Source organism: Asticcacaulis machinosus (assembly GCF_028550435.1).
Lineage (GTDB): Bacteria > Pseudomonadota > Alphaproteobacteria > Caulobacterales > Caulobacteraceae > Asticcacaulis > Asticcacaulis machinosus.
Map to the genome: position 1 here is coordinate 461,252 of NZ_JAQQKV010000002.1, position 57,671 is coordinate 518,922.

Sequence of the window (57,671 nt, forward strand, 5' to 3'; positions counted from 1 at the left end):
TGGTTTTGGGTCAGCGGGTCATCCGTTGTGGCCGCCGCCTGCGGTATTATCGCATGGTGGCGCGGCGGGGTTCCCGAACGTTACGGCTTCACCCTGATCCTGATCGGCTGGACCCTGACCCCCTTCGTTCAGGATCGTGGCGGCCATGGTCCGGGAGTATGGGTTATGTTGCTCGATATCATAACCTTTATTGGCTTGATCGTGATATCTGTGTGGTCCCGCCGGATATGGACGCTGTTTGCCTGCGCCTTCATGCTCGATACGGTGGCATCTCATCTCGTCGTCTTTTTGGCTCCCCATGTGGATCTATACAGCTATATCACCAGTCTGGGGTTTGGAGCGGCTATGCGCTCGCGCTCTCCATGGTCGCAGGGGTCTGGGAAAACGAAATATACCGGAAAACCCGTGCCAACCTTGCCCAAGAGACTCATCAGAAATTATAGTCTGGTCTTCGGCAAGGTTTGAGTTCACCGTCCATACCTGTTAAAGATCGCGCACCTTTTTTGTTTGTGTGTGCGTAATGACCTCATCCCCCCCGGCATCGAAACCCGAACCTTCTTTTGCGGAGTTTGTCGCCATGATGGCGGCGTGCATGGCCCTGATGGCGCTGGGGGTTGATACCATGCTGCCCGCCCTGCCGCAGATGGGCATTGACCTTAAGGCTGACAGCCAGAACCACCTGCAATGGATTATCGTCGCCTACTTTTCCGGTGCCGGTGTCGGACAGCTATTTTTCGGCACCCTGTCCGATTGGCTGGGACGTCGGCGTGTGCTGATCGCGGGCGTTCTGGCCTATGTGGTCATGTCACTTGCCGCAGCCGCAGCCTCTGCCCTGCCCGCCATGATCGCCCTGCGGTTTCTACAAGGCGTGGCCGCGTCGTCCGCCAACGTCATTCCGCGCTCGATCGTCCGTGACCGCTATGTCGGCTCAACCATGGCCAAGGTCACCTCGATGATCTATGTCGTGTTTTTGATGGTGCCGGTCATGGCCCCCAGTCTGGGGCAACTGATACTGTTCGTTCTGCCCTGGCGCGCCATTTTCCTGCTATTTGCCGCGGCGGGTATCGTCGTCGCCCTTTGGATGTGGCGCAGACTGCCTGAAACCCTTATGCCAGAGCACCGCAGCGCGCCAAACCCGCGCCATCTCGCGCATGTGTTCCTGTTTGTCATCAAAGAGCGCACCTCTTTTTACTATATTCTGGCAATTACGTTGATGACTGCGTCGGTCGTCACCTATCTGTCGCTGATGCCGCAGATTTTTGACGAAAGCTTTAAAACCCCAACCCTGCTGGGACCGGTGTTTGCCGGTTGTGCTGTGGGCATGGCCTTGGGCTCAACCCTGAATGCCCGCATCGTCGAACGCTTCGGCTCACGCCGGATTTCACACATTGCCTTAAGCGTCTTTACGATTACCGCTATCATCCATTGGGTATGGGCGATGACAGGTCATGAAAACCTGATCAGCTTTATTATCTTCCAGACCCTGACTATGGCGTGTATGAGCCTGTCGACCTCAAACTTTGCCGCCATTGCCATGGAAAAGGTCGGCCATGTCGCGGGCACCGCTGCCTCTCTGCAAGGGGTGACCTCAATGGTCGGCGGCGCCCTGATCGGCAGCTTTATCGGGCAGCACTGGATCGGAGATGTGGCGCTTTTACCGCTGGGGGCTGCACTTTGTGGCGCGGTGGCCTTAGGTCTGGTTTGTCTGGCCGAAAAAGGACGGCTTTATGGCCGTGGCATGGCGGCTTAGGGTCGCGTCTGTCACATAAGGTTGTTGCGGTTCATCAAACCGTCATATAGTCCGTATAAAGCGCTTTTTGACTGAGTTTAAAGCCACGCCCACGGGGACTTATGACGGCCAGACCCGCATATGCCGTAATGACCATGCTGAGCGTTTGCACGCTGGCCGCAACGGCTTATGCTCAGGTGTTTGAGGTCGATGCAGCCGGTAATTTGAACCCGCTCTGCACCTCTCTGCCACCCATCGTGCCCGCATCATCTGCTACAACCTATCCTTTTCAGGCCGCCATTGACCGCGCCGCCGAAGCTTTTGACCTAAGCCCCGATCTGATTGCCGCCATTATCCGTCAGGAATCCGGATTTAATCCCTCAGCCATATCGCCACGTGGCGCGATTGGCCTAATGCAACTCATGCCGGCGACGGCTCGCGAGCTGGGGGTCAATGCTTACGACCCCGAACAGAATATTCACGGCGGCGCGGCTTACCTGCGCCAGCAGCTTGACCGTTTTAATGGCAAGCTCGATGTGGCTATGGCCGCTTATAATGCCGGTGCCGGCGCGGTTAACCGTTACGGAGGGATTCCGCCTTACCGTGAGACGCGCACCTATATTGACAAAAATCTCGACAGTCTGGCGAAAGCCATGCCAAATGAGGCGAAAGCTTCCGTGTCTGAAACCACCTGTTCCTGACCTTTCCCAAAAGAGACGCTGACCATGAAACGCCCTTCGTTTTTAGCCCCTGTAGCCGCCATTCTGGCCTATGCGATCAGCGCCACCGCAGCGGCCGCTCAAACCGCCCAGACCAATCCGCAGGGCTCAAGCCCGATCCTTGGGGCCGTTAACTGGATACAGGGCACTTTGCTGGGTAATGTCGCAACCGCCGTTGGCGTGATCGCTGTGGCCGCTGTTGGTTTCATGATGCTCACAGGGCGGATGAACTGGCGCTTCGGGGCGACCGTGATCCTTGGCCTGTTTATCCTGTTTGGGGCGGCAACGATTGTGGCGGGCATTCAGTCCGCCGCCGGATAGACCAACGCCATGACCGATCTTGTCAAAGCACCCATATTCCGTGCCCTGACTCAGCCCCAGATGGTCGGCGGTGTGACCTATAGCTATCTGATCATCAATGGTGTGGTCACTATGGAGTTCTTCCTGATCACGCGCTCATTCTGGGCGTTTGGCATAGCGCTTTTGGTACATGTTATCGGTTATCTGGCCTGTCTGCGCGAACCGCGCATTTTCGACCTGTGGCTGACCAAGGTGTCGAAATGCCCGCGCATCAAAAACTACCGCTTCTGGCGGTGTAACTCCTACAAGCCCTGAATAGGTTTTAGCGTATGTCCGTAGACGGATTCTTAAGGTTAGGGCCAAAGGAACAGAGAATAGGTGAGCGTTTGCCCTATTCGCACCTGTTCAACGATTCCACCGTGGTGCTGCGCGACGGTTCGCTGATGCAGGCGCTCTATATCGACGGGTTCGGGTTTGAAACCGCCGACACCACCGATCTCAATACGCTGCATGCCCTGCGTGAAAGCGCGCTCAAAGCCATTGGCCATTCGCGGTTGGTGCTGCACCACCATATCCTGCGCCGTAAAGTCAGCGTCGAAACCTCCGGCCAGTTCGATAATGCCGTGGCCGAGCACATTAATGACCGATGGCAAGCGCGCTTAAGCTCACGCCAATTGTTCGTCAACGACCTGTTTATCACTATCGTCCGCCGCCCGGCCAAGGGCAAGGCGGGCTTAGCTGAGAGCATGGCCAAGCTGTTCGGCGGCGGCGCTACCGACCGCGAAGCCGAAATTCACCGCGATATGCGCGATCTTGATGCCGCGCGCGAGGCCCTGATGGCCGCCCTTGGTCGCTATGGCCCGCGCCTGCTCGGCGGCTATGACACCAAAGACGGCCGCTGCAATGAACCGCTGGAGCTGCTGTCGGCGATTTTCCACGGCGAAATGCGCCCGGTCATGCGCCCGACCCTGACCGCCAAGGACGATCTCGGCCACTATATCCCCTATCAGCGCTTAAGCGTCGGCGTCGATGCGCTGGAACTCAAATCCGCCGGTGACGCCAAAAGCTTCGGGGCCATGCTGTCGGTCAAGGAATATCCGCCCCATGCCGTGCCGGGGATGCTGGATGCCCTGCTGCACCTGCCCTATGAAATGACGCTGTCGCAAAGCTTTCAGTTCGTCGATCGCCAGATCGGCCTTGAGCGGGTGGGTCTGGCCCTGCGCCGTCTGCGCGCCGCTGATGATGATGGCGTAAGCTTACGCGCCGGACTGATGAATGCCAAGGATGAGCTGGCGTCCGGTCAGACAACTTTAGGCGAACATCATTTGTCGGTTATGGTGCGCACCCCGACCTTAGAGCAACTCGATCAGGCAGCGGCGCAGTGTTCCTCAGCGCTGGCTGACATTGGCTCGATTTCGGTACGCGAGGACATCAATCTGGAACCGGCATTCTGGGCACAGTTTCCGGGCAATGAAAACTATATCGCAAGGCGTGCTTTGATCTCCAATTCGGCCTTTGCCGGCATGGCCAGCCTGCACGGCTTTGCACTCGGTAAGGCCGCCGGCAACCACTGGGGCGACGCCATTACGGTGCTTGAAACGACCTCGGCCACGCCGTATTTTTTCAATTTCCACGCCGCTGATCTGGGTAATTTCACCATCATCGGCCCATCCGGTTCAGGTAAGACGGTCGTTCTCAACTTCCTGGCCGCTCAGGCTCAAAAGATTAATCCGCGCACGATAATTTTCGACAAAGACCGCGGGGCTGAGATTTTCATCCGTGCTATCGGCGGGCACTATGCCGCCTTGCGCGCCGGGGAGCCGACCGGCTTTAATCCGCTGCAACTGCCCGATACGGCGATCAACCGCGCCTTTTTACGTGATTTCATCAGCCGTCTGATTACCGGCGACGGCGCCCCGCTTCATCCTGAGGAGGACGCGGTCATTGCTGCCGCCGTCGACAGTCAGTTTGAGCAGGAACCCCGCTATCGCCGCCTGCGCTATTTTCAGGAACTGCTCGGCGGGTCGCGTCGTCCGTCCCAGGGCGATCTGGCTACCCGTCTTGCCCCGTGGGTTGGCAATGGCGAGTGGGCGTGGCTGTTTGACAACGAAGTCGACCATCTCGATCTCGAAGCCCGCGTGCTGGGCTTTGACATGACCCAGTTCCTTGATCAGCCAGCGCTGCGTACGCCAATTATGATGTACCTGTTCCACCGGGTCGAAGAACGGCTGGATGGCAATCCGACCATGATCCTGATCGATGAGGGCTGGAAGGCGCTGGACGACGAAGTGTTTGCCGCCCGCATCCGTGACTGGATGAAGACCCTCAGAAAGCGCAACGCCATTCTGGGTTTTGGCACCCAAAGTGCGTCGGATGCCCTCGACAGCCGCATTTCCTCGGCGATTATCGAGCAATCCGCGACCCAGATTTTCATGGCCAATCCGCGCGCCCAGATGGACGATTACGGCGAAGGCTTTGGCCTGTCCGAACACGAAGTCGGCCTGATCCGCGCCCTGCCGTCCCATGCGCGGGCCTTTCTGGTCAAACACGGCAACCATTCGGTCGTGGCCCGTCTTGACCTGTCGGGTATGCCCGATCTGCTGACCGTGCTGTCAGGCCGGGAATCGACCGTGCGTCAGCTTGATGAACTGCGGGCCCAATATGGTGACGATCCCGCCAACTGGTGGCAGCCTCTGGTGGGCACGCCCTATCCGGGCACGCCCCCTGTGGCGGATGACCGGCGCGTGAAAGCGGGGGCCTCATGACGCCGGTGATTTCCGCCTGCCCGTCCATGCCACTTGAGGGCTCAACAGGGATTTCGGGTGCCCTGATCAGCGTCGATTGCCAGATCAGTCAGGTCGTCGAATCGAGCTTTGCGCGCCTGTTCGGATCCGGCGGGATGCTCGGCTCGGTGCTGACCGCGCTCCTGACACTCTATATCGCCTTTCTGGCCTATGGTCTGATTACCGGCCGCACGCGCATGACGCTGACGACCATGAGTCCGCGTGTGCTGGCCATTGGTCTTGTGCTGACCTTTGTCACCGCCTGGCCCGCCTATCAGACCGTCGTCTATAATCTGCTGACGCGCGGGCCGGATGAGATTGCCGCGGCCCTGACCGGCTCCCCCGGCGGCGCGACCATCGCCTTTTCACGCCGTCTGGACGTGTTGTTTGTACACTTTGCCGATGCCGCGACCGCGCTCGAAAACTCTACCGCCCAGACGGCGCAAACCACCACCTCCCTGATGCGCAACGGTAAGACCACCGCGTCTGACCTGCTGTGGGGGTCGGGGCTGATCCTGTTGCTGTCGACCGTGGGCACCCTGATCCTGTCGCGCCTGATCCTGACCCTGCTGCTGGCGACCGGGCCGGTGTTTGTGATTTTTGCGCTGTTTTCCTCGACACGCGGTTTGTTCGAGGGCTGGCTGCGCACGGCAGTCGGTTTTGCCTTCGTGCCGATGCTCGTGGTCTTGGGCGGGTCGGCCTGCCTGACCCTGCTCAGTCCCGTCATTCTGGCCATATCGAATGACCCGCTGAAAGCGCTTAATGACATTCAGCCGATTGTCATCCTGTTCATGGGCTCGATCATCTATGCCACGCTGTTGCTGCTTCTGATGTGGACGGCATTTAATATGCTTAAGGGCTGGCACCCGCTCAAAGGCCGTACGGAACCGCAAACGCCCGAAAACATTCAGGTCGCCCAGACCCTGGCTGCCGGACAATCGGCTGCCCTGCAAACCCAAGGCCTGATCAACCGGCTGGGGGGTGCAGCGGGCTCTAACACCACAACTTCGGTTGCGACCTCCAGCCGCCTGCAAAGCGTCAGCACGACCTTAAGCACCGTGCAATCGTCACCGGGGCTTACCACCACCGCCTCAGGCGCACGCCGCGCCAATACTGTTCAGGGCCTTGGCCAGAGATTCCGCACAAACGCGCCCTCAAACGCTGCCGCCCCCTTATCAAAGACACCGGGTTCATGAAAACCATTGCCTTTACATGCCTGCTGATGGCGTCCGTTGCCAGTTTCACGACCCCCGCTATGGCTCAGGTCAATGCCGTGGGCTCGGATGACCGTATCCGCAATATCGCCTATGATGACGGCGCGGTCGTGCGTCTGGATACCTGTCTGGGCTTTCAGACCATGATATCGTTTGCCGATACCGAAAAGGTCGAAAACATCGCTATCGGTGACGCCGCCCAGTGGCAGGCGACGCCGAACAAGCGCGGCAATATCCTTTTCATCAAGCCCTTCGTTAAATCAGCCCACACCAATATGACTGTGGTGACGGATAAGCGCCACTACAGCTTTGAACTGAGCGCCCGCGACAGTTCGGCCTGCAATCGTGGCGACGTTACCTATGACCTGCGCTTTCAGTACGCGCCTGAGCCCGCACCGGCGGTGATCACCGCCGACGGCAAGGTGGTGACCGAACCGGCCTCACGCCTGCCGGAAAAGCGCAATACGGACTATACCTTCTCCGGTCAGGCCGAACTGGTGCCCTTGCGCGTCTTTGATGACGGCACCTCGACCTATATGCGCTGGTCGGCCGGCGTGGTCATTCCGGCCATCTATGCCTTTGGCTATGATGGCACCGAGACCATGGTCAATTTCGCCTATGTCGAAGGTTATACGGTGATCGAACAGACCGCCCCGGCCTTTGTGCTGCGTAAGGGCGAGGCCCGCACTGTTCTTTATAACGAAGGCTTCCTGCCGCCGCAGCTTGATGCCCAGTCGCCGCGCCCACGCCCTGAACCGGAAAAGAAAAAATTCTGCCTGTTCGGCTGCCGCAGCGAAGCCGACGCCACGTCAGAGGGCCAGTAAGATGAAATATAACCTGTCCTCACCCCCACAGCCGCAAAAAGACCCGCGCACCCAGATGGACGCAGCCGAACTTAAGGCCGCCGGAGCGCGTGCCCTGCCCGAAGTCGCCCAGAAATCAAACGCCAAGGACGCTCTGGTCATGGCGGGTGGTCTGATGGGGGCCGTGTTCTTAGGGGCGGTCACTCTGGTCATGCTGAGCAACAACCGCCAAAACCCGCCCGCGCAGACACCGGCTGCCCAAACCCCGCCGCAACCCCAGACCCCACAGGGGTCAGTGGTTATGGATCAGCCGGCAACGCCTCTGACCGAAGGGCCGATCATGCCGGTCCCGCCAATCGAACAACCTCAGCCGCCGGTGCCTGCGGGCACGGCGCCAGTACCCACACCTGACAATAATCCGCGCGCCAATACGCTGGTCTATGATGTCAGCGCCCCTGAACCGGGGGCCAATGCGCCCGCGGCCGCTGGCTCTGCTCCGGTATCGCCGGTTCTGGCTGCCCGTGGCCCCAGCGTCGGTGACCTGACCGGCGTTGACGCTACTTTTCAGGCCCGCGCCTCCCGCATCAATAATCCGGGGTTTGTCGTCCCTCAGGGCACCATGATCCCCGCCGTGCTGGAAACCGCGCTTAATTCCGACCTGCCCGGCTATACCCGTGCGCTGGTGTCACGCGATATCAAAAGCTTTGACGGCTCACGCGTTATTATTCCGCGCGGGTCACGCCTGATCGGGGCCTATCGTTCGGGTCTGTCAAGCGGGCAGAAGCGCCTGTTTGTCACCTGGACCCGCCTGATACGTCCGGATGGCACCGCCATTCAACTGGCCGATCCGTCAACCGATCCGGTCGGTCAGGCGGGCCTCACCGGCGATGTCGACAGCCATTTCTTTAAGCGGTTCGGTTCGGCCATGCTGTTGTCGATCATTGGCGGGCTGGCCGGGTCGCTGAACGATTCCAACTCCAACACCGTGGTCATCGGCACGGCCAGCGGCGCCAATAATGCCGCCACCGCCGCGCTCGAATCCGACTCCAAGATCGCCCCCACCATCAAGGTCGCGCAAGGCACACCGATTCAGGTGTTCGCCTCCCGCGACCTCGATTTTACCCAATAGACTGGTTGCAGTAATTTTAATGGCCGTTGAACCGCTCCATCCCGAAGGCGTTTATCTTCGCACCTATCTGGCGCCGTTTCGCCCGTGGCTGGACCGCGAAGACGTGACCGAAGTCATGGTCAACCGGCCCGGCGAAGTGTGGGTGGAAATTTCCGGCCAGCCGCACATGCAGCGCTTTGACGCGCCCGACATCAATGATCATCTTGTCAGTCGGTTAGCGGCCCAGATCGCCCGCATCAGCCATCAGGGCATCAACCGCGAAAACCCGCTGCTGGGCGCAACCCTGCCGACCGGTGAACGGGTTCAGGTCATCGGCCCGCCCGCCACGCGACGGCATTGGGCGCTGGCGATCCGCCGCCACGTCATGGTCAATCGACCCTTAGAGGCCTATGACCGCGGGCCGATCAAGGCCGCGACCTACACCACCCGTGAGCAGGATCAGGTGGCCGCCCGCCGTGATCCGGTCGGGTTCCTGAAAAAAGCCGTGCTCGCCCGTAAGACCGTGCTGATTTCGGGCGGCACTTCATCGGGTAAGACGACGTTTCTGAATGCGATGCTGCAAACCGTGCCGGAGTCTGAGCGCATCATTCTGGTCGAAGACACGCCCGAAATCATTGCCCACCAACCCAATGCGCTCGGCCTTGTGGCCGTTAAGGGCGAGCTGGGCGAAGCCAAGGTCACGGTCAATGACCTGCTTCAGGCCTCCCTGCGGTTACGGCCCGACCGGATCATCGTCGGTGAAATCCGGGGGGCTGAGGCGGTCACATTCTTACGCGCAATCAATACCGGCCATCCGGGATCGTTTACTACCGTCCACGCTAACTCCCCGCAAGGCGCACTGGAACAATTGGCGCTGATGGTCATGCAGGGCGGCATGAGCCTGTCGCGCCAGGAGACGCTGGCCTATGCCTCAAGCCTGATCGATGTGGTGGTACAGTTGTCGAAATCGGGCGGTGAACGCGGCATCAGCGATATCTACTGCCCGGTTTAACCGCTTTCGGCCATATCATTTCAGTTTTGAAATAGCAGCGTTACCGAATTTGCCGCATTGGCTTTATAAGACCTTAAGTCCCCACATAAAAATAAGGACTTAAAGCTTTGACCCACCCCCACGCCCCAAATGAGCCTTATCACAAGGACGAAGGCAGCCTTCAGGATCTGATTGAAAGCGTCGCCTCGCGCCGGCGCACCCTGTCCATTATTGGCGGCGGGCTGTTTACGGCCACCTTCGCCTCGGCCTGTGGCGGCGGCGGAGGGGGCGGGACAACCACCGCCACGGTTACCAGCAGCGCCTCATCATCTTCGTCGTCAAGCTCATCATCCAGCTCGACCTCAAGTTCGGCCTCATCATCCTCAACCGCCAGCGGCACCTGCACCACCTATGCCGAAGAAACCGCTGGCCCCTATCCCGGTGATGGGTCTAACACGGCCTCAGGCTCAGTAATCAATGTGCTGGCCTTATCCGGTATCAATCGCTCAGATATCCGAACCTCCGTCGGCTCGGCGTCCGGTACGGCGCCCGGCTTGCCGATGACGCTGACGATTACGCTGGTCAACTCGGGTAATAGCTGTGCGCCTCTGGCCGGATATGTCATCTATCTGTGGCACTGCACCCGTGACGGACTTTATTCGCTCTATACCCTGACGGGCGAAAACTATCTGCGCGGCGTTCAGGTCACTAATGCCAATGGTCAGGTGACCTTCACCACCATCTTCCCCGGCTGCTATGACGGACGGATGCCGCACCTGCATGTTGAGGTTTACCCGTCGCTGGCCGCCGCCACGTCCTATGCCAATAAGCTAAAGACCTCGCAGTTTGCTCTGCCACGCGATGTCTGCACCAGCGTATACGCCAATGTCAGCGGATATAGCGCCAGCGTCAGCAACCTAAGCCGCATCACCTTTGCCAGCGATAATGTGTTTTCGGACAACAGTGCGACCCAGCTTGCCGCCCAGACGATAGCCTTGAGCGGCGACACCACAAACGGCTATACCGGCACAGTGACCTATGGCGTGACTATTTAAGTCCCTCGCCGGGTGGTGGCTAGAGCGGAATAATTAGATCAAAATCATTCCGCTCTAGCCACCACAGGCTCTGGCGGGGTCGCGGCCGTTTGCGCGGCCCCGATCCCCAGATGGCTGAGAATATCGCCAATGCGTGCAGAGACAAACCGGATGGATGAATCGGCCACCCCATAGGGAATCATGATCCAGTCACCGGCCCGCATCCCGCCACAGGTATAGACCACGTTCGGCACATAGCCTTCGCGGGTTTCTTCGTCCGGCGACAACAGGGGCAAGGTGGAGCGGGCAATGACCTTGCGCGGGTCGTGCCTGTCGAGCAAGGCCGCCGCCAGCGAATAGCGCCGCATGGCCCCAACCCCGTGGGTCAGCAGCAGCCAGCCCTCGTCCAGTTCAATAGGCGAGCCGCAATTGCCCATCTGCACCAGTTCCCAGGGATAGACCGGCTCGATGAACCGGTCGCCATAGTTCCACACGGTCAGGTCATCGCTTTCAAGATAGTACAGGCTTTCGTGGTCAAGGCGGCCGATAGCGGCATAGCGGCCATTGATCTTGCGCGGGAACAGGGCCAACCCCTTATGTCGCGACGCTTCTCCGCGAAACGGCGACAGGCGGAAGGTCACGAAATCATCGGTTTCAAACAGCTCACAGCCGATCTCGCGTCCGGAATAGGCGGTGTAGCTGCCGATATAGGTCGACCGGCCGCCCTCATCTGTGAAATGCACCATGCGCAGGTCTTCGAGACCATTGGACTGGGCGCGCGTGATCGGAAAAATCACGGTTGAGGAAATATTGCAGGCCGAATGGCGGCGCAGATCAACCGGGCCATCGGCACCGACATTATGGATCGGAGAGGCCGCCACCACAAAATCACTCTCGTCCTTAAGCTCAATCGTGCCGTCACGGTGAAACACACCCTCACGGAACGAAATGGTCGAGATATGGCCTTCACCGACTGTGCGCAATGACATGATAAACCGAACTGAATCCTCTGCCATCCCCGATTGATCCGGATGCGGAACAACGGACGGGTTCATAACCGCAGCCGCTTCGAAACTATATTCATGTGAGAAATAGGCCCCGATCAGGGCGCGGTGATCGTCATCCAGATTATCCATCCCCCCGATCATGTCCTGGATCTGACGGAAGCGATCTATGAAAATCTCACGGGTTTGCCAGTGCCGGCCCTGAAAATCACGGTTCACATTGGCAAGCTCGGCCTGACACTGTTCCCGCGTCAGGCTAACCAACTGGTTGCAGATGCGGTGGGCGCGCGAGGCGCTGCCCTGAGCCGAACCTGTCGGCTGCACCGAGATGGAGAACGGGCGCAAGACCACGCGTTCAGGATTGGCGGTCAGCACGATCGGACTATGGGTCAGATTATACATTTAGGCAGTCCCCGTTTAAACAGTCTACAGATTAGCCATCATGGCGGTCCAGCTTAAGTGATAGGCCAGCAGCGATTCCGCGCCCTGATTGTGATTGCAGCCTTCCGGCGTCAGGCCATCGAAACAGCCGCCATCATCAGTGATCAAGGCCACTCCGTGATCGTTTTCGCCGTGGAACCATGCCAGCACCCGGAAGGCTTCATCTTTCCAGTGCGAATCCTGCGTTACCCGAAACGCCGTAAGGCAGGCATTGATCGTCGCCTGCACCTCAAGCGGTTGCTGATCGAACAGGGGCGTCGTCTGCCCGCCCTCATCAAAGCGTGAGGTCGGCACCGGCCGGAAATGGCCGCCTTTGGCGCAGGTTTGCTCCGTCATCAGCCACTTAAGCGCGGCGACACCGTCGTCAACCATAGCCTTATTGCCCAGAACATCACCGGCAATAATCAGGGCTTCCGGCAGCCGGGCATTGTCATAACTTAAGGCAGGCTCAAACCACGGATGACTGTCATTGGCATGATCCGTAAGGCCATTACGTAACAACCGGCTAAGGTCATGGATGCGGTGGCGAATATCGGCGTTGTCACCGACATGGCCAAGAGCCCGCGACAAAACCCGGATCAGTATGGCGCGCGATCGCTGAGAATCCCACGCGTCAATGTACGAAATTACGCGTTGCGCCAGTTCCTTGGCCCACAGGCGCAGATCGTCCGGCAGAGATGATCTGACCGTATCAATCAGGGCCTCAAACGTTCGGGCACAACAATCATCCGAGCCACCGTCATCCAGCCAGTTGCGGCCATAGTCCATAAAATTGCGGAACCGCTCACCTGTCCAGGCATGGTTGACAAAGCCCGCATAAGCATAGGCCAGGCGGTCACGCGCTGCACTGCCCTCGACCCAGCCCGATTGCAGGGCAATCAGCGACAGGGCGCGGCAATTGTCATCGGTGCAATAGCCATGATTACGGTCAGCCAGCCGGAACTTCCCGTGCTGAAAGATGCCGCAATCATCGCTCATGCGCGCAATCGCTTCCCACGAAGGCGGCCGCGTCAGATAATCCTTGTTCGGTGTAGGTTTGGGCGCATTTGCCGCCATTTCCATGTCCGCCGCCGCGCGTGCCACATAAGTGCCGGCGACCGCCCCCCAGCGGGAGGGCCGGGCGTAGTCATAGGCGCGCTGCGACATGGCAGAGCGATGATCGTCAGAGGTCAGAAGGTTTGAAATCTCGCGGGCAAAGGCCATGCTGTCTCCAAACGGGCAGATAACCCCAACCCCGTCCGCCAGCGCTTCTGCCGCATGCCAATAAGGCGTTGAGACCACTGGCCGGCCCAGAGCCAGCGCATAGCTCAGCGTCCCCGACGTGATCTGGGTTTCGGTCAGGTACGGCGTCACATAGATGTCCGTTGCCTGAAGAATATCGATCAGCTCGGCATCATCCATGAAGCGGTTGACGAACCGGATATGATCTTCAACCCCCAGCTCACGCGCCATATTGATCAGGCTGTCGCGGTAAGCTTCGCCCTGAGACGCCACCAGATGCGGATGGGTAGCTCCGACGATCAGATAGGTCAGATCAGGCGTCGTATCCAGAATATCGGGCAAGGCCTTGATGATGGTTTCAATGCCCTTATTGGGTGACAAAAGCCCAAAGGTCATCAGGGTTTTTTGCCCTCCAACACCAAAGACCTCTTTGAAGCGCTCCGTATCGCCCAGGGGGCGCGACGGCGCACCGTGTGGCACCACAAGGATTTTGGTCTCAGGCACCTTATAGACCTCGCGCAGGATTTTCGCCCCGCGCTCAGCCATAGTCACCAGAGTTGACGACAGGCGGATGAGTGCCGACATGACGCGCTTTTGATCGTCGTTAGGGGTTTCAAGCACGGTATGCAGAGTGGTCACAATCGGCATGTTCAGCCGCTCAAGGCACTCGATCAGGTAGCTGCCTGCCGGGCCGCCGTAGATGCCGAACTCATGCTGAACGAACAGAACCTGTGTCTCTGAGGCATTCAGACTGGCGGCCAGACGGCGATAGGCTTCGGGGTCGTTCTGGGGCACCTGATCGGTCACGACATCAGGGTAATCATACTCACCATTCGGGTCGTTCATGGCAATCACGCGCCAGTCGGCCTTCGGCAGCGCCTGAGACAGACAGATGTACATATCACGCGTAAAGGTCGCCAGACCACACATGCGCGGCGGAAAATTGCCGATAATGGCCGCGCGCTTAATGCGCCCGCCCTGCGGGCTGACCGTTTGCTGGCCAGCCTTAGTTTCAGGCCGTACGGATGGCGGTGCCGTATCCGTCACATCAAAGCCCGATGACGCTAATGACTCCGGCCCTAACCCTACAGTCTTTTCTTGCAGCATGATCTGACCTCAAAAAAATTGATGTAACGCGCAACCGACCGCTGTCTGGCAAAACAAGATTGCCAGTATAATTCAGGTAAATATTATATAGGGTCCGGCGTATATTCGCCGCCTTTTGCCCACAAAGGGTTCAGGCACAAACTATACGGTAAATTGGTGTGCCATTTCCCATAAGGAAACCATAGGCATTATAAAAATCAACTGTCAGGAGAGCATTAAGATCACCAAATACGGTCTGATCACGCCCTTTTGACAGGTTTCAAAGCCTTAAACGCTTAATCAGCCCCATAGCCGCCGCCGGATTGCGCACCTTATGGCCGCTGATGACAAACGCAAAGACATCGGTGGGCTTCTCCGATACAGTGCGGGTGACCGCCTCCATGTCCTGCGGCACGCCACCGTCAGCATAGGTTTTCAGGCGGCCGGCCCACGCATCCAGTTCCCCCGTCGTGTAACCCTCAGCCTCATATTCGCGCGTGCCCATCAGACGCAGATACACAAATGGGGCGGTCACATCGGCAATCTGCGGAAATTCGCTGTCGCCGGCGGTGATGATGGCCACACCATATTCCCGCGCCATCTGCACAAAGACGTCATCGCGAAAGCTGTCGTGGCGCACTTCGACCGCATGGCGCAGATCAAGGCCATCATGGCGTTTCGGCAGTAATTTCAGAAATGCCTCAAAATCTTCGGGGTCAAATTTTTTCGTGGCCATGAACTGCCAGTTGATCGGCCCCAGCTTTTGTTTCAGTTCGGTGATGCCCGAACTTATGAATTTTTCGATTGAGTCACCGGCTTCGGCCAGCACCCGCCGGTTGGTGGTGTAGCGCGAACCTTTGAGCGTAAAGACAAAATCATCCGGTGTTTCCTCATACCACTTGATGTAGGAGGCCGGTTTCATCGAACCATAATAGGTGCCGTTGACCTCAATCGCTGTCATCTGACGCGACGCATATTCCAGTTCGCGTTTCTGCGTCAGGCCCTCAGGATAGAACGGCCCGCGCCAGTCTTCATAGGTCCAGCCACCAATGCCGATATAGATTCTGCCGCTCATCTACCTCTCCTGTGGCTGTCCGAACTCACGGTAAGACGACTTAATCCGTCACCCCTTTAAGGCGGCGGGCGATGGCCTGGCGACGTTCGGAATTGGCCTGACGGACGCGTTCAACCGCCACGATTTCGGTGGCGTTCAACAGATGCTCGATCACCCGGTCAAGGTGATCGTGCATAGCCTGACGCGCCGCATTGCCAGAGCGGCTTTTGAGCGCGGCCAGAATGTCCCCATGCTCATCGATGCGCGCCCCCATGCCGAGATTAGCCGCCCGCGCCAGAATATTACGCGCCAGCGGTGAGCGGTAACGCCAGTCCCACAGGTTTTCGACACAGGACGCAATCGCACCATTACCGCTGATCTTGGCAATCAGGACATGGAATTCACGGTCAGCCCGCTCAGCCCGCTCAGGGTCGGCATGGTGCATCTGGGAGACCAGATCTTCGAGTTCGGCCACCTGCTCATCGGTGATCAGGGTCGCCGCCAGCGCGCACACTTCGCCTTCCAGCAGACGGCGCGCTTCGATCAGTTCAAACGCCCCGATCTCAGAATCCGAGAACGGCAGCGGATCAGGTTTGGTCTTGGTGACAATGATCCCTAAGCCATGCTTGGCTTCGATCATGCCTAAGATTTCCAGCGCAATCATGGCTTCGCGCAAGGTCGGGCGACTGACGCCGTATTGCACGGCCAGATCCCGTTCCGGCGGCAGACGGTCGCCGGGCTTATAGCGGCCGGACTGAATGTCCTCGGCAATAGAGTCAGCGATACGACGATAAAGTTTCTTCGGTTCAGACATATGTGTTCATTATCCGGACGGCCCAAAGCCGTGTCAGCCATCTACCTATGCCTGATTTGCATCGCTTTAGAAAGACTTAACGCTCTTGACCTCTGGCGCAAAAAAAGCGGCACACCCGAAGGCATGCCGCTAAGGAAGGAAGGTTTTAGATGCGGGATCAGAACTTACCGCTCCAGCCGATGTGATACATCGCACCGGGGTTGAAGTGGCTGTAAGGTGCATTTTCATAGCCAAACAGGGTGCGGAACGGCTCATTGGTGATGTTGGTGGCTTCAAAGGTGATCTGACCGTCTGAGCCCCAGAACGAGGTATTATAGCTGGCGGCCATATCGACCTGACCGCGATCGGTGGCCTTGAGCGGCAGCATCAGGCCGTTTTGCGGCGCGCCGGCGACAATGCGTTCATCGAACCAGACATAGCTGAGGCGGAACGACAGTTTATCGTTTTCATAATAGCCGGTGGCATTGACGGTTTGCGGCGACAATTGCGCCTTGGCGCCGTCAAAGCCGTCATCCAGGTGGGTGTAATTGGTGCTGAAGCCCAAACCCTCGACAATAAAGTCAAGAGGCTGCACCCAACCCAGCTCAATGCCGGTCAGGTTGATAGAGTCGATATTCACCGGCGTATTAACAAACACCTGTGCCACCGACGGGCCGCCGCGATCGTTAATGGCTTGCTGTTGCTGAGCCGTCAGGGACGCGAAATCAATGCCCAGATCCGTGAACAACTGGGTCGTCTGACGGACCTGCGTATAGCCGGTGACGTGCTTCTTGAAGATCGCGGCACTGACATAACCCAGACCGCCGGTATAGTATTCCGCACCCAGATCATAGTTTTCAGAATAATAGGGCTTGAGCGACGGATTGCCCGACGAAGCGTTCTGCGCCGACGGATCAGAGAAGCTGACGCCCGGCAGGAGGCTGTTAGGGTTAGCGCGGGTCACGGTCTTTGAGGCCGCCGCCCGCACCAGCAACTTATCGGTCAGCTTGGTCGAGGCGTTAAATGAGGGCAGGACGCCGCCATAGCTGGTTTCCAGCGTCTGGAAGGTAGTCACGCCATTGACGGTGATCGGCCCCGTTACGGTCTGATCGGTTTCAAACCAGCGCACGCCGTAATTGACTTTCACATCAAAGGACGCGATCGGGAAGGTGGCGGCATATTCGCCGTAGAGGCCTTGCGTGCTGTCGTTGATCCGGCCCGAAGGTGTGCCCAGTGCCGAGCTGTTGGTTCTGGGTGCCGCCGCATTATAGGCGGCATAGTTGGTCGCCGCTTTCAGCTTATCGAGATCGGGCAGCACATGCAGGGTAAAGCCGGGTGTTCCATCCAGAATATGGGTGAAATTGGACGCAGGGCCCGTGCCCAGATAGCCGGCAATGGCCGTTTGCGGTACTGCCGCAAACGCAAAGGCCTGATAGTTGGCCGAGTTATCATAGGCTTGAATCCGACGGTCAGCCTCATCATAGGCGTAGCCGGTTTTGAGTGTCGCGCCATTATCAAAATCATAGGTCAGATCAGCGTGGGCGCCCTGAGTATAGGTGCTGCGCTTGACGTTCTGAATGTTGACGCGGTTCCAGGTCCAGCCCAGATTGGGATCAGCGATATTGGCGCTGGGCTTAATGGTCGGGATATCACCGTCATTGGTATAGGTGATCGTCAGGCCTGAATTAAACGGCGTATTGAACAGGAAGCTGGGGGCCTCACGGAAGAAGACGCTGTGGGTATAGTTCAGTTGCGCATCCAGCCGCAGCTTTTCATTGATCTGCCAGGTCATGCTGGGGTTGATATTAATGAAATCGAGATCTTCGTCAAAGGTGCGCGCTTCGACAAACATGGCCGAGTTGGCAAAGGTGCCTGATGTCACGACATTGTTGGCATCGACCTTAAGGTTCAGCGGCACCATGCCGCCGGTGGCCGCCGTCGATGAGTTACGCACGAACCAGTTGAAGCTGGAGCGGTCATATTCGCCCTTAGCCTTGGCACCCATGATGTCGAGCGCAAAGCGCAGATCATCGGACGGACGATATTCAACCGCTCCCAACAAGGTAATCCGGTCACGCTTACCGTCGATGTAGTTCAGACGGCCCAGACGCGGGATCATGGCATTGGTCAACTGATTGGCCGTAAGGCCGGGATTGAGCGCCAGAAGCTGCGAAAGACCCAGCGTCATGCCCGGCGTCAAGCCATTGCCGGCATTGGCCGGAACGACAGTGGCGAAGCTGAAATTATTGCCCTGAGCATTGCTGCAATCGGTGCTGCCGGACGGGCAGGCCAGATTGGCATTGCTCCAGCCGACCGAGTCAAAGCCGTCAGAGCGGGTGCGCTGGCTTGATCCGGCAAGGCCAACCAGAACGCCCCACTTGTCCCAGGTCTTGGAGAAGGTAATCGCACCGCGCGGGGCAAATTCTTCGGAAGCCTGACCATAGGTGCCCGACACGGACACGCTGATGTGCTGACCCTTATCGTCAAAAGGGCGGGCATTGCGCATGTCGACGATGGACATGCCGCCTTCAAGCTGGCTGGCCAGCGGGGATTTCGAGACGGTCAGGCGCGTGAACAGTTCAGACGGAAACAGGTCAAGGTCAACTTCGCGGTTGGACGATCCCCCATCGATACCGCCGTCAGACGCCACCGCCACGCCATTGCCGTTCAGGACGACCTTGGTGAAGCTGGGGCCGAGGCCGCGCACATTGACCTGCGTGCCTTCGCCCGTATAGCCGTTGCGCGAAATCTGCACCCCCGGAATACGCTGCAGCGATTCCGCAAGGTTCAGGTCAGGAAACTTACCCATGTCCTGCGCAAAGATGGAGTCAGTGAAATTGACGGCATTCTGCTTGGCGCGCGCGGAATTCAGCAGTGAGCCGCGATAACCGATCACAACCACTTCGGTGACATCTTCGCTGGCAGCAGGCGTTGTGGCTTCGGGGGCGGCGTCCTGGGCCCACACCGAACCGGCCATCCCCGCCAGAATAGTGGCCCCCAGAAGGGTGGCGCGGGCCATGCGGGAGCGCGCACGCGCACGGCGTGAGAAGCTGATATCCATTTGTTTCTCCATGTATATGGCCTGACCAGCCATAGGCTTTTTTTGTTTTGAAATTTTTACGGCGATTTGTGACCGCTACCTGTTAGCGCTAACTTTCCTGACCGGACTTGTCAATATGGTCAGACCAATATTAGCGCTTTAGCGTCAAAATTACGCATCCGCCTTTATTGGATTCAGCTCTTTTATATTGATATTATTAAAATTTTTCAGCCATACACAAGACTGTGAGTGCCTGACCACAACCACCATTTCCCCATAGGCGTGTTTTTTCTGTAACACCTTAAAGTACCTGAATTGACAGCGCTTACATTGTCATACAAATACGTATTTTATGGCACAAATACCTAGCATATTGTTGCCAGATATACCACCTTGGGTGAATAGAGGCTTTTATCAAGAAAAAGCTTGCGCAACCGGGGTCGATTTAGGTTATATATGAAAATAGGTCATACCAATTGAGCGCTGGCTAAAAAATGATCATGACTAAAGTCGTGACATGAGGGAACGGAACATTTTTAAACTATGACAGCCTGAAGAGCCTGTCCGCAAACCGGACACCATTCATTCAGGCTGCGGCTTCGGAGTATTACGCTACATGAAAATCACGTCCGCCAAGGTTATTGTCACCTGCCCCGGCCGCAACTTTGTTACCCTCAAGATCATGACCGACGAAGGTGTCTATGGTCTGGGCGACGCTACCCTTAACGGTCGCGAGCTGTCGGTCGTGTCCTACCTCGAAGATCACGTCATTCCGTGCCTGATCGGACGCGATCCGCACCAGATCGAAGACATCTGGCAGTTTCTCTACCGCGGGGCCTACTGGCGTCGGGGGCCGGTGACCATGTCCGCCGTCGCCGCCGTTGATATGGCGTTGTGGGACATTAAGGGTAAGGTCGCAAACCTGCCGGTCTATCAGTTGATGGGCGGCAAGTGCCGCACGGGCGTCATGGTCTATGGCCACGCCAACGGCACCTCGATCGAAGACACCATTGAGGTGGCGCAATCCTATAAGGCTATGGGCTATAAGGCGATCCGCCTGCAATGCGGGGTGCCGGGTCTGGCCTCGACCTATGGTGTGTCCAAGGACAAGATGTTCTATGAGCCTGCCGATGCCGACCTGCCGACGGAGAATATCTGGTCGACCGAAGCTTACCTGCGTGTAGTCCCGAAACTGTTTGCCGCGGCCCGTGAGGCTCTGGGCGAAGAGGTGCACCTGCTGCACGATGTTCACCACCGCCTGACTCCGATCGAAGCCGGTCGCCTGGGCCGCGATCTGGAACCCTACCGCCCGTTCTGGATGGAAGATGCCGTGGTCGCTGAAAATCAGGACAACTTCCGCCTGATCCGCCAGCATACCACCACGCCACTGGCCGTAGGCGAAATCTTCAACTCGATCTGGGACTGTAAAGACCTGATCCAGAACCAGTTGATCGACTATATCCGCGCCACCGTCGTCCATGCGGGCGGCCTGACCCACCTTAAGAAAATCGCTGCCTTTGCCGACATCTATAATGTCCGCACCGGCTGTCATGGCGCCACCGACCTGTCGCCAGTCTGTATGGCCGCCGCCCTCAATTTCGATGTGTCGGTTCCGAACTTTGGTGTTCAGGAATATATGCGCCATACCGATGCCACGGATGAGGTTTTCCCGCACCAGTATTATTTCAAGGACGGCGATATGATCGTCAACGAAACCCCAGGACTGGGCGTGGATATCGACGAAGAAAAAGCCGCAAAATACCCGTATCAGCGCGCCTACCTGCCGGTGAACCGTCTTCAGGACGGCACCCTGTTTAACTGGTAGGCCATGACATGGCCGTGCTGAAACTGCATCCCGACCGGCTGCTGCCGGCAGATCCGACCACTCGCGATATAGCCCGCAGGCTTTATCAGACGGTCAAAGACCTGCCGATCATCAGCCCGCACGGCCATACCGACCCGCAGTGGTTTGCCGATAATGAGGCCTTTCCCGATCCGGCGCAGCTTCTGATCGTGCCGGATCATTACGTCTTTCGGATGCTCTATTCGCAAGGTGTTGATCTGGCCGCTCTTGGCATCGCCACGCACGATGGCACCCCGTTTGAGACCGACCCGCGCAAAATCTGGAAAACCTTCGCCGACAACTATTACCTGTTCCGGGGTACGCCGTCACGCATGTGGCTGGACTGGGTATTCTCAAACGTGTTCGGCATCGACGTCACCCTGACACCGGATACGGCCGATCACTATTATAACGTGATGGCGGCGGCGCTGAAAACCGAAGCCTTCCGTCCGCGCGCCCTGTTTGAACGCTTCAATATCGAAGTCATCGCGACGACCGAAGGGCCGCTGGATGACCTACGCCACCACGCAAAAATCCGCGAGAGTGGCTGGAGCGGACGAGTTGTCACCGCCTATCGCCCTGATCCGGTCATGGATCCGGAGCATGTCGGCTTTGCCGAAAATCTGGCGCGGTTCGGGCAACTGGCAGGCGAGGATATAACCACCTATGCCGGTTATCTGAAGGCCCATCAAAACCGCCGCGCTTTTTTCCGTGAAGCCGGCGCCACCTCAACCGACCACGGCCATATTCGGGCGACCACCGCCAATCTGCCGCCCGCTGAGGCGGCGGCGCTATATGACAAAATCCGTTCCGAGGATTTTACCGCCCACGAGGCCGACCTGTTCCGCGGGCAAATGCTGACCGAGATGGCGCGCATGAGCCTTGACGACGGCATGGTGCTGCAACTGCATCCGGGCGTATATCGCAGCCATAACCAATATGTGTTGGAACGCTTCGGGCGGGATAAGGGCGCGGACATTCCGTTGCCGACCGAATATGTCCATGCGCTGAAACCCTTGCTGGATGCCTACGGCAATGATCCGCGCCTGACCTTCATTGTCTTTACGCTGGATGAAACCGTCTATTCGCGCGAACTGGCCCCGCTGGCCGGTCATTATCCGGCGCTGAAGCTCGGCCCGCCGTGGTGGTTCCACGACTCACCCGAAGGCATGCGCCGGTTCCGCGATCAGATGACCGAGACCGGCGGTTATTACAACACCGTCGGCTTTAATGACGATACCCGCGCCTTTTTCTCCATTCCGGCCCGCCATGATGTGGCGCGTAGGATGGACTGTGGACATCTGGCGCGGTGGGTGGCCGAGCATCGCCTTGATGAAGATGAGGCTGCCGGGGTCGCCTTTGATCTGAGCTACAAACTGGCCAAGCAGGCCTACAAACTATAATATAAACAAAAACGGGAGGTTTGAGATGTTGCGATGGATAGTGGCGGTTTGCGCCTTAATGTTAGCGCTACCTTTGTCAGTTTCCTCGGCGCGGGCCGAGGACGGTTATGATCTGTGGCTGAGATACCGGCCGGTTGAAGCCGGATATACGATCCCCGCCACCTCTATTGTTTCCGAAGGTTCGACCCCGACTCTGACCGCCGCCGCCGAAGAACTGAAACGCGGTTTGACGGGCCTGTCGGGCAAAGCCATCGACACCGGAACCGTTAGCGATAACGCCATCATCATCGGCACCCCGTCCAGTTCGGCATCGATTGCCATCCTTAATCCAGACCTGACCAAGGCTGGTGAAGAGGGCTATGTCATCCGCACCACGCGTCTGAACGACAAGCCGGTAACGATTATCGCCGCCAATCGCGATATCGGTGTGCTGTACGGTGTGTTTGAATATCTGAGGCTCATACAGACCCGCCAGCCCCTGACAAATCTCAATATAGCTGACACGCCCAAGGTTAAGCTGCGTGTGCTAAACCACTGGGATAATCTCGATGGTTCGGTTGAGCGCGGCTATTCCGGTACAACCATCTGGGACTGGTGGAAACTGCCGGATGTCAGGCACCCGCGCTATACCGACTATGCCCGCGCCAATGCCTCGCTCGGTATCAACGGTACGGTACTCAATAACGTCAATTCCAAAGCCGTTTCCTTAAGCCCGGCCTACATCCAAAAGACCGCCGCCCTGGCCGATGTGTTCCGGCCCTATGGCATCAAGGTCTATCTGTCGGCGCGCTTTTCGGCCCCGATCGAAGAGGGGGGCCTGAAAACCGCCGACCCGCTTGATCCGGCGGTCAGAGCGTGGTGGAAGGCCAAGGTCGATGAGATCTATGCGGCCATTCCCGATTTTGGCGGCTTTCTGGTTAAGGCTAATAGTGAGGGCCAGCCCGGCCCGCAGGACTATAAGCGCAACCATGCCGACGGCGCCAATATGCTGGCCGAGGCGCTGAAACCTCATGGTGGCGTGGTCATGTGGCGCGCCTTTGTCTACAGCCACGAAAAGCCCGATGACCGCCACAAGCAGGCCTATGATGAGTTTAAGGCGCTGGATGGTCAGTTTGCTGACAATGTGCTGGTGCAGGTCAAAAACGGTGCCATCGATTTCCAGCCGCGCGAGCCTTTCCATCCTCTGTTCGGGGCCATGCCGAAAACCCCGCTGATGATGGAGTTTCAGATCACTAAGGAATATCTCGGCTTTTCGACCCACCTCGCCTATCTGGGCCAATATTACGAAGAGACGCTCAAGGCCGACACCTTTGCAAAGGGTAAGACGGGAAACACCGTCGCCAAGGTCGTCGAAGGCGCGATCGATGGCCACACACTGACCGGTATTGCCGGTGTGGCCAATATCGGTATGGATCGCAACTGGTCGGGGTCTGATTTCGATCAGGCCAACTGGTACGCCTTTGGACGGCTGGCCTGGAACCCGCAGGCCTCATCGCGCGCCATTGCCGACGACTGGGCCCGGATGACCTTTTCCAATGATCCCGCCTTTGTGGCACCCGTCGTCGATATGATGATGACGTCGCGCGAAACCGTGGCCGATTACATGACGCCGCTGGGCCTGCATCACCTGATGGATACCGGCCACCACTATGGGCCGGGGCCGTGGGTTGATAATCTGGAGCGAGCAGACTGGAACCCGGTCTATTACCATAAGGCTGATATCAATGGCATCGGCTTTGATCGGATGAAAACCGGCTCGAACGCCATCAGTCAGTACACCCCAAAAGCTGCCAAAGCATGGGCCAACCCAAAGACAATGGATGAGCGCTATCTGTTGTGGTTCCATCATGTGCCGTGGGATTACAAGGTCAAATCGGGGCGCAGCCTGTGGGATGAGGTGGTCATTACCTATTCCAAAGGGGCCGCCGATACCACCGCCATGCGCAACCGCTGGGCGTCGCTTAAACCCTATGTGGATGCGGAACGCTTTGACGCCGTAGCGACCAATCTGATGATCCAGGAACGCGAAGCCAAATGGTGGCGCGATGCTTCGGTCGCCTATTTCCAGTCGGTGTCCAAACGGCCCCTGCCTGAGGGTTATGCCCCGCCGGAAAAGACGCTGGACTATTATAGGTCACTGAAGTTCCCCTACGCGCCGGGGAATTAGTTTACTTAGGCCGAAAAGCACGTCACCTTCGCCGGGTATACGGAGGGTATCTGCATGTGTTTTTCGGCCCCGGTCAGCTTTGCCGCCAGCGCCTTTATCGCCACGGCGGGCGTCATGGCCCTGCGCGAAACCACATTAAAAACCGAAAAGCCGTTCGCGTCCGTGCCACTGCTGTTTGCCGTTCAGCAGTTTATCGAAGGCTGTCTGTGGGTGCTTTTGCCACAAACCGGAACGGGGGTGGCGACCCACGCCCTGACCCAAGGTTACGCCGTCTTTATCGGGGTGATCTGGCCGGTCGTCATACCGCTATCGATCCTGCTTATTGAACCCGGCCTGTGGCGCAAACGCCTGATGCAAGTGGTTTTGCTGCTCGGCGTGGCCGTGTCCGCCTTCACCCTGATGATTATCCTGAGATACGGTGTGACCGTTCAGATGGTCAATCAGTGTCTGGTCTATACCAACCCAGTCGGTGGCGGATTCTGGATCAGAAGCGCCTATGTCGTCGCCACCTGCGCAGCGTTCTTTATCTCAAGTCACTTGAGTGTGCGCGTTATTGGCACAGCAATGGTCATAGGTTTTGCCGTGGCCTATAGCTTTTTCAGGCTCAACTACCCGTCGGTGTGGTGTTTCTTTGCCGCAATTATCAGCGCCCTGACCTACTGGCACTTTCGGCGCCAGCGCGAGATTGCCGTTAAGGAAACCCTTACGGTGTAACCGTTCTGAACCGAATGTGATTGGCCTGATCCGCATTTAAAGGCCTATCATAGCGTTCATGAACCTACCTGTAGTCACATCTGAGCATTATCCTACCCGCGGGGAGCGCCGTGCCGACCTTATCGTGCATGTGGTCGGCCTGTGCATGGCTCTGTTTGGCGGTGGGGTAGCGCTGGGACTGGCCATCAGCCACGGTTATCTGGGTAAGGTCGCCGCCATCAGTGTTTATGCGCTCGGCTTCATCGCCATGCTGGCCTTTTCGACCGCCTATAATTTCGCCAAACCGAGCTGGCAGCCGTTTCTGCGCCGTCTGGATCATGCCGGCATCTTCCTGATGATCGCCGCCAGCTATACGCCCTTTACCACTCAGGCGCTGGACGGCGGCTGGGCGATCGGTATGACCGTGGCGGTCTGGACTCTGGCGGGCTTAGGGATGGCCGGTAAGTTGTTCCTGCCATCCTTAAGCAAAGTCATATGGATCGTGTTCTATCTGGCGCTCGGTTGGCTGATTGTTATCGCCATCAAACCGATGGTGCGCGAAGTGCCCCTGCCCGCCATGATTTTGCTGGCCGCCGGCGGCGTGGTCTATAGCGTAGGCACCATTTTTTACATGATGAAGCGCCTGAAATTCCGCCGCGCCATCTGGCATGGTCATGTGTTGGCCGGAGCCTCCGCTCACTATGCCGCCGTATTGGTTGGAATCGTACTGGCCGTAAAATAGGCCCTAGGCGACCAAAGTTTCCATCTCCGACTTGACCCTGGCCGAAGCATCCGCGACCTGAGAAAAGGTTTCGGAAATCGTGCTCAGGCTGTCATTGATCTGACCGACAGCGCCCACCGCGGTTTGCATATTGTGGCTGATTTCGCCGGTCGCGGCATTTTGTTGTTCGATCGCGCTGGCGACTGACGATACGTTTTCCAGAACGCCGGTCATAGATTGGGTGATCAATCCTAAGGCGTCAACCACTTCGTTGGTCACCGCCTGCATATTGGCAATTTCAGAGGCAATGGTCTGGGTTGAGCGAGCGGCCTGATTGGCCAGCGACTTGACCTCAGACGCCACGACCGCAAAACCGCGGCCCGCCTCACCCGCGCGAGCCGATTCAATGGTGGCATTAAGCGCCAGCAGATTGATCTGGCCCGCAATATCCTGAATCAATGTCACAATGCCGGTCATGGCTACGGCCGAATTATTGAGGGTGCCCGCAGACGTATTGGCATGAGCGGTGTGGTCGAATACACCTTCGACGCTGGATTTGGCGCTGGTCATGGCATGGGAAATTTCGCGCACGCTCTGGCTCAGTTCCTCGGACGCTGCCGCTACGGAATTGATAATCGCGCCGGTCTCAGACGAAGCGTCGGAGGCGCTGCCCGCCATTCGGTTACAGACCAGTATCTGTTCTATCACTCCATTGAGGTTTTGATTGAGAGTTTCGTTGCGCATCCGTTTTTTGACAATTTCAGTGATGTCGGTGGCAAACTTGACGACCTTTACGACCGCGCCCGTATCATCGAAAATCGGATTGTAGGCGGCCTGAATAAAGACATCTGAACCATCGCGTTTGATACGCCTGAACTCTCCGGCCTGAAACTCACCCTGGCCCAGGCGACGCCAGAAATCACGATAGTCCGTAGACTGATTATAGGTAGTGTCGCAGAACATACGGTGGTGCTGGCCCTCAATATCTTTCAGGTTATAGCCGAGCGTTTTAAGGAAATTGTCATTGGCCGTCAGAATGATGCCGTCGGTGGTAAACTCAATCACCGCCTGAACACGACCAATCGCGGACATCTTGCCCTTGTAATCAAGTTCCTGAAGCTTGTCGGCGGTAATGTCTGAGGCGAATTTTATAACCTTTACCACCTTGCCGCGGTCGTCGCGGACCGGATTATAGGTGGCCTGCAGCCAGATGATGCGTCCGCCTTTGCCGACGCGCTTGAACTCACCGGCCGAGAAAGTGCCGTTGGCCAGATCATTCCAGAACCGCCGATAATCATCGGTCGCCGTATAGGCCGGGTCGCAAAACAGACTGTGATGCCGTCCGCGTATTTCCTCAAGGCCATATCCCACAGTATTCAGGAAATTGGCATTGGCGCTTAATATATCGCCGCCGGGTGTGAATTCGATAACGGCCTGCGACGCGTTAAGCGCCGAAATGATGGCCTGATCTTCATGATTGTTACGCCCACTCGAAAGCCATCCGAACATGATTTATCTCCCGATATCCTTAAAGAGCCTCTACCCCAGCGTGTGCCATTCTGGCACTCAAAAGCTTTAACAAAGGGTTTAGGCTGGGGTTAAGGATTCTGGAAATTAAATATTTGAGGCATGTTATTATTTACAAAAACGGTAATACTTGCTGTGAGCTAGAAAATTTAATACTAAATCTTTGTTTGCTAATATAGTAAACATTCACACTTGATTGTCATCACAAAGCCCCAAAAAAGATAATATATAACTGTAATCCAACAATTATTCGCAATAACACGTTATCTGTAATAATTTAATCACTAATAAATTTGCGGATGGGGTCAGCCGGAGCCTGAGGCAAGCTTTAAGAAATACAACCTAAGAGATATTTCCGGTGCGAGTGTGGTTACATTGACACAACCATAAAAAAACGGCGCAGGCAGAACCTGCACCGTCATGATATATCTAATGGTCAGCCAAAATTAATTATTGCCGCCAATCAGGTCGCCCAGCCCTCCGAGGACCGAGCCTTCACCGCGGTTCTGACCACCGCCGGCCGCTGCGGCCAGAATCCGCCCGGACAGGCGCGAGAACGGCAGGGACTGGATCCAGACCTTACCCGGCCCGGTCAGTTGGGCGAAAAACACGCCTTCACCACCGAACAGCATGGATTTGACCCCGCCTGCCGTTATCAGGTCGAAATCGACCGTATCGGTAAAAGCGGCCACACAGCCGGTATCGACATGAAGTTGTTCACCGGCTTTCAGTTCGCGCTCAATGACCATGCCGCCGAATTGTACAAACACCCAGCCATCGCCTTCCAGCTTTTGCATGATGAAACCTTCGCCGCCAAACAGGCCGGTCATGATCTTGCGCTGGAAATGGATGCCGATGGAAACGCCCTTGGCCGCGGCCAGAAACGAGTCCTTCTGACAGATCAGACGCCCGCCATATTGATCAAGCTTCAGCGGCACGACCACGCCCGGCACCGGCGCCCCAAAGGCCACGCGGGCCTTACCGCCACCGTTATGGGTGAAGACGGTAGTAAACAGGCTCTCTCCGGTCAGCAGACGCTTACCCGCCCCCAGAAGCTTGCCCATAAAACCACCAGCTTGCGCCGAGCCATCCCCGAAGATGGTGGTCATGCCAACGGTGGCATCTTTCCAGACCATAGCGCCGGCTTCCGCAATGGCGCTTTCGCCCGGATCAAGCTCGATCTCGACGAACTGAAGCTCATGGCCCTTGATTTCATAGTCGATGTCGTCGGCGACGCCGGATGCCTTATGGTGAGAGCGCTCGCCAAAGCCTGCGGGATAGTCAGTCATGTCATTTATCCTGATGTGAGTTTGGCCGATGATTAGCACACGGTCACGGCCGGCTTCACCTTAAATCAAATTCATTTAACCGAATGACGGGCTTTCCAGGCCGGATACTCGACCGCGATCAGCCGCTGCGGCCAGTCGCCGTACCAGCTATAACCCGACCGCCGCTCAGGGTGGATGTCGGCATAGGCCTTGACCCGCACCTCGTCACGGTTAGCCAGAACGACCGAGTTATCATTGAGGTCATAGAAACGCGCCCACAAAGGCGGGGCTTTATTATCGGCCACCAGTTCGCGGTCAAAGGTGGCGGTGTGGTAATCGTACTTGACCGGCGGGTCGAGCGGTATGGTCTTTAGGGCATAGCCTTTAATCTGCGAGCGCTTAAGCCAGCTTACAGCGCCCTCAATGGCGGCGATCTGTTGCGGTGTCGGATGGTCTATGCTCATCAGGTAATCGAGCATGGCTACGGTTTCTTGCGATACAATAGCGGGCAGCTCAAAGGTGCGGCCCTTTGACGGTGCAAGGTTTACCGGATCATATTGCCCGGCCCAGCCGGTAAGCTTACCATTCTGCCGGATTTGTAACTTTAAAACGCAGTCATCGCCGCGTTTCAACGCCGCGTCAGTCGTCTGACGGGTCGCTTCATTGATCGACGTAAACGGTGCCTGTTTCAGACTTATTTTGCGCAACATTCTGAGGTTGCCGGAGGTGACCTCATCGGCAATGGTCAGCTTATGATGATAATCTGTCGAGGGCGGTAAGGTATGGGGCCAGCCCCCGCACACCGGCATTTGTTGCGACAGGGTAAACTCCAGCCCCTTCATGGCGGCGGCGCGGTATGTCTCGCTTTTCGTCTGATCATAGACCGCCATCAGATATTCGATCTGAGCATAGATATTGCGGTTATCAAAGCTTGCGCGCGAATCTGATTTTTGCGTGGTGATGGCCGCGATTTCCTGCGGGTCGAGCTTACGGGCCGGATCCTGATTTTCGATCCAGCCGCCATTATGGCGCTGATACAGCAGGATGTTATCGGCGATTTCAACGATCTGATCGTCGCTGTAGCGGGCATAGTCCTTGCCGTGACGGTTTTGCCAATGATGAACGGCGTCGGAAAAGCTGTCCAGCCTGACAGCCTCATAGGCATAAGCCGTGGGTGCCGTAAGCAGCACCAGTCCCAGACATATTGCGCCAAACCGTTTCATGCGATCCTCCATTTTTTGCGGTGATCGTGCCACTACCGCCGCAGAACACAAGCCACAAAATCAGTTGGCAGGGCTAAGATTTCACCCTATGGTCGTGGCGGGTTTAAAGGGGGGCGCGGGATGATAGTTTCAGTATTAAATGAATCGGATTCGCTTTCCCTTAAGAACAGCGATGCGGTTACGCTGTAGCCGAAGTCTTCGCCTAACACATATACTCAAAAAGGGAGAGCCTTATGAAATTTACAATCGGGAACACGCTCAATGAGGGCTTTGCCCTGCTGGGGCAATATTTTGGTCAGATTGCTGTGGCCGGGCTGCTTCTATATGTCCTGCCTATGACGGCCGCCGTTCTGGGGTTATTTTCCAGTTTCGGTTTTGATCTGCAGAACCCGTCCTTACAACTTGAACAGGGGGTATATCTGCCTTTTGGCATTTATATGGGCATGTCGGTGCTGACCGCATTGTTAAGCCTTTCAGTTCTGACCGAAATCATTGTCAAAGGTGAAGCGAAACAGCCGTTCAACCTTGGGGCTTCAATTGGCCGTGGATTTATCAATATCATACCGCTGATCATCGTAGGGATCCTCTCTACACTGCTGATGATGGTGGGTCTGATCTTACTGATTATTCCGGGCTTTATCGTGATGTTGGGCCTTTACGTGGCGACTACGGTTTATATTGCCGAGCCAGGCATAGGCATTATTGGGGCCATGAAACGTAGCTGGGCGCTGACCAAGAACCACCGTTGGCAGATTTTTCTTATTCTGCTGATTATCGGTATCCTGTGTGCCCTGGCGGGCGGCGCCTTTGGTCTGCCGTTGGGCCTTATGGCGGCGACCATTCCACCTATGGTCAGCCTGACCGTTCAAATGATCATCAGCAGCGTTACGTCTCTGGTTACATTTGTATTTGCGGTGGCTATTTATCTGTGCCTGCGCCGCGCCAAGGACACTCACACGCCAGAGACCGTTGCTAACGTCTTTTCGTAATCAGGCGTTGCACTTGATAAGACAAAGCCTCCGCAATCACGGAGGCTTTTTTGTTTAGAGCGGAATGACTTCTAATAGAAGCATTCGCTCAAGCCGCCATTGAGGCGGCGGCCAAGGTGGCGAAGCCAACGCCCGGCGAGGGGCTGAAAAAATAAAGCTAAATCATTATGTTTTACTTGAAAACATGATGATTTAGCGCACCTCGTCGTGCTTATCCTTGCGGCGTTTGCCGAGCAGCATCCGGCTTTCCAGATGGGCGCGTAAGGCCGCATAAAAGGCGCGCAGGAAGGCTTCGTCGGTCGGGACATCGGCGGCATTTTTAGGATCGTCCCAGCCGATGCGGGTCTTGATACGGGTCGCCACCGCCGCCAGGGTCGCGGGCCGACGCTCGCGCAACACTTCCTCCAGCACCCCCAGTTCTTTTTCGCCATAGGCTTCGATCTGGACGCGGGTAAAGATGATGCCGCTGCGGCGGTCAGCCTCGGTATCGGCAAGGTCAATCCCAAGGCTTTGGCGCGGCATATGTACCACGCGGGTGCCGCCCAGAAAATCACCCAAGCGGGCCTGATCACGGTTAAACAGCGGCAGCAAGGCCAGAACTAGTGTCCACAAAAATGCCGACAACGCCACCCAACCGCCGCCCTGCATAGTCATGCCCATCAGGGTCAGGGGCAGATAGAACTCGACCTCCCGCAACATATTGCGGGTGATGACCATCACCGGCGTCAGGTGTCCGCCATCATGGGCGATGACCCTGATTTTCAACACCCGCTTACCCGGTGTCGCGGCGCGCGGCCCCATCTCGAACGCCATGAAATAGCCGGTACGGACAAAGAACATGGCCATGAAAAACAGGATCATCAGGATGTCGCCCAAACCCTTGGCGCGCTTCCAGTCCACCTGCTCGAACGGCAGAATGAAAAACAGCAGGATCAGGGCCACAGGTGCTGCGATGATGATCAGGTAATCGAGAATAAACGCCCCCAGCCGTTCGGCAAAGGTGGCGGTTATGAACGGCAGGCGCACTCCTTCGGGCGTGGTGATATAGGTGACGCGGCGCTGATACTTTCCTTGCGCGTCAAAGCTCAGGGTATCATCCAGTATCGGCGGGGTCTTAGGCGCGGCCCTAGGAGCGACCATGATCAGCCTCTTCGAATTTCAACGATATGCGCCGCCCGACCTGCGTAAAATAGACGGTCCAGATCACCAACATCACGGCGCCTACGCCAAATCGGGCAGCGGTATCTGTGATAAGCTGCCGCCCGAACCCTTCCAGCAATCCCGCCAGCAGCAACATGATCGCCACGCCCAGCATGACCGAGCCGGTCAGCTTACCGGCCTCAACCAGAGCCGCTTTGCGCGTCAGCTTGCCGGGGAACATGATCCGTCGCGCCATATGGAATCCGGCGGCACCGGCAAGGACTATGGCCAGTAATTCGGTCGTGCCGTGAATACTCAGCCAGCCCGCGAAATCGACCAGCAGGCCTTGTCGCGCAAACAGCCACAGCATGGCCCCCAGCAACATGCCATTATGCAGGATCAAAAGGGCCGTCGGTATGCCCGCAATAACCCCCAGCGCAAAGGCAAAGATCGATACCTGCGTGTTGTGTGACATCAAAAATACCGAAAAGACCGCCAGCCCGTCGGTGCTACCTTCGAGGGTTTTCTTAAGGTCAGCGGCTGAGGCCGACAGATTGCGGCCACCTGCCATATCCTCGCCGACCAGTGCCGAATACCAGCTTTGGTCGCCCGCGCACAACAGCCAGCCCGCCACAATCCCGATCACCAGACAAGCCAGTGACAGCAAAAACTCCGGCCCGATACGGCGTACACTGTCGGGCCATTGCCGCCCGAAATAGCCGGTCAGAATGTCTTTGAAACGGGCGTGAGGGCCGTAGATGCCCATATAGGCGCGGGCGCACAGCCCCTGCAGATAGCCGATCAGATTGCGGTCGAGCGAGATCGAGCGCGCCATAGATAGCGACGAGACGGCTGAGCGATAAAGCACCGGCAGGTTCAGAAGTTCATCGGTCGAAAAGCTGTTGAGTTTGCCCTGATCCAGCCGGTCGAGCGCACGGCTCAACGTCCGCCAGTCCTTTTCGCGCGCATCACGGAACTTCTGGCTCTTGAGTTGCAGGGCGGGTTTTGCGGGGTCTTCATCGCTCATGTGATCCTCCTACAACCGGTCGGCTTGTTTGAGCGCCAGATATTTGGTGACGATGAGCGTCGCCATTTGCTCGGTCGGGGCCTCCAGCACCTCAATCCCCTGCCGGCGCAGCAGGGCATGGACGGTTTCGCGCTGGGTCAGCAGGCGCTGGGCGAAAATGGCGCGGCTGACATCTCCGGGGGTGTGCGGCGGCTTGGCGGCCAGATCCTCCAACACTTCGTCGCGGAAGGCCACAAAGATGATGACGTGCTTTTTCGACAGGCGGTTAAGCGCCTCCAGCATCAGATCGGCGCTGATCTCATCGATAAAATCGGTAAACAGCACGATTAGCGACCTGCGCCCAATGCGCGAATTCAGATCGGCCAGAGCCAGGGTATGGTTCGACTCTTCGGCCATGTCCGACAGAGACGATAGCTGATGTTTCAGCACTTCATAACCCTGCATGCCCGACACCTGCGGGACGATATGATAGGGCTGTGACGCAAAGGCAAAGCTGCGGATATTGTCACCGATTTTAAGCGCACAATAACCGAGCAAAAGTCCGGCATAGAGCGCCCGATCCAGCCGTTTAATACCAAGCAGCGGCTCCCCCATCAGCCGCCCGGTATCAAAGGCCAGCACGATATGGTGATTGCGTTCGGCCTGAAATTCCCGCGACAGCAGTTTGAGGTGGCGGGCCGATGAGCGCCAGTCGATCCGGCGCGGGTCCTGGCTGGCATCATATTCGCGCAGGGCATGGAATTCCGAGCCATTATGCAACTGGTTCTGCACGCGCACGCCGTAAATGCTGTCGTAGGAAAACAGCTCTGAGGCATCATGCTGCACACCTTCAATATCGGGGGTGACGACGATCTGACGATCCAGCGTCAGGCGCTTTTGAATCCATATCAGCCCCAGAACGCCGCGGTAACGGACATGGATATCCTCTAAGACCGCGACGCCGCGGGCATGGGCCTTGAGCGCCAGTTCGGCGTGGAAAGCCCCCTCATTATCGGTGATAGCTTGCGCGGTATCGCTGACGATCAGCAGGTGATTGGCCCCGAACCGTACCTCCAGCGCGCCGGGTCTGCGGCCTGAGAAGCTTAAGGTAAACGGCCAGACATAGTCACGGCCCACGCCCATGGTGCGCGGGGTTTTCAGGTCGAGCGTAAGCGTGCGTGACAAGGGCGCAAACAAACCGTCAAACAGCGAAAGCCCCAGAACCCCCAGCATGACCAGTGGCGCCCAGACCCAGCCTTGCGGCCACGCCAAGGCCAGCACGATGCTTAAGGCGACGCACAGGACAAGGATCGTGATAAGGCGGGCGGTGGGGTACATGGTTATCTTTTTTAGGTTATCTGGGTATCTCAACGCGTTCCAGCAGGTTTTGTAGTACGCTGTCGACATTGGCGCCTTCGATCTCCGCCGATGCCGACAGGAGCACACGGTGGCGCATGCACGGGGCATAGAGCGCCTTGATATCGTCCGGCAGCACATAGTCGCGGCCATCCAGCGTCGCCCGCGCCCGTGCGGCCCGTGCCAGCAGCGCACCAGACCGAGGCGATGCGCCAACGCTCAGTTGCGCCACTTCGCGCGTGGCCCGGATCAGGTTGACGATATAGTCGAGATTGGCATCATTCAGCTTGACCTGTGCTACCGTATCGATGGCCTGAGCCAGGGTGGCGGCATCGATGACGCGGGTAATATTGAGCGTAGTGTCGGTCGCCGCCGCATTGCCCGACAGGCTGACGATGCGGCGCTCTTCTTCAATGCTGGGGTAGCTTAAGATGTGCTTGAACAAAAACCGGTCAAGCTGGGCTTCGGGCAGGGGATAGGTGCCCTGCTGCTCGATCGGGTTTTGGGTCGCAATCACCGTAAAGCGCGCGCCCAGATCATGGCGGGTGCCATCCAGCGTCACAAACCGTTCCTGCATGGCCTCAAGCAGGGCAGCCTGCGTCTTGGGTGGGGTGCGGTTGATTTCGTCGGCCAGCAACAGATCGCAGAAAATCGGCCCCTTGCTGAGCGAAAAGCTGGAGGTCTGAAAGTTGAACAGGTTCGAGCCCAGAATATCACCGGGCAGCATATCCGGCGTGAACTGAATGCGGCCAAAGCGCAGATCCAGCGACTGACAAAAGGCCCGCGCCAGCAGGGTCTTGGCGGTGCCGGGAGGGCCTTCGAGCAGGATATGGCCGCCGGAAAACAGCGCCACCAGCATAAGTTCGACGGTGTCGGCCTGACCCACTACGGCTTTAGAGATTTCGGCCCGGAGCTGGTCGGCTAAGGATTTAATGTCGGATATTTGCACGGTGTCAGCTCTCCGTTTGAGGTGGGGTGGTGCGGGATTTAAGGTCGCCTGTTTCAAGACGCCATTGGTGCAGGCGCTGACACAGGCTGATGAGGGCAGCCGGCGTTGTTACCTTGGCTGCGTCGCGGGCGATGGTGCTATAGGTTTCGGTAGTGCCGGTGCGCTCACTTAACTGATCGGCCAGTTCATCGGACGACAGGGTGGCATGGCCCATATAGCCGCGAGCTTTGAGGGCCGCGTCTCGCATCATCTGGGCATAGAGCGGCGCCAGTTTCGGTTCGCGTCCGGCCTTACCCAGCAGTCGCGCGGCATTATCCGCCAGTATGCTGACCCCGCGCCCGAGCGGTGCGGCCCTGACCATATCATGGGCCGGGCCAAAGCGGGCGAAAGCCGCCCACATCAGCCCAAGCCCCAGCACCATAAAGGCCAGAGGCACGGCGATAAACGGCGGCGTGGCGATATGATGCAACAGGCTTTTGTCGACCGAGTGGCCGTTAAAGGTCAGGTTAAAAACGACTGACGGCGGGGAGGACGACTTGCTGCGCACGGCATCAATCAGGGTCAGGGCTGTGACGACTTTTTGCGGATCACCTAAAATCTGGTTGTTCAGCAGGTCAGGGTCAGTCAGCAGATAGACCGGCTGTGTGTAAGGCTTTTCACCAGGCAGGGCATTAACCCGCGCCAGCACAATCTCACCCTTCGGGCCGGTCAGCATAGGGGTGAGTTTAGGCGTCGCCACGACCGATTGCAGGCCCTTGATCTTACCCACCTTAAGCGGGGCCGCGAACAGGGTCTGGCCCACTGCCGGTTGCAAAGTGATATCGCGTGTCAGTTTGGTAGGTGACCGTAAAAATGCAAGTCCGGCGGGTGTGAACTGAAATCCGGTACGCTTTTGATTTTTATCGTCAGTTATGGCGATCTCTTTAGCGGAAACCTTTTGATACAGCAGCCGCGACAAGGTGATTAAGTTCGAATAAGGCTGAGGCTCCTCATTCTGGGACCAACGCGGACGGGTGCGATGGGGCGCGGCGAACCATTTAGGCATAACAACCAAAACCACATCACCTTGCGAACTGTATAAGATGTGTTCTGATTTTTTATCATTGGGAAATTTTGAGGCCCGAAGCTGATCATCCGGCCCGGATCTCGATGAATTACGCTCATATGCAGGGGCAGTTTCAGTGGGGGCAACGGTATTATCTATGACTTCATCCGCAGCTTCATCTATCGGAGTGACGTCATCGTCTGCAGGCCATGAGAGTAGCACATCGCTAACCATCTCAAGCGTGATGATCTCCAGATCATAGCGCTTTTGCGGGCCGGTTTCACGGCGGTTGATATCGCTGCGGTAACCGCGCGCATCGAGCAGTTTATAGAGGCCCTTAAAACCGTGCGGCGAGATCGCGCCCGCATCGGCTGACTGCGGGCTATCCGGATCGAAGGACGGCGAAATCAGGATCAGGGCCGCCGTCGCAAACAGGCCGACGCACAACAGCCCGACGATCATCGGCAGCATACGATTGAGCGGGGGAAGGCGGAATGAGCGTTTCATCAGCCGATCCCTTCGATGGCGACGAAATCGACATAGGCCTGACGGCAGGCGTCGAACCCTTCGCGCCCGACACGGATGCCGGCGAAATAACTCATTTCAACCCAGCGGGTAATCTCCCCGAACGCAGGCCGGGCGTCGGCTGGCAGCAGCGGATGGCTTAAGATATCGCGCGACGAATAGTGGGTGCGCACCAGATCGGGCCGGTAAGCGTTCAGATCGGCCACCGACCTCAGCAATAGCAAATGCACGGCTTCATCATACTCACCCTTGGCCGCCAGCGCATCAATATCGTGCAGCAGGGCGGCGGCGGCGTCTTTGGTGGGCCGCCACATCGTTTCAGGTTTCATCACATCGCGCGGCAGGAAGCGCTCAATCTGCTGGCGGATCAGCATACGCACAAACGGCGACAGCACCAGCATGGCCAGAGCAAATACCAGCAGGTAAATCAGCCAAGGCATGATTGGCCCCAGCGGCGCCAAAATCTTGCCGATAGCGGTGATGACATCGCCCAGCCAGTGCATCAGGTCTTTGAGCCACTGCGGCATTTCGGTCTTGGGCGGCTTAACCTGAGTGAAGTGGGTCTGGATATAGCCGCTGCCGTTGACCTTATCGATCAGGCTGCGGGCCTGATCGGAGGTTAAGGAATCCTGAGTCACAGATGCGTTAGAAGGCGCTGCCGCCGATGCGGAAACGCTCGCGTCCGTCTGACTGTCAGAAAGCCTAAGCCCCATAACCTCTCCCCACCGCACGACCATAGGCTGCGCGCGAATACGGGTCAATCGGCAATTGGATGCGGGGGCCTTTAACGGTAATTTATGCCCGAAAAATAATCCTCGACCCGCCGCATAAAATCATCGGCAACAGCGTGCACGGCTTGAGGCAGTTCATGGCGTGGCCGGAACAATCCGATCTGACGGGTGGGCGTAAACCCTTCCAGATTCACAAAGGCGGCGGCCTCATTTTGATAACTTTGGGGCATGACGGTAGCGCCCACACCGGCCGCAACCATATCGAGCGCCCGCTCATCATTGCGGGTACGATAAACCAGCGGCGGGCGGACATTGCAGTCAGTGAAATAACGGCTGGTCTCAGAAAGCACCTCGCACAAAGACCGCACAATCATTGGCTGATCGGCCATATCTTCGCCGCGCACGGTGCCCGCGCTGGCCAAAGGGTGATCGGGCGGCAGCACCAGACTATAACCTTCAGTATAAAGCGGTACGCTGCGGGCATCTTCGACCCGGCGGATCGACAGCGCAAAGTCGATGCCGCGTTCATCCATGCGGTTGATCAGTTCCTGCTCGGTGCCGTCAGACAGTTCAAACTGTACGTCCGGATGCAGGTTACGAACGCTTTTGATCAGGCCCGCGATACGTTGTGACGGCAGGGTATGGAGCACGCCCAACCTCAGGACCGGCACCTTTTCATCCTGCGCCACTTCGGCCAACGCCAGATTGCATTCGTGCAGTATGGTCTTGGCGCGCGGCAGGAATCGCGCCCCTGCCGTGGTCAGAAACACCCGCTTATTGTTGCGCACAAAAAGCGGCGCACCCACCGTGTCCTCCAGCCGCTTTATGCCTGCTGACAATGTCGGTTGCGTCACGGATGAGGCACTGGCGGCCTTGGTGAACGAGCCGGTTTCAACCACCGCCAGAAAATAACGCAGCAGATAGGGGTCCATTATACTCCCCTGCCTTGGCGGGGGAGGTGGATTTTTGGTGAAACCAAAAAGACGGAGGGGGGCATGCTTGCACCATTATGAATAGAAAATTTCTATCAATTCTATTTTTATAATCGATTTTATCAATTTCAACAAGGCGGCTATCTTTGGTGAAAGCCAAAGGAAACGCCATGACCAGATGGGTCAGCGACATCGATACGGCGTCCGATACCTTCCGCACTAACGCGGCAGGTCTGAAAACTCTGACGTCAGAACTGCACGCGCTCACCGACCGCATCGCCGAAGGTGGGTCGATGGCAGCGCGTGAGCGTCATGTCGCCCGTGGAAAGCTGTTGCCGCGCGACCGTATTGCGGCCCTGATCGATCAGGGCTCTCCCTTTCTGGAGGTCGGGGCTCTGGCGGCGCACGGGGTCTATGACGAGGAGATTCCCTGTGCGGGCATAATCTGCGGTATAGGCCGGATCGAAGGCATTGAATGTATGATCGTGTGCAATGATGCGACCGTTAAGGGCGGCACCTATTATCCGCTGACGGTCAAAAAACACCTGCGGGCGCAGGAGATAGCCCTGACCAACCATTTGCCCTGTATCTATCTGGTCGATTCCGGCGGGGCCAACCTGCCTAATCAGGACGAGGTGTTTCCTGACCGCGATCACTTTGGCCGCATCTTTTTCAATCAGGCACAGATGTCAGCCCGTAATATTCCGCAGATCGCTGTGGTCATGGGCAGTTGCACGGCGGGCGGGGCCTATGTGCCGGCCATGTCGGATGAAACTATCATTGTGCGCCACCAAGGGACGATCTTTCTGGGGGGGCCGCCTCTGGTTAAGGCCGCCACCGGCGAAGTTGTCAGCGCTGAGGATTTAGGCGGCGGCGATGTCCATGCCCGGCGCTCAGGCGTGGCGGATCATCTCGCCGAAAATGATGGTGAAGCCTTACAGATTGCGCGGCGAATTGTGCGCCACCTTAACCGCACGAAGACCGTACCCGTCACGATGCGGGAGGTGCGCGATCCGCTCTATGACCGTGAGGAACTTTACGGCCTGATCCCGTCCGATTTGAAACAGCCCATTGACGCCTATGAGCTGATTAGGCGCATTGTTGACGGCTCGGAATTTGACGAATTTAAGCCGCTTTATGGCGAAACCCTGATTACCGGATTTGCCCATCTTTATGGTTATCCGGTCGGTATTATTGCCAATAATGGCGTGCTGTTTTCGCAGAGCGCCTTAAAGGGCGCGCACTTTGTGGAGTTGTGTGTCGGGCGCGGCATACCGCTGATTTTCCTGCAAAATATCACCGGCTTTATGGTCGGTCAGAAATACGAAAACGAAGGCATTGCCCGTCATGGCGCCAAGTTGGTGACGGCGGTGGCCTGTGCCAATGTGCCCAAGCTGACCCTGATTTTTGGCGGCTCTTACGGGGCCGGTAATTATGGCATGTGTGGGCGGGCCTTTGATCCGCGTTTTGTGTGGATGTGGCCCAATGCGCGCATATCGGTCATGGGCGGCGCCCAGGCGGCGGGGGTTCTGGCCACCGTCAAACGCGACGCCATCGAGGCCAAAGGCGGTACATGGTCGCCAGAGGACGAGGCCGCGTTTAAGGCCCCCTATATCGAACAGTTCGAGGCCCAGAGTCATGCTTTTTATTCATCGGCGCGGCTATGGGACGACGGGGTGATCGACCCTGCCGACACCCGCCGGGTCTTGGGGCTATCGCTGTCGGCGGCCCTGAATGCTCCCATCGAACCGACCAAATTTGGTATATTCAGGATGTGAACCTCTGATGTCTTCCTTATCTCTGCACATTGCCAATGGTATTGCCCGCGTCATTCTGAACCGGCCGGAACGGCACAATGCCTTTGATGGTGCGCTGATTGATGATCTGGAAGACACGTTTGGGCTTCTGGCGCGGGATGCTGCGATCCGTGTCATCGTCCTGACCCATAGCGGGCATAATTTCTGTGCCGGGGCCGATCTGGAATGGATGGCCCAGACGGCGGCGAAACCAGAGGCCGAAAACCGCGCAGACGCCCTGAAGATGGCGCGGATGTTTCAGGCCATAAACACCTGCCCGAAGCCGGTTATCGGGCTGGTGCGCGGCCGCGCCATCGGCGGCGGTGTCGGGCTGGTGGCGTGCTGTGATATCGTTATTGCCGCGCCCGATGCCAGTTTTTGCCTGAGCGAGGTTAAGCTGGGCCTGATTCCGGCGGTGATATCGCCGTTTGTGACCGCAAAAATCGGTGTCTCACAGGCGCGCCGGTTTATGATCAGCGCGGAGACCTTTGATGCCGCCACAGCCCTGCGTATCGGCCTGATCCATCAGGTGTCCAGCGAGGAAGAGGTTTTGACGGCCAACCTGATTACGGGTCTGATGTGCAATGCGCCCCAGGCTATGGCGGAGGTCAAAACTCTTCTGACGGAGGTGGCGGATAAGGCCATTGATGATAATCTTCTGAGCCTGTGCGCCGACCGCATCGCCGACCGCCGCGCCTCACGCGAAGGGGGTGAGGGCATGCAGGCTTTTCTCGATAAGCGCAAAGCCGATTGGGTGCCGGATGTCTAAAACCGTGCGTAAACTCCTGATCGCCAATCGCGGCGAAATCGCCTGCCGCATCATTCGCACCTGCCAGCGGATGGGTATCCGCACGGTGGCGGTCTATTCCGATACAGACGCCCGTGCCCTGTTTGTGCAACAGGCCGATGAAGCCTATGCTTTGGGCGGGGTGACGGCGGCTGAGACTTATCTGCGTGGTGACCGGATCATTGATATCGCCAAAGCCTGCGGTGCCGATGCCATCCACCCCGGCTATGGTTTTTTGTCGGAAAATGCCGAGTTTGCTAAAATGTGCGCTGAGGCGGGCCTGATCTTTGTCGGGCCATCGCCGGAATCGATGCGGGCCATGGCGCTCAAAGGGGCGGCCAAGGCCCTGATGGAAGCTGCCGGTGTGCCGGTCACCCCCGGCTATCACGGCGATGATCAGTCGCTACAAATCCTGCAGCAGGCGGCAGAGCGGATCGGCTATCCGGTGCTGATCAAGGCGGTGGCCGGTGGCGGGGGCAAGGGTATGCGCCGCGTTGACAGTTCAGATGATTTCGCGTCTGCTCTGGCCGCCGCGCAGGCCGAGGGGCAAAAGGCGTTTGGCGACCCAAAGGTATTGATTGAAAAATACATCACCCGCCCCCGTCATGTGGAGGTGCAGGTCTTTGGTGATCGTCACGGGCAGGTGGTGCACCTTTATGACCGCGACTGTTCGATGCAGCGCCGCCACCAGAAAGTGATCGAAGAAGCCCCCGCCCCTGACCTCAGTGTCGCTACTCGTCACGCCTTGCACAGCGCTGCGGTGCGGGCGGCTCAGGCCATCCATTATCACGGCGCGGGTACGATCGAGTTCATCCTCGATACGCAGACGGATGATTTCTATTTTATGGAAATGAATACCCGGCTTCAGGTCGAGCATCCGGTTACGGAGATGATCACCGGCCTTGATATGGTCGAATGGCAGATCCGGGTGGCGCGCGGTGAGCCCCTGCCGTTGACGCAGGATCAGATTACGCAAACCGGCCATGCCCTTGAGGCCCGTCTCTATGCCGAAAACCCTGAGGTTGATTTTATGCCGTCGGCCGGTCGCCTGACGCAACTGGAGTTTTCGGCGCAGGCTCGCATCGATAGCGGGGTGCAGGCGGGCGATGAGATCAGCATCTATTTTGATCCCATGATCGCCAAGCTTATCGTGCACGGTAAGGATAGGGCGGCGGCGATTGCGGCCTTACGTCAAGCTCTGATCGATACGCGGGTTGAGGGGCTGACCAGCAACCTCAGCTTTCTGCGCCGCCTGATTTCGGCACCGGCGTTTACAGCGGGCGAGATTGATACCGGTTTTATCGAGCGTCACCGCGAAGACCTGATGATCCCGTGGCCGGATATTGCGCAGCATAAATCGCTGTCAGACCCAAATTCACCGTGGGATGCCACCGATGGCTGGTGGCTTAATCAGCCGCCGGTCAGCCCGCCCGATCTGCGCCGTTTCAACGCCCGTAAGGATTACCGCCCAACTGGCCCTGTGGCGATAGAGGCCCCCATGCCCGGCGCGGTGGTGGCCATTGAGGTCTTTGAGCATGCCCGCGTCACCAAGGGCCAGCCCCTACTGGTGCTGGAGGCCATGAAGCTTCAGCATACGTTGAAGGCGCCCTGCGACGGCATAGTGACTGAGTTGAGCGCCGCTATCGGTCAGCAGGTGCGCGGTCATGTGGTGCTGATGACGATCATCCCGTTTGGTGATGCGGAGCCAGTGATAAGGAGAGTAGCTGATGTTTGATTTCCCGCACCTGAGCTTTGGTCATGATGACGATATCGCGGCCCTGCGTGATCTGGCGGCGCGCTTTGCCGCGCGTGAGATCGCCCCTCTGGCGGCCGCCGCAGATCGTGAGGATCAGTTTCCCATGCACCTGTGGCGGCTAATGGGTAAGGCGGGTTTATTGGGCATCACCGCGCCGGAAGTCTATGGCGGGTCGGGTCTGGGCTATCTGGCCCACACCATCGTTATGGAAGAAATCTCACGGGCCTCGGCCTCGGTCGGTCTGTCATACGGCGCCCATTCCAACCTGTGCGTCAACCAGATTGTGCGCAATGGCAACGAGGATCAGAAGGCCCGCTACCTGCCCAAACTGATATCGGGTGAGCATATCGGCGCGCTGGCCATGTCCGAGCCGGGGGCGGGATCGGACGTAGTGTCGATGACGCTTAAGGCCGACAAACGTGGCGACCGCTATGTGCTCAATGGTACCAAGATGTGGATTACCAATGGCCCCGATGCCGATGTGCTGGTCGTCTATGCCCGCACGGGCCCTGATGACGGCGCGCGCGGCCTGACCGCCTTTCTGGTCGAAAAGGGCTTCGCAGGTTTTTCCGTGGCGCAGAAACTCGATAAGCTGGGGATGCGTGGATCGCACACCGGTGAGCTGGTGTTTGAAAACTGCGAAGTGCCGGCGGACAACGTGCTGGGTGCGGTTGGGCGCGGCGTCAATGTGCTGATGTCGGGGCTGGACTATGAGCGGGTGGTGTTGTCGGGCGGGCCGCTGGGGATCATGCGGGCGGGGCTTGATATCGTCATGCCCTATGTCCACACACGCAAGCAGTTCGGTCAGTCCATCGGCACGTTTCAGCTCATGCAGGGGAAGCTTGCCGATATGTACACCACCTGGGGGGCGTGCCGGTCTTATGTCTATGCGGTGGCGCAGGCCTGTGACCGCGGAGAGACAACCCGTAAGGACGCGGCGGGCTGCATCCTCTATGCGGCGGAAAAAGCCACCTGGCTGGCGGGGGAAGCGATCCAGTGTCTCGGCGGCAATGGCTATGTCAACGAATATGCCACCGGCCGCCTGTGGCGCGATGCCAAGCTGTATGAGATCGGGGCTGGTACGTCTGAGATCCGGCGGATGCTGATCGGGCGCGAACTGTTTGAGGATACGAAGTGATGCAACTGGCCCCTCACAGGTTTTTAAGGGCCCCTCACAGGTTTTTAAGGGCCCCTCACCCTAGCCCTCTCCCCATTTTAATGGGGAGAGGGAACTCAAAAACCTCCTCTCCCTGCGTGCGGGGAGAGGGTTGGGGTGAGGGGCAAACGGCAATGGGTGAGGTGCAATGACCCGTCCTGTCCGTGTGACCCTGTACGAAGTCGGCCCGCGTGACGGCCTGCAATCCGAAGCCGTCACGGTGCCAACGCCGGTCAAGATCGACCTTATCAACCGCCTGTCGAGAAGTGGTTTGACGCACATCGAAACGGCCAGTTTTGTCGCCCCCAAATGGGTGCCGCAGATGGCCGACGCTGAAGAGGTTATGGCCGGTATCGCGCGGGATAAGCGGGTGACCTATAGCGCCCTGACCCCCAATCTCACCGGCTATGGGCGGGCGGTGTCGGTGGGGGTTGATCGGGTCGCGATCTTCGCCTCGGCTTCGGAAAGCTTTAGCCATAAAAACATCAATGCCTCAATTGCCGACAGCCTGATCCGTTTTGCACCCGTACTGACCGCAGCAAAAACCGATCACGTGCCGGTCAGGGCCTATGTCTCCTGCGCCATCGCCTGCCCCTATGAGGGCCGGATTGCCCCCGAAGCGGTGTTAAATGTGGCGCAACAGTTAATCGATATGGGCTGCTATGAAGTGGCCTTAAGCGACACCACCGGGGCAGGCACACCAGCGGATATGGCACGGCTGTTGGATCATGTCCTGCCGCACATTCCGGCGGACAGGCTGGCCGTGCATGTGCATGATACCTACGGGCAGGCGCTGGCCAATATTCTGACCGCGCTTGATTACGGTATCGCCACGTTTGATTCTTCGGTCGGCGGTCTGGGGGGCTGCCCCTATGCCCCCGGCGCGTCAGGCAATGTCGCTACCGAAGACCTGCTCTATATGCTGAACGGACTGGGGATTGAGAGCGGCGTTGATCTTGAGGCCATCATAGAGACGGCGTGGTTCATCAGTGACGCTCTGGGCCGTCCGCCGCGCTCGAAACTGGCGCTCGCCACAGGCCGTTAAGCTGGCCCCACTAAGTTGGCCTTGACGGGCCGTGCGTTGGAGTCTCATTCAAAACTTATATTCAGCCCCTTATAACTGGGTCACAAGTTACGGAGGGACTGGACATGCGTCATCTGCGATTGGCCATAGGTATCTTGGGACTGGCCGGCCTTGCCCTGCGCTTGGCTGAGGATGTGCGCTTGCACCGTGTGCGTAAACGTCTGGCGCGGGTATCCGATGAAACCTTTCTCAAAACGGCCCGCAGTGTGAATGCCTTTGAAAGCAGTCTGGCCCGTCTGGCGCTGGAAAAATCGACCAATGATGACGTGCGCGCTTTTGCCGACCATGTGCTGGAAAAAGAAGGTGAAGTGACCAACGATCTGATTGAGATCATGGATGTGAATTTGGTGACTGAGGCTGACTTCAAACCGATCTATCATGGCTGGGTTGACGATCTGCAAAAGGCCAACCTCGACAGGTTCGATCAAAGCCTTGTCGATATTGGCCAGACTGTTTATCAGGGCGCAGTGTCGGTATTCGAAGCCTATGTCCGCGATGATGCCACAGGCCCGCTTAAGGACTATGCCGCCCGCAATATTCCGCGCCTTCAGGCCCGCCTCAGCCAGCTTCAAGGGCTCGATCTGTCGGTTCCGCAGCCGGTTATGGCTTAAACCATAGGTGAAACATCGCGCTTGAGACGGCGCAGACAATAGATCGAGCGGGTGTGCTTTATGCCCTCGAACTTCAATAATTTTTTGCGCAGGAAGGTCTCATAGCCCTCCGGTCCATCGACGGCGACGATAATCACATAATCGAATTCGCCGGTCGTCAGATAGACATCGATCACTTCGGGCAATTGCTGAAGGTGGCGTGAAAAGTTCTCGATCTTTTCGTCGTCATGGTTTTCCAGATTAACCTCGACAATAAAGGTATCTGGCCGCCCGACCTTGGCCTGATCGAGTATAGCTACATAGCCAGAGATGATGCCGGTTTCTTCCAGCCGTTTGATCCGCGACCAGCACGGGGTCTGCGATAATCCCACCTGATCGGCAATCTCCTGCGTCGTCAGGCGACAGTTTGTGCGCAGCAATCTGAGGATTTTCCGGTCGGTGTCGTCCAGCCCTTTGGCATCGGTGGTTCTCGGCATTTTCCTGTTTCCGGCTGTAAATTTTATTCTACGATAACATATATTTTCAGAATTTCATTCCGGATATTTGCGCAATACACGCAATGATCAGAAAGTAATTTTGCCTATTCGGGGTTACTCTTTCCTAAAAATAAAGTTCGTTTCGGCGATAAAAGTTATAGGAAACGCCTATGCGTACCGGTGTGACGCTTGAGGATAAATACAGGTTAAGCGATGGGCCAGCCTATATGACTGGCGTTCAGGCGCTGGTGAAGCTGCCGTTGATGATTGCCGCTCGCGACCGCCTGAACGGGCTTAATACCGGCGGATTTATCTCCGGCTATCGCGGCTCACCGCTCGGCACCTATGATCTACAACTTGAACAGGCCAAAGCCTATCTTGACGCCGTCGATATTGTGGTTCAACCCGCAATCAATGAGGATCTGGGGGCGACCGCCGTGTGGGGATCGCAGCATGTACCGCTGTTTCCTGGGGCCAAAAAAGATGGCGTATTTGGCCTGTGGTACGCCAAGAGCCCCGGTGTTGACCGCTCAGGCGATGCACTGAAACACGCCAATCTGGCCGGTACGTCGCGCTATGGCGGGGTGGTCGCGTTGGTCGGGGACGATCCGGCGTGTAAGTCATCCTCCTTGCCAAATCAAAGCGACCATGCCCTGATCGATGCCGAAATCCCGATCCTTGCCCCGTCCAGCGTCGAAGAAATCCTCGACTTTGGTCTGCGGGCGATTGAGATGTCGCGCTTTGCCGGCTGCTGGGTGGCGCTGAAAACCGTCTCCGACCTGATGGATGGCGGCGCCAGTGTGAGCATCCCGTCACTTGGTTTCACACCCCATCTGCCCGATATAGACCTGCCACCGGAGGGGCTGCATATCCGTGTGCCTGACCCGCCACAGGCCAAGGAATTCCGTCACCGCCATTTCCGCCTGCCCGCCGCTGTGGCGTTCGGTCACCTCAACGGCCTTGACCGGATCGCGCTCAACGCACCACGTGCGCGCTTAGGGATTGTGGCGTCGGGCAAGGTATTCCATCAGGTGATGGAAGCGCTCAGTCTGTTGGGGCTTGATGCCACCGCCTGCCGCGATGTGGGCTTGCGGGTATGGAAGGTCGGTATGGTCTGGCCGCTGGATGGGCAAGCCGCCACCGCTTTTGCCCGTGGACTGGAAACCGTGCTGGTCATCGAAGAGCGCCGCGATGTGATTGAAAGCCAGCTTCGCAATGCGCTTTACACCCTGCCCGATCGCCCGCGCATCCTCGGCAAAAAAGACGCCGACGGCCAACCGCTGGTATCCGAGGTGCTGGAACTGGAAACGGTCGAGGTAGCGCTGGCCATCGCCCATATCATGCCTGATGACGCGGTTGCACCGGAGCGTTTGCGCATGTTATCGGCCCGCCACCACAGTCGCGAACAGACGGTGCCGGTTCATATCCGTAAGCCCTATTTCTGTGCCGGTTGCCCCCATTCGCGTTCGACCACCCTGCCCGAAGGATCGCGCGCTCTGGCGGGGATCGGCTGTCACTATATGGCAACCTTCCTGCCGCGACGGTCTGAGCTTTATACCCATATGGGGGCGGAAGGCATCACCTGGATGGGGCAGGCCCCGTTCACCGATGAGGGCCATGTTTTTGCCAATCTGGGCGACGGCACCTATTTCCATTCCGGCATACTGGCCCTGCGTCAGGCGGTCGCCGCCAACTTAAATATTACCTATAAAATCCTCTATAATGATGCCGTGGCCATGACCGGTGGTCAGGCGGTGGACGGCTATCTGACGCCCGCCCTTCTGGCGGCTCAGGTGGCGGCGGAAGAGGTAAAGACCATCGTCTTTGTCTCGCCCGAGCCTGATCGCTGGCGCCATGATCCGGCCCTGCCCGCGGGTGTGACCTTCCGCCACCGCGATGAGCTGGAGGCCGTACAGACTGAACTACGCGCCACCAGGGGCGTGACGGTGCTGCTCTATGATCAGGCCTGCGCCACCGAAATGCGTCGCCGCCGCAAACGCGGTCAGGCCCCGGCCCTGACGCAGCGGGTCTTTATCAATGAGCGGGTGTGCGAAGGCTGCGGTGACTGCTCAGTCAAATCGGCCTGTATCGCGGTCGCACCCAAAGAAACTGAGTTCGGCACAAAACGTGAGATTGATCAGTCGGCCTGCAATGTCGACACCTCATGCCTAAACGGTTTTTGCCCCAGCTTTGTGACGCTTGAGGGGGCTCAAGCGAAGCGGACGCCCGCCGACGCCATGACGGGGATTATTTCCGATTTACCAGAAGTGACCCCACCTTTATTGAACGGCACCTTCAATCTGCTGATCACCGGCATTGGCGGGCTAGGGGTGACCTCATTAGGGGCTATTCTGGGCATGGCCGCCCATATCGATGGGCTACACGTCACCGCCGTCGATCAGCAGGGTCTGGCCCAACGTGGCGGGGGAGTCGATTCCCACCTACGCCTCAGCCCGCAAGGGGCCGCCATAAATGGCCCGCGTATCCCGCTCGGTCAGGCCGATGTCGTCATCGCTGCCGACATGGTGCAGGCTCACGCCAAATCAACCCTGCCGCTAATGAACCCTGACAAGACCGTGGTGATGTTGAACGCCGACCTGACCTCGACGGCGGATTTTACGGTCGATACCCGCACCCGCTTTGATCAGAGCGCCATGACGCGCCGGGTCAGGCTGGCCAGCAAAACCCTGACTGAGATCACAGCGACCGGACTGGCGCGGCGCTATCTGGGCGACGGCGTCTATGTCAATATGATCCTGCTGGGAGCGGTGTGGCAGGCGGGTTTGATCCCGCTATCCCGCGCCGCCATTGAACAGGCGATCCGGCTTAACGGGGCTGATGTCGAGGCTAACCTGCGCGCCTTAGCTCTGGGGCGGGCCCATCAGGCGGGGCGACTTTCAGAGCCCGTGGTCGCGCCCGCAACGTTTGATCTTGAGGCCTTTGTGGCCCGACGCGTCGTGGACCTGACCGCCTATCAGAACGCTGGCTATGCCGAGGATTATCTGACCTTGGTGGATCGCGCCCGTGCCACCGGTCATGCCGGATTCGCTGAGGCCGTGGCGCGCAATTTCTATAAGCTTAAGGCCTATAAGGACGAATACGAAGTCGCCCGCCTGCATACCGACCCTGAGATGACAGCCCTGCGTGACGCCCAGTTTGAGGGCACATCAAAGGTCAGTGTCTGGCTGGCTCCGCCGCTGATGACGCGTAAAGACCCCGCGACAGGGCTACCGAAAAAAATGCGCTTCGGGCCGTGGATATTCAACGTCTTTGCCGTGCTCAAGCGCTTCAAGGGTTTGCGCGGGACGATGTTCGACCCGTTCGGCGCAACGAATGAACGGCGGCGGGAGCGTCAGATGATCGACGACTACCGTGTACTGATCACCCAATTGTCGGCGAATTTTAACCCTGCCAGGGCCGCGGTTTGTGTCGCTCTGGCCCGTCTGCCCGAAGAGGTCAAAGGCTACGGCCACATCAAGCTTAAATCCATTCAGGACATGCAGTCCCAGCGTGACGCCCTGATGACGCGCCTGTCCCAACCGGTTGCCAAGACCGAAATATCCCAAGTTAAGGAAGTGCTCCATGTTTGATCATCCCGATTTCGACCACCACGAAAAGATCCTTGAGGTCGACGATCCGGATACCGGCCTTAAGGCGATTATCGCCATCCATTCGACCGCGATGGGGCCGGCGGCAGGCGGGTGCCGGTTATGGACCTATGACAGTTTTGGCGATGCCCGCCGTGATGCGCTCAGGCTATCGCGCGGCATGAGCTATAAGAACGCTATGGCCGATCTGCCGCTGGGCGGCGGTAAGGCGGTTATTCTGGGGCCGGTCGCGGTTGAAGATCGCGCCGCCCTGTTTCGTGCCTTTGGCCGCGCGGTCGACAGCTTGGGCGGGCAATATATCACCGCCGAAGATGTCGGAGTCGGGGTGGCCGATATGCAGATCGTGGCCGGTGAGACGCGTTTCGTGTCGGGTCTGGCGACGGGTGCGGGCGGGGTTGGCGGTGATCCGTCACCCTTTACGGCACGCGGGGTGCGCGTCGGTATCGAAGCGGCGGTGCGTGCTCGTCTGGGCCGCGATAGTTTGATGGGCATGCGCGTGGCGGTGCAGGGACTGGGCGGCGTCGGTGGCCACCTGTGTCAGGAACTGCATGAGCGCGGGGCGCGGCTGATCGTGGCCGATATCAATCCCGATCGGGTCGCTCTGATGCAGTCGCGCTATCAGGCCGATATTGCAAGTGTCGACAGTATATTGCTGCAGGACGCCGATGTTATTGCCCCTTGCGCTCTGGGCGGGGCGATCACCGAAGATGTGGCGGCGCGACTGAAAGCGCCGATTGTGGCGGGCGGTGCCAATAACCAGCTCCTGACACCCAGGGCCGGTGAGATATTGGCTGAACGTGATATTTTGTATGCGCCGGACTATGTCATCAATGGTGGCGGGATTATCATGGTCAGCGGCGAATATCTGGGCGGCCAGACCTTGGAGGGCGTGCTGGCTCAGGTCGATGCCATCGGGCCGCGGCTGGAGGGTATTTTTGCGGCGGCTAAACGTGACGCTCGCACGACGCAGGATGTGGCCGATGTCATGGCGCGAACCAAGCTGATGGCGGCGCGGCAGATGAAGACACGCATCACCGAAACCGTGTAAAAGCGGCGCATGACCTCAGACCTGATTGTCCGCCGATATGGCCCTGTGGGCCGGATCACCCTGAACCGGCCCCAAGCCCTGCATGCCCTGACCCTTGCGATGGTTGAGGCGATGACGCAGGCGTTTAGTGACTGGCGCGATGATCCGTCCGTGGCACGCATCCTGATCGATCACACTGAGGGGACGCGCGGTTTTTGCGCCGGGGGTGATATTCGCGCTCTGGCTGACAGCGTGCGTGGCGATGGCAAGCTGATGGAGGCGTTCTTCGCCGCGGAATACCGGCTGAATGTGGTGATCCATAATTACCCTAAGCCGGTTATCGCCCTGATGGATGGCATCGTCATGGGCGGTGGGGTCGGCATTTCCGTGCATGGCTCACACCGAATCGCGACGCAAAATACCGTATTTGCCATGCCGGAAACGGCGATCGGGCTGTTTACCGATATCGGGGCAGGCTGGTTCTTATCACGTTTATCCGGTGAGTTGGGCACATGGCTGGGCCTGGCCGGGGCGCGCCTGAAAGGGGCGGATGTAGCCACCGCCGGTATCGCCACCCACTATGTGGCTGATGCGCAGGCCTTTAAAGCGGGGCTTTTGGCTGGCGGTAATATAAGCAATCACGCGGCCCCAATGGTGGAACCTGCCTATGGGCCGCACATGGCCGAGATCAACCGCGCATTCGCCTTTGATACGGTGCCTGAGATTATCACAGCCCTTGAGGCCGGAAGCGACTGGGCGCAGAGACAGGCCGATATCCTGAAAACCAGTTGTCCGGTATCGATGGCCGTGACCCTGAAACACCTGCGGATGGGCCGCGCCATGACCCGTTTTGAAGACGTGATGGCTCAGGAATACCGTCTGGCGCGCCGCCTGACCCGCAGGGCTGACTTTGCTGAGGGGGTGCGCGCCGTGGTGGTCGACAAGGACCAAAATCCGCAATGGTTGCCCGCCCGACCCGTAGATGTCGATAACGCGCTGATCACGGAACTCTTCACACCTCTGTCACCTGAGTTGTTCTAAGGCGATAATACGACTAAGTTGGTAGGCTTAACACCATAACCGATACGGGAGGCCTGCCGCATGACGCCTGAAACGACCGCCCCTACTCAGACTAGCTCAAAACAAGCCGCTATCGTCCTTGGCCCTGCTGAAGGGCGCCGCTATCCGCTCGGTCGGATGACCAGCATCTTTAAATCGGATGGCGAAGAAACCTCCGGCCGTTATTCGATCTCGGAATGGTGGCTTGAGCCCTATACCCGCGGGCCGGGCAAGCACGTCCATAGCGACAACGAAGACATTTTTTACGTCGTCGAAGGGCGCGTCGCCTTCCTGGTCGGGGATCAGTGGATCGACGCCCCTAAGGGGTCGTTCGTACGCGTGCCCGCCGGCGTGATCCACGATTTTGAAAACCAGTCACCCGACCGCGCCGGTGTGCTCAATATCTATATTCCCGGCGGTTTCGAAGACGATATGCCGGGGATCGTTGACTGGTTTCAGAAAAATCCGGTGGACTAGATCATTATGGTTTCAGATAGAAACATAATGATCTCGTTTTATTTTATCCCCTCGCCGGGCGGTGGCTCCGCCACCTTGGCCGCCGCGCACACGGCGGCTTGAGCGGAATGCTTCAGAGCAATCATTCCGCTCTAAAACCATAAAAAACCCCGGCCTTAGACCGGGGTTTTTTATGGTTACATCGGGCCGCCACCGGGACCACCGGGGCCGCCTTGCCCGCCGCCCCAGTTGCCGCGCGGACCGCGTGGACCCATCGGCATGTCGTCCTGTTGCTGGCTGCCGCGCACTTCACCAAAAACATAGCGCAGGGTGAGATAAGCGACCTGCCCCTGCTGCTTGCGCTCGCGGATGCCTTCCTGAGTGTCGCTGCGGGTATAGGTCTTGGTATTGGCCGATTCAAAGATATCGGTCACGTTCAGAGACAGGAACAGCTTGTTGCTGAAACGATGTGAGTAGTTGACGTTAGCCGTGGAGAACGGATCGGTATAGCTTTCGCGATCGATACGTTTGCCCTGTACGTTGACGTTTACGCCCAATGTGTCTTTGGCCGTAATCTTGTATTCAGCATTCATCCGTCCACTGACGTTTGTACCGGTGCGCTCATACGGCAGATAGTTGCGATCATAGGACTGCACCTCGAAATAGGTAACCGTGCCGGAGGCCCGCAGGCGCAGTTTGTCCGTCATCTTGCCGTCGAACGACATTTCAAGGCCGCCCGATTGCTGTTCACCCAGATTGGCGCGGGTACGCAGCAAAACCGTATCGGAGATATAGTAGCTGACTGGCGCAATAACCTTTGAGTCCTTGCTGTAGAAGGCTTCGACATTATAGCTGTAGCCGCTTTTCTGGTATTCGTAGCGGACGCTGAACTTATCGGTTTCCTGCGGCTTCAGATCGGCATTACCGGCAGAGGCATATTGATCGCTGTAATAGACAATAGTCGGGTCAAGCTCCATCGCGCCCGGACGGCGGATGCGGCGCGAATAGCCCAGACGCAGGCGTTCGGCCTGAGACAGGATATAGCTGACGTTCACGCTGGGGGTAACATTAGTGTAGTCGCTCTTGCCGCCCACGCCGGTCTTGATTTCGACATCGGTGCGCTCTACCCGCAGGCCGCTGCTGAGACTCAGCTTATCCGTATAGGCCTTGCTGTAATTGACATAAAAGGCGCTGATGGTTTGCACGATATCCGTGATCGTGTCCTGATCCGGAATGAGCGAGGTGCCGCCCGTGCGCTGGTTCAGAGTGCGGCTATAGCTTTTCTGGTTCTGGATATCGAAACCGGTCGACGCATCCCCACCCCACAGTCCGTGGGTATAGTCACCGCTCAGGTTCAGCAGCTTTTCCTTGGTGTCGCGGTTATTGCGGTCTGTGCTGTCGGTGCGTGCCGGAACGGCATAGCTGTAGAGGGTCGAGTTTTCACTCTGGCTGTCACCGGTATTTTCCGAATAGCGCAGATTGAATTTCAGCGTTTCGCCTTCGGTGTCGCCTTTGTGGTCAAACCGCAGGGTGCCTTCAACCGTTTCATTGTTGTTTTCACCGCGGCTGATGCGGTTATAATCCTGCGTCAGGACGTCGTTGACATCATAGATCAGGCTGTGGCTCAGGCCGCTGTTGCTGCCTTCACGGCGCTGATAGCTGAGATTACCCGCCAGGGTATCGTTGTCGTTGATCTGATAGTTCAGCCCGCCGTTGATCGACATCATATCGCTCAGGCGCGGATTATAGCTTTCGGTGATAGCGCGGGTCGTTTCACCGGTCAGGGCATTGATGCGCTTACGGTCATCGGTAGATTCATTGGGTCGACCATCGTGACGGATATTGACGCTGCCATTCAGGATCAGCTTGGGCGAAATCTGCCGGCTGGCCGAGAAATTGGCACCGTAGCGGTCATCCGAACCCTTGTTGAGCGTGAGAGTCGGTTTTTGCTGCACAAAGCGGCCGCGCTTCATGACAATATTAATGATCCCGCCGGAGCCTTCGGACGAAAACTGCGCGCCCGGATTATTCATGACCTCGATCGTATCGATGTCCTCAGACGACAGGCTTTGCAGGGTGGCCGCACGGTTCTCGCCCTGCAAGGCGGTGGACGGCTTGCCATCAACCAGAATCGTGACGCCAGACCCGCGCAGGGTGACATTGCCTTCCGGATCAACGGCCACGCCCGGCACCTTGTTCAGGGTATCGGCGGCGACGCTGACCGGGGTTTCGGCATCGGTCTTGGGGTCATAGACCTGACGGTCGGCGCGGTTTTGCGGGCGATCAGCCGCCACGGTCACGGTCGTGGTCGGGCCTTCCTGCGCTTCGGCCTCAGCCGGGGCGGTCTTGAGCGGTTCATCAGGTTTCTTTTCCGTTGCGGGCGGCTGAGCCTGAGCCGGGGTTGTCGTCTGAACTGGTGTCTGAACCGGCGTTTGGGCTTGAGTCTGGGATTGCGCCCATACGGGGGCCGCGATCACCAGCGCCGCCAGGGTGCCAAGCGCCGTGCCGTTCCTCAAAGCACGAAACCGCGAAACAGACAGAGATAGATTATTATTTTTCATTATTAGGTCTTCTTCGGAAGAGTGGCATTTGTCGGATTATACGCAAGGCCTGTTAAATTTCCGTCGGATATATGGCAAGGAGTCTTGCGGCCAAAAGATGTTCAGCCCGGATTGGCATTGCGCAGATGCAAAAATGACGCACTTTATGTCAGGGATGTATGAATCTTTTCTTTAGTGAAAATATATGCGTGAAACCTTTAAGCTTTTACGGGGATCACTGCCTGTGTATGATCTGAATTGATTGTTTGAGATCAATAATAACATAGCGGGAGAAAACCATGCGATCTGTTTTTCTGGCTTTTAGCCTTATGTGTGCAGTTGCACCTGCGGTTATGGCTGAAGCGCCAAAGCCACTGTACCGCGACCCGGTGTTTGACGGGGCGGCGGATGCCTCAATTGTCTATGATGCCCCTAATGCGCAGTGGAAGATGCTCTACACCAACCGCAGGGCATCGCTGAAATTTCCTGACCCCAAGGATGTGCGCTGGGTCCACGGCACGCCGATCGGCATTGCGACCTCAGCCGACGGCATCACATGGCGCTATGGCGGGCAGGCGACGATCCCGCAAAGCTGCACCGGTGAGACCCTGTGGGCGCCGGAAGTGTTTAAGGACGGTGACACCTGGCATATGTGGCTGACGGTTGTGCCGGGCGTGTTTGCCAACTGGAATCATCCGCGCAAGATTGTCCATCTGACCAGCACAGATCTCAAAACATGGGACTGTGGCGAAACGCTTGATCTGGGTGATAAGGTGATCGACGCCAGCGTCATCAAAATCGGTGACGGTTACCGCCTGTGGTTCAAGGATGAACGTAAGGGCTCGCGCCTGTTCGCCGCCGATTCCAAAGACCTCAAGACCTGGATGCGTCATGACACGCCGGTCGTCGATATCGCCGCCGAAGGCCCGAAGGTGTTTCGCTTTAAGGGCCGCTACTGGATGGTGGCCGACGCGTGGAAAGGCCTGATCGCTTTAAGTTCTGAGGATGCCACAAACTGGACGCTGCAACCGGACCGCCTTCTGGAGCAGCCCGGCACGCAGCCGACCGACACCAATAAAGGCCAGCATCCGGATATTGTCGTGAATACAGATGATAAAGGCAATGAACGGGCCTTTATCTATTATTTCGTCCACCAGCATAATGAACCTGAGGCTAAGACCGATCCTTACTGGAACCAGCGCACGGTCATTCAGGTCGCTGAACTGAAATATGACGACGGCAAGCTAACCGTTGATCGTAACGCTAAGGTCGATGCCCGGCTTTATCCGCCGAAATAGGGTTGATCCGTCCGAAGGGGGAGGGCTATAGCTAAAACCTTCCTCCTCAATGGTTTGTGAGCCTGCTATGTCCCATCTGTTCGACCTTACCGGCAAATGCGCCCTGATCACCGGCGCCAACCGCGGACTGGGGCAGGCCATGGCGGTCGCTCTGGCTGAAGCGGGTGCTGATATCGCCACCGTTGGCAATAATACGCCGGATGAAACCCAATCCAAGGTCGAGGCGCTGGGTCGTAAATTCGTGTTCATCAAGGCCGACCTGACCTCGACCGCACCGATCCCTGAGATTGTGACCACGACGATTTCGGCCTTGGGCGGGCTTAATATCCTGATCAACAATTCCGGCATCATCCGTCGCGCCGACAGCGTTGACTTTACCGAAGAGGATTGGGACGCGGTGATGAACGTCAATATCAAGTCGGCGTTCTTTATGTGTCAGGCCGTGGGCCGCCACATGATCGCGCAGGGGGCAGGCAAGATCATCAATATCGCCTCCATGCTGTCTTTTCAGGGCGGCATTCGGGTGCCGCCCTATACGGCGTCAAAGTCCGGCATTGCCGGCATTACCAAGCTGCTGGCCAATGAGTGGGCCTCAAAAGGCCTCAATATCAACGCCATTGCGCCGGGTTATTTTGCCACCGATGTGACCTCCCAACTGCAAGCCGATGCCGAGCGCAACAAGGCGATCCTTGACCGTATTCCCGCTGCACGCTGGGGGGAACCTGACGACCTGAAAGGGGCCGCGGTGTTTCTGTCGTCCAAGGCTTCGGACTATGTCAACGGCGCGATCATTCCGGTAGATGGCGGCTGGCTGGCGCGGTGAGGCGGTCGAGAATAGTTTTGGGTACAGTCATTATCGTGGCCGTTCTGGCTACAATTTGGGCATGGCCAAAAATATCCCGCTTTATCGATGATGATGTTTGCTTAGATTCAGGTGGTCGGGTTGCGAGCGACGGAAGCTGCGAACATTAGGCTGGCATTATCCGTCAGTAATCCTACACTGCGCCTATGAGTGTTGCCTTTACCAAAGACGAAGATCACGAAGCCGCCGCCGCCAATCTGCCTGACCGGCCGATCTCGCCCCATCCTAATCTGGTCACGCCACAGGGCCTGAGCCAACTGGAAGCCGCCTTTGCCGAGGCCAAGGCGGCCTATGGTGCGGCGCAGGCGTCGGGCAGC

Annotated in this window: 47 protein-coding genes (2 of these 47 running past the window's edge); 30 read left to right on the forward strand and 17 right to left on the reverse strand. The window is 57.7% G+C overall.

The features are described from left to right. From PQU98_RS10545 to PQU98_RS10595, 11 genes are all read left to right on the forward strand, one after another. Window positions 1-465, forward strand: partial view of a hypothetical protein gene (locus PQU98_RS10545; protein ID WP_272744904.1) — the 3' portion only. Its footprint begins 24 nt before the window's first position; only the last 465 of its 489 coding nucleotides appear in the window; the start codon falls outside the window, past its left edge; its stop codon occupies window positions 463-465. 55 nt (window positions 466-520) lie between these two features. Next, entirely contained in the window at window positions 521-1,750 is a 1,230-nt protein-coding gene (locus PQU98_RS10550; RefSeq protein WP_272744905.1) for a multidrug effflux MFS transporter, read from the forward strand. A 101-nt stretch (window positions 1,751-1,851) separates the two neighbouring features. Continuing rightward, on the forward strand, window positions 1,852-2,430 hold the full coding sequence (locus PQU98_RS10555) for a lytic transglycosylase domain-containing protein (RefSeq protein ID WP_272744906.1): 579 nt from the start codon (window positions 1,852-1,854) through the stop codon (window positions 2,428-2,430). 24 nt (window positions 2,431-2,454) lie between these two features. Continuing rightward, the gene (locus tag PQU98_RS10560; RefSeq protein ID WP_272744907.1) at window positions 2,455-2,769 is read left to right on the forward strand and encodes a TrbC/VirB2 family protein; all 315 of its coding nucleotides are present in this window, start codon (window positions 2,455-2,457) and stop codon (window positions 2,767-2,769) included. A gap of 9 nt (window positions 2,770-2,778) precedes the next feature. Further along, a complete protein-coding gene (locus tag PQU98_RS10565; RefSeq protein WP_272744908.1) occupies window positions 2,779-3,063 on the forward strand; it encodes a VirB3 family type IV secretion system protein in 285 nt (94 codons plus the stop codon). A gap of 14 nt (window positions 3,064-3,077) precedes the next feature. Beyond that, window positions 3,078-5,513, forward strand: a complete 2,436-nt coding sequence (locus PQU98_RS10570) for a VirB4 family type IV secretion/conjugal transfer ATPase (protein WP_272744909.1) — start codon at window positions 3,078-3,080, stop codon at window positions 5,511-5,513. Further along, window positions 5,510-6,727: a TrbL/VirB6 family protein gene (locus PQU98_RS10575; RefSeq protein ID WP_272744910.1), complete on the forward strand. Its 1,218-nt coding sequence runs from the start codon at window positions 5,510-5,512 to the stop codon at window positions 6,725-6,727. Before PQU98_RS10570 ends, PQU98_RS10575 begins: the two co-directional genes overlap by 4 nt. After that, window positions 6,724-7,569, forward strand: coding sequence for a TrbG/VirB9 family P-type conjugative transfer protein (locus PQU98_RS10580; RefSeq protein WP_272744911.1), 846 nt, complete (start codon window positions 6,724-6,726; stop codon window positions 7,567-7,569). Before PQU98_RS10575 ends, PQU98_RS10580 begins: the two co-directional genes overlap by 4 nt. 1 nt (window position 7,570) lies before the next feature. Next, a complete protein-coding gene (locus PQU98_RS10585; RefSeq protein ID WP_272744912.1) occupies window positions 7,571-8,677 on the forward strand; it encodes a TrbI/VirB10 family protein in 1,107 nt (368 codons plus the stop codon). 19 nt (window positions 8,678-8,696) lie between these two features. Further along, window positions 8,697-9,668 carry a P-type DNA transfer ATPase VirB11 gene (gene virB11, locus PQU98_RS10590; protein WP_272744913.1) on the forward strand — a complete coding sequence of 324 codons (972 nt, stop codon included), beginning with the start codon at window positions 8,697-8,699 and terminating at the stop codon, window positions 9,666-9,668. Between the two features lie 107 nt (window positions 9,669-9,775). After that, window positions 9,776-10,702 carry a dioxygenase family protein gene (locus PQU98_RS10595; RefSeq protein WP_272744914.1) on the forward strand — a complete coding sequence of 309 codons (927 nt, stop codon included), beginning with the start codon at window positions 9,776-9,778 and terminating at the stop codon, window positions 10,700-10,702. Between the two features lie 44 nt (window positions 10,703-10,746). On the opposite strand, the gene PQU98_RS10600 is transcribed toward PQU98_RS10595, so the two are convergent. The 5 genes from PQU98_RS10600 to PQU98_RS10620 form a co-directional block, all read right to left on the reverse strand. Continuing rightward, window positions 10,747-12,087: a glycoside hydrolase family 130 protein gene (locus PQU98_RS10600; RefSeq protein ID WP_272744915.1), complete on the reverse strand. Its 1,341-nt coding sequence runs from the start codon at window positions 12,085-12,087 to the stop codon at window positions 10,747-10,749. Between the two features lie 24 nt (window positions 12,088-12,111). Further along, a complete protein-coding gene (locus tag PQU98_RS10605) occupies window positions 12,112-14,454 on the reverse strand; it encodes a glycosyltransferase family 4 protein (RefSeq protein ID WP_272744916.1) in 2,343 nt (780 codons plus the stop codon). 259 nt (window positions 14,455-14,713) lie between these two features. Continuing rightward, window positions 14,714-15,508: a DUF72 domain-containing protein gene (locus PQU98_RS10610; RefSeq protein ID WP_272744917.1), complete on the reverse strand. Its 795-nt coding sequence runs from the start codon at window positions 15,506-15,508 to the stop codon at window positions 14,714-14,716. 40 nt (window positions 15,509-15,548) lie between these two features. Further along, complete coding sequence (locus PQU98_RS10615; RefSeq protein ID WP_272744918.1) at window positions 15,549-16,301, reverse strand: FadR/GntR family transcriptional regulator; 753 nt, start codon at window positions 16,299-16,301, stop codon at window positions 15,549-15,551. Between the two features lie 157 nt (window positions 16,302-16,458). After that, on the reverse strand, window positions 16,459-19,341 hold the full coding sequence (locus tag PQU98_RS10620; protein ID WP_272744919.1) for a TonB-dependent receptor: 2,883 nt from the start codon (window positions 19,339-19,341) through the stop codon (window positions 16,459-16,461). Window positions 19,342-19,936: 595 nt separating this feature from the next. On the opposite strand from PQU98_RS10620, the gene manD reads away from it, so the two are divergent. The 5 genes from manD to trhA are packed head-to-tail and all read left to right on the forward strand — an operon-like array spanning window position 19,937 to window position 26,168. Beyond that, window positions 19,937-21,145 (forward strand): D-mannonate dehydratase ManD, encoded by a 1,209-nt coding sequence (manD, locus tag PQU98_RS10625; protein WP_272744920.1) that lies wholly within the window; start codon window positions 19,937-19,939, stop codon window positions 21,143-21,145. Window positions 21,146-21,153: 8 nt separating this feature from the next. Beyond that, the gene (uxaC, locus tag PQU98_RS10630) at window positions 21,154-22,566 is read left to right on the forward strand and encodes a glucuronate isomerase (protein ID WP_272744921.1); all 1,413 of its coding nucleotides are present in this window, start codon (window positions 21,154-21,156) and stop codon (window positions 22,564-22,566) included. A 25-nt stretch (window positions 22,567-22,591) separates the two neighbouring features. Beyond that, window positions 22,592-24,733 carry an alpha-glucuronidase family glycosyl hydrolase gene (locus tag PQU98_RS10635; RefSeq protein ID WP_272744922.1) on the forward strand — a complete coding sequence of 714 codons (2,142 nt, stop codon included), beginning with the start codon at window positions 22,592-22,594 and terminating at the stop codon, window positions 24,731-24,733. A gap of 54 nt (window positions 24,734-24,787) precedes the next feature. Continuing rightward, window positions 24,788-25,447 carry a DUF6629 family protein gene (locus PQU98_RS10640; protein WP_272744923.1) on the forward strand — a complete coding sequence of 220 codons (660 nt, stop codon included), beginning with the start codon at window positions 24,788-24,790 and terminating at the stop codon, window positions 25,445-25,447. A 58-nt stretch (window positions 25,448-25,505) separates the two neighbouring features. Then, window positions 25,506-26,168: a PAQR family membrane homeostasis protein TrhA gene (trhA, locus tag PQU98_RS10645; protein ID WP_272744924.1), complete on the forward strand. Its 663-nt coding sequence runs from the start codon at window positions 25,506-25,508 to the stop codon at window positions 26,166-26,168. A gap of 3 nt (window positions 26,169-26,171) precedes the next feature. On the opposite strand, the gene PQU98_RS10650 is transcribed toward trhA, so the two are convergent. The 3 genes from PQU98_RS10650 to pelA all read right to left on the reverse strand — a co-directional run bounded on the left by PQU98_RS10650 (window position 26,172) and on the right by pelA (window position 30,165). Further along, window positions 26,172-27,656, reverse strand: a complete 1,485-nt coding sequence (locus PQU98_RS10650) for a methyl-accepting chemotaxis protein (RefSeq protein ID WP_272744925.1) — start codon at window positions 27,654-27,656, stop codon at window positions 26,172-26,174. 464 nt (window positions 27,657-28,120) lie between these two features. Further along, window positions 28,121-28,963 carry a TIGR00266 family protein gene (locus PQU98_RS10655; protein WP_272744926.1) on the reverse strand — a complete coding sequence of 281 codons (843 nt, stop codon included), beginning with the start codon at window positions 28,961-28,963 and terminating at the stop codon, window positions 28,121-28,123. 71 nt (window positions 28,964-29,034) lie between these two features. Further along, window positions 29,035-30,165: a pectate lyase gene (gene pelA / locus PQU98_RS10660; RefSeq protein WP_272744927.1), complete on the reverse strand. Its 1,131-nt coding sequence runs from the start codon at window positions 30,163-30,165 to the stop codon at window positions 29,035-29,037. A 233-nt stretch (window positions 30,166-30,398) separates the two neighbouring features. On the opposite strand from pelA, the gene PQU98_RS10665 reads away from it, so the two are divergent. Further along, a complete protein-coding gene (locus tag PQU98_RS10665; protein ID WP_272744928.1) occupies window positions 30,399-31,154 on the forward strand; it encodes a DUF7847 domain-containing protein in 756 nt (251 codons plus the stop codon). A gap of 192 nt (window positions 31,155-31,346) precedes the next feature. On the opposite strand, the gene PQU98_RS10670 is transcribed toward PQU98_RS10665, so the two are convergent. From PQU98_RS10670 to PQU98_RS10700, 7 genes are all read right to left on the reverse strand, one after another. Continuing rightward, window positions 31,347-32,294, reverse strand: a complete 948-nt coding sequence (locus PQU98_RS10670) for an RDD family protein (protein ID WP_272744929.1) — start codon at window positions 32,292-32,294, stop codon at window positions 31,347-31,349. Further along, window positions 32,281-33,321, reverse strand: coding sequence for a stage II sporulation protein M (locus tag PQU98_RS10675; protein ID WP_272744930.1), 1,041 nt, complete (start codon window positions 33,319-33,321; stop codon window positions 32,281-32,283). The genes PQU98_RS10670 and PQU98_RS10675 overlap by 14 nt, the downstream gene beginning before the upstream one ends. Before the next feature lie 9 nt (window positions 33,322-33,330). Further along, the gene (locus tag PQU98_RS10680; protein ID WP_272744931.1) at window positions 33,331-34,638 is read right to left on the reverse strand and encodes a DUF58 domain-containing protein; all 1,308 of its coding nucleotides are present in this window, start codon (window positions 34,636-34,638) and stop codon (window positions 33,331-33,333) included. 16 nt (window positions 34,639-34,654) lie between these two features. After that, complete coding sequence (locus PQU98_RS10685; RefSeq protein WP_272744932.1) at window positions 34,655-35,605, reverse strand: AAA family ATPase; 951 nt, start codon at window positions 35,603-35,605, stop codon at window positions 34,655-34,657. A 4-nt stretch (window positions 35,606-35,609) separates the two neighbouring features. Beyond that, window positions 35,610-37,157 (reverse strand): hypothetical protein, encoded by a 1,548-nt coding sequence (locus PQU98_RS10690; protein ID WP_272744933.1) that lies wholly within the window; start codon window positions 37,155-37,157, stop codon window positions 35,610-35,612. Beyond that, window positions 37,157-37,888, reverse strand: coding sequence for a hypothetical protein (locus tag PQU98_RS10695; protein WP_272744934.1), 732 nt, complete (start codon window positions 37,886-37,888; stop codon window positions 37,157-37,159). Before PQU98_RS10695 ends, PQU98_RS10690 begins: the two co-directional genes overlap by 1 nt. A 71-nt stretch (window positions 37,889-37,959) precedes the next feature. Then, complete coding sequence (locus PQU98_RS10700) at window positions 37,960-38,838, reverse strand: LysR family transcriptional regulator (RefSeq protein ID WP_272744935.1); 879 nt, start codon at window positions 38,836-38,838, stop codon at window positions 37,960-37,962. A gap of 170 nt (window positions 38,839-39,008) precedes the next feature. Between PQU98_RS10700 and PQU98_RS10705 the strand changes: the two genes are divergently transcribed. The 6 genes from PQU98_RS10705 (at window position 39,009) to PQU98_RS10730 (ending at window position 46,028) form a co-directional block, all read left to right on the forward strand. Beyond that, the gene (locus PQU98_RS10705) at window positions 39,009-40,616 is read left to right on the forward strand and encodes a carboxyl transferase domain-containing protein (RefSeq protein ID WP_272744936.1); all 1,608 of its coding nucleotides are present in this window, start codon (window positions 39,009-39,011) and stop codon (window positions 40,614-40,616) included. 7 nt (window positions 40,617-40,623) lie between these two features. Then, the gene (locus PQU98_RS10710; RefSeq protein ID WP_272744937.1) at window positions 40,624-41,403 is read left to right on the forward strand and encodes an enoyl-CoA hydratase-related protein; all 780 of its coding nucleotides are present in this window, start codon (window positions 40,624-40,626) and stop codon (window positions 41,401-41,403) included. Beyond that, entirely contained in the window at window positions 41,396-43,156 is a 1,761-nt protein-coding gene (locus tag PQU98_RS10715) for an acetyl/propionyl/methylcrotonyl-CoA carboxylase subunit alpha (protein WP_272744938.1), read from the forward strand. The genes PQU98_RS10710 and PQU98_RS10715 overlap by 8 nt, the downstream gene beginning before the upstream one ends. Further along, window positions 43,149-44,315, forward strand: a complete 1,167-nt coding sequence (locus PQU98_RS10720) for an isovaleryl-CoA dehydrogenase (protein ID WP_272744939.1) — start codon at window positions 43,149-43,151, stop codon at window positions 44,313-44,315. Before PQU98_RS10715 ends, PQU98_RS10720 begins: the two co-directional genes overlap by 8 nt. Window positions 44,316-44,481: 166 nt before the next feature. Beyond that, window positions 44,482-45,378, forward strand: a complete 897-nt coding sequence (locus PQU98_RS10725; RefSeq protein WP_272744940.1) for a hydroxymethylglutaryl-CoA lyase — start codon at window positions 44,482-44,484, stop codon at window positions 45,376-45,378. A gap of 104 nt (window positions 45,379-45,482) precedes the next feature. After that, a complete protein-coding gene (locus tag PQU98_RS10730) occupies window positions 45,483-46,028 on the forward strand; it encodes a DUF4142 domain-containing protein (protein ID WP_272744941.1) in 546 nt (181 codons plus the stop codon). Here PQU98_RS10730 and PQU98_RS10735 read toward each other — a convergent pair. Next, window positions 46,025-46,504, reverse strand: a complete 480-nt coding sequence (locus PQU98_RS10735; protein ID WP_272744942.1) for an Lrp/AsnC family transcriptional regulator — start codon at window positions 46,502-46,504, stop codon at window positions 46,025-46,027. The genes PQU98_RS10730 and PQU98_RS10735 overlap by 4 nt on opposite strands. A 170-nt stretch (window positions 46,505-46,674) precedes the next feature. Here PQU98_RS10735 and PQU98_RS10740 point away from each other — a divergent pair, with 170 nt between their 5' ends. From PQU98_RS10740 to PQU98_RS10755, 4 genes are read left to right on the forward strand one after another with little or no spacing between them, the layout of a single operon-like run. Next, window positions 46,675-50,094 (forward strand): indolepyruvate ferredoxin oxidoreductase family protein, encoded by a 3,420-nt coding sequence (locus tag PQU98_RS10740; protein WP_272744943.1) that lies wholly within the window; start codon window positions 46,675-46,677, stop codon window positions 50,092-50,094. Next, entirely contained in the window at window positions 50,087-51,160 is a 1,074-nt protein-coding gene (locus PQU98_RS10745; RefSeq protein ID WP_272744944.1) for a Leu/Phe/Val dehydrogenase, read from the forward strand. The genes PQU98_RS10740 and PQU98_RS10745 overlap by 8 nt, the downstream gene beginning before the upstream one ends. 9 nt (window positions 51,161-51,169) lie before the next feature. Beyond that, the gene (locus PQU98_RS10750; protein ID WP_272744945.1) at window positions 51,170-52,180 is read left to right on the forward strand and encodes an enoyl-CoA hydratase/isomerase family protein; all 1,011 of its coding nucleotides are present in this window, start codon (window positions 51,170-51,172) and stop codon (window positions 52,178-52,180) included. 60 nt (window positions 52,181-52,240) lie between these two features. Next, window positions 52,241-52,675, forward strand: a complete 435-nt coding sequence (locus PQU98_RS10755; RefSeq protein WP_272744946.1) for a cupin domain-containing protein — start codon at window positions 52,241-52,243, stop codon at window positions 52,673-52,675. 176 nt (window positions 52,676-52,851) lie between these two features. Here PQU98_RS10755 and PQU98_RS10760 read toward each other — a convergent pair whose 3' ends face one another. After that, window positions 52,852-55,215: a TonB-dependent receptor gene (locus PQU98_RS10760; protein ID WP_272744947.1), complete on the reverse strand. Its 2,364-nt coding sequence runs from the start codon at window positions 55,213-55,215 to the stop codon at window positions 52,852-52,854. Window positions 55,216-55,493: 278 nt separating this feature from the next. Between PQU98_RS10760 and PQU98_RS10765 the strand changes: the two genes are divergently transcribed. From PQU98_RS10765 to greA, 3 genes are all read left to right on the forward strand, one after another. Then, window positions 55,494-56,492, forward strand: coding sequence for a glycoside hydrolase family protein (locus PQU98_RS10765; RefSeq protein WP_272744948.1), 999 nt, complete (start codon window positions 55,494-55,496; stop codon window positions 56,490-56,492). Between the two features lie 67 nt (window positions 56,493-56,559). After that, window positions 56,560-57,315 (forward strand): 2-dehydro-3-deoxy-D-gluconate 5-dehydrogenase KduD, encoded by a 756-nt coding sequence (gene kduD / locus PQU98_RS10770; RefSeq protein ID WP_272744949.1) that lies wholly within the window; start codon window positions 56,560-56,562, stop codon window positions 57,313-57,315. A gap of 185 nt (window positions 57,316-57,500) precedes the next feature. Then, window positions 57,501-57,671: the 5' portion of a transcription elongation factor GreA gene (greA, locus tag PQU98_RS10775; RefSeq protein WP_272744950.1), read on the forward strand. 309 nt of this gene lie beyond the right edge of the window; the window shows 171 of its 480 coding nt (coding positions 1-171); it begins with the start codon at window positions 57,501-57,503; the stop codon falls past the right edge of the window.

Excerpts from the sequence above, each read along its gene's own strand:
- PQU98_RS10620 (WP_272744919.1), bottom strand. The coding sequence starts at position 19,341 with ATGGATATCAGCTTCTCACGCCGTGCGCGTGCGCGCTCCCGCATGGCC.
- PQU98_RS10665 (WP_272744928.1), top strand. The coding sequence starts at position 30,399 with ATGAAATTTACAATCGGGAACACGCTCAATGAGGGCTTTGCCCTGCTG.
- PQU98_RS10560 (WP_272744907.1), top strand. The coding sequence starts at position 2,455 with ATGAAACGCCCTTCGTTTTTAGCCCCTGTAGCCGCCATTCTGGCCTAT.
- PQU98_RS10695 (WP_272744934.1), bottom strand. The coding sequence starts at position 37,888 with ATGGGGCTTAGGCTTTCTGACAGTCAGACGGACGCGAGCGTTTCCGCA.
- PQU98_RS10570 (WP_272744909.1), top strand. The coding sequence starts at position 3,078 with ATGTCCGTAGACGGATTCTTAAGGTTAGGGCCAAAGGAACAGAGAATA.
- PQU98_RS10610 (WP_272744917.1), bottom strand. The coding sequence starts at position 15,508 with ATGAGCGGCAGAATCTATATCGGCATTGGTGGCTGGACCTATGAAGAC.
- uxaC (WP_272744921.1), top strand. The coding sequence starts at position 21,154 with ATGGCCGTGCTGAAACTGCATCCCGACCGGCTGCTGCCGGCAGATCCG.
- PQU98_RS10765 (WP_272744948.1), top strand. The coding sequence starts at position 55,494 with ATGCGATCTGTTTTTCTGGCTTTTAGCCTTATGTGTGCAGTTGCACCT.
- PQU98_RS10705 (WP_272744936.1), top strand. The coding sequence starts at position 39,009 with ATGACCAGATGGGTCAGCGACATCGATACGGCGTCCGATACCTTCCGC.
- PQU98_RS10670 (WP_272744929.1), bottom strand. The coding sequence starts at position 32,294 with ATGGTCGCTCCTAGGGCCGCGCCTAAGACCCCGCCGATACTGGATGAT.
- PQU98_RS10575 (WP_272744910.1), top strand. The coding sequence starts at position 5,510 with ATGACGCCGGTGATTTCCGCCTGCCCGTCCATGCCACTTGAGGGCTCA.
- PQU98_RS10650 (WP_272744925.1), bottom strand. The coding sequence starts at position 27,656 with ATGTTCGGATGGCTTTCGAGTGGGCGTAACAATCATGAAGATCAGGCC.
- PQU98_RS10730 (WP_272744941.1), top strand. The coding sequence starts at position 45,483 with ATGCGTCATCTGCGATTGGCCATAGGTATCTTGGGACTGGCCGGCCTT.
- PQU98_RS10565 (WP_272744908.1), top strand. The coding sequence starts at position 2,779 with ATGACCGATCTTGTCAAAGCACCCATATTCCGTGCCCTGACTCAGCCC.
- PQU98_RS10600 (WP_272744915.1), bottom strand. The coding sequence starts at position 12,087 with ATGTATAATCTGACCCATAGTCCGATCGTGCTGACCGCCAATCCTGAA.
- PQU98_RS10690 (WP_272744933.1), bottom strand. The coding sequence starts at position 37,157 with ATGAAACGCTCATTCCGCCTTCCCCCGCTCAATCGTATGCTGCCGATG.
- PQU98_RS10615 (WP_272744918.1), bottom strand. The coding sequence starts at position 16,301 with ATGTCTGAACCGAAGAAACTTTATCGTCGTATCGCTGACTCTATTGCC.
- PQU98_RS10755 (WP_272744946.1), top strand. The coding sequence starts at position 52,241 with ATGACGCCTGAAACGACCGCCCCTACTCAGACTAGCTCAAAACAAGCC.
- pelA (WP_272744927.1), bottom strand. The coding sequence starts at position 30,165 with ATGAAACGGTTTGGCGCAATATGTCTGGGACTGGTGCTGCTTACGGCA.
- PQU98_RS10555 (WP_272744906.1), top strand. The coding sequence starts at position 1,852 with ATGACGGCCAGACCCGCATATGCCGTAATGACCATGCTGAGCGTTTGC.
- PQU98_RS10655 (WP_272744926.1), bottom strand. The coding sequence starts at position 28,963 with ATGACTGACTATCCCGCAGGCTTTGGCGAGCGCTCTCACCATAAGGCA.
- PQU98_RS10760 (WP_272744947.1), bottom strand. The coding sequence starts at position 55,215 with ATGAAAAATAATAATCTATCTCTGTCTGTTTCGCGGTTTCGTGCTTTG.
- PQU98_RS10680 (WP_272744931.1), bottom strand. The coding sequence starts at position 34,638 with ATGTACCCCACCGCCCGCCTTATCACGATCCTTGTCCTGTGCGTCGCC.
- PQU98_RS10605 (WP_272744916.1), bottom strand. The coding sequence starts at position 14,454 with ATGCTGCAAGAAAAGACTGTAGGGTTAGGGCCGGAGTCATTAGCGTCA.
- PQU98_RS10750 (WP_272744945.1), top strand. The coding sequence starts at position 51,170 with ATGACCTCAGACCTGATTGTCCGCCGATATGGCCCTGTGGGCCGGATC.
- PQU98_RS10675 (WP_272744930.1), bottom strand. The coding sequence starts at position 33,321 with ATGAGCGATGAAGACCCCGCAAAACCCGCCCTGCAACTCAAGAGCCAG.
- PQU98_RS10710 (WP_272744937.1), top strand. The coding sequence starts at position 40,624 with ATGTCTTCCTTATCTCTGCACATTGCCAATGGTATTGCCCGCGTCATT.
- PQU98_RS10735 (WP_272744942.1), bottom strand. The coding sequence starts at position 46,504 with ATGCCGAGAACCACCGATGCCAAAGGGCTGGACGACACCGACCGGAAA.
- PQU98_RS10725 (WP_272744940.1), top strand. The coding sequence starts at position 44,482 with ATGACCCGTCCTGTCCGTGTGACCCTGTACGAAGTCGGCCCGCGTGAC.
- PQU98_RS10715 (WP_272744938.1), top strand. The coding sequence starts at position 41,396 with ATGTCTAAAACCGTGCGTAAACTCCTGATCGCCAATCGCGGCGAAATC.
- trhA (WP_272744924.1), top strand. The coding sequence starts at position 25,506 with ATGAACCTACCTGTAGTCACATCTGAGCATTATCCTACCCGCGGGGAG.
- PQU98_RS10740 (WP_272744943.1), top strand. The coding sequence starts at position 46,675 with ATGCGTACCGGTGTGACGCTTGAGGATAAATACAGGTTAAGCGATGGG.
- PQU98_RS10635 (WP_272744922.1), top strand. The coding sequence starts at position 22,592 with ATGTTGCGATGGATAGTGGCGGTTTGCGCCTTAATGTTAGCGCTACCT.
- manD (WP_272744920.1), top strand. The coding sequence starts at position 19,937 with ATGAAAATCACGTCCGCCAAGGTTATTGTCACCTGCCCCGGCCGCAAC.
- kduD (WP_272744949.1), top strand. The coding sequence starts at position 56,560 with ATGTCCCATCTGTTCGACCTTACCGGCAAATGCGCCCTGATCACCGGC.
- PQU98_RS10580 (WP_272744911.1), top strand. The coding sequence starts at position 6,724 with ATGAAAACCATTGCCTTTACATGCCTGCTGATGGCGTCCGTTGCCAGT.
- PQU98_RS10700 (WP_272744935.1), bottom strand. The coding sequence starts at position 38,838 with ATGGACCCCTATCTGCTGCGTTATTTTCTGGCGGTGGTTGAAACCGGC.
- PQU98_RS10585 (WP_272744912.1), top strand. The coding sequence starts at position 7,571 with ATGAAATATAACCTGTCCTCACCCCCACAGCCGCAAAAAGACCCGCGC.
- PQU98_RS10720 (WP_272744939.1), top strand. The coding sequence starts at position 43,149 with ATGTTTGATTTCCCGCACCTGAGCTTTGGTCATGATGACGATATCGCG.
- PQU98_RS10550 (WP_272744905.1), top strand. The coding sequence starts at position 521 with ATGACCTCATCCCCCCCGGCATCGAAACCCGAACCTTCTTTTGCGGAG.
- PQU98_RS10640 (WP_272744923.1), top strand. The coding sequence starts at position 24,788 with ATGTGTTTTTCGGCCCCGGTCAGCTTTGCCGCCAGCGCCTTTATCGCC.
- PQU98_RS10745 (WP_272744944.1), top strand. The coding sequence starts at position 50,087 with ATGTTTGATCATCCCGATTTCGACCACCACGAAAAGATCCTTGAGGTC.
- virB11 (WP_272744913.1), top strand. The coding sequence starts at position 8,697 with ATGGCCGTTGAACCGCTCCATCCCGAAGGCGTTTATCTTCGCACCTAT.